The sequence below is a fragment of the Pseudoalteromonas sp. M58 genome, assembly GCF_042604605.1.
Classification (GTDB): domain Bacteria; phylum Pseudomonadota; class Gammaproteobacteria; order Enterobacterales; family Alteromonadaceae; genus Pseudoalteromonas; species Pseudoalteromonas tetraodonis.
This window is the reverse complement of the sequence record NZ_CP152390.1, coordinates 3,257,149-3,314,819: the sequence shown is the minus strand read 5'-3', so window position 1 is coordinate 3,314,819 and position 57,671 is coordinate 3,257,149. Positions and strand designations below refer to the sequence as shown.

Annotated in this window: 47 protein-coding genes (2 of these 47 only partly in view); 25 read left to right on the top strand and 22 right to left on the bottom strand. The window is 41.1% G+C overall.

What is annotated here, in order from left to right; translation table 11 throughout:
- The 3 genes from AAGD16_RS15245 to AAGD16_RS15235 form a co-directional block, all read left to right on the top strand.
- Nucleotides 1-1,218, top strand: partial view of an acyltransferase family protein gene (locus AAGD16_RS15245; protein ID WP_377112834.1) — the 3' portion only. The gene continues 63 nt to the left of window position 1, outside the view; the window shows 1,218 of its 1,281 coding nt (coding positions 64-1,281); its start codon lies off the left edge, out of view; its stop codon occupies nt 1,216-1,218.
- A 123-nt stretch (nt 1,219-1,341) separates the two neighbouring features.
- On the top strand, nt 1,342-2,217 hold the full coding sequence (locus AAGD16_RS15240; protein ID WP_377112831.1) for a hypothetical protein: 876 nt from the start codon (nt 1,342-1,344) through the stop codon (nt 2,215-2,217).
- Complete coding sequence (locus tag AAGD16_RS15235; protein WP_377112828.1) at nt 2,204-2,806, top strand: tol-pal system YbgF family protein; 603 nt, start codon at nt 2,204-2,206, stop codon at nt 2,804-2,806. The genes AAGD16_RS15240 and AAGD16_RS15235 overlap by 14 nt, the downstream gene beginning before the upstream one ends.
- Before the next feature lie 57 nt (nt 2,807-2,863).
- Here the strand turns inward: AAGD16_RS15235 and AAGD16_RS15230 are convergent, their stop codons facing one another.
- Complete coding sequence (locus AAGD16_RS15230) at nt 2,864-3,391, bottom strand: sugar O-acetyltransferase (protein WP_377112825.1); 528 nt, start codon at nt 3,389-3,391, stop codon at nt 2,864-2,866.
- Nucleotides 3,392-3,553: 162 nt separating this feature from the next.
- Here AAGD16_RS15230 and AAGD16_RS15225 point away from each other — a divergent pair, with 162 nt between their 5' ends.
- From AAGD16_RS15225 to AAGD16_RS15215, 3 genes are all read left to right on the top strand, one after another.
- Entirely contained in the window at nt 3,554-4,318 is a 765-nt protein-coding gene (locus tag AAGD16_RS15225; protein WP_377112822.1) for a DeoR/GlpR family DNA-binding transcription regulator, read from the top strand.
- Nucleotides 4,319-4,364: 46 nt separating this feature from the next.
- Complete coding sequence (gene glmS, locus AAGD16_RS15220) at nt 4,365-6,185, top strand: glutamine--fructose-6-phosphate transaminase (isomerizing) (RefSeq protein WP_008112790.1); 1,821 nt, start codon at nt 4,365-4,367, stop codon at nt 6,183-6,185.
- A gap of 110 nt (nt 6,186-6,295) precedes the next feature.
- Nucleotides 6,296-7,483, top strand: a complete 1,188-nt coding sequence (locus AAGD16_RS15215) for an alpha/beta hydrolase-fold protein (protein WP_377112819.1) — start codon at nt 6,296-6,298, stop codon at nt 7,481-7,483.
- A gap of 408 nt (nt 7,484-7,891) precedes the next feature.
- On the opposite strand, the gene AAGD16_RS15210 is transcribed toward AAGD16_RS15215, so the two are convergent.
- The 3 genes from AAGD16_RS15210 to AAGD16_RS15200 all read right to left on the bottom strand — a co-directional run bounded on the left by AAGD16_RS15210 (nt 7,892) and on the right by AAGD16_RS15200 (nt 9,804).
- Nucleotides 7,892-8,161 (bottom strand): hypothetical protein, encoded by a 270-nt coding sequence (locus tag AAGD16_RS15210; RefSeq protein ID WP_377112816.1) that lies wholly within the window; start codon nt 8,159-8,161, stop codon nt 7,892-7,894.
- A 188-nt stretch (nt 8,162-8,349) separates the two neighbouring features.
- A complete protein-coding gene (locus AAGD16_RS15205; protein ID WP_147154738.1) occupies nt 8,350-8,703 on the bottom strand; it encodes a hypothetical protein in 354 nt (117 codons plus the stop codon).
- Between the two features lie 12 nt (nt 8,704-8,715).
- On the bottom strand, nt 8,716-9,804 hold the full coding sequence (locus tag AAGD16_RS15200; RefSeq protein ID WP_096038860.1) for a hypothetical protein: 1,089 nt from the start codon (nt 9,802-9,804) through the stop codon (nt 8,716-8,718).
- A 260-nt stretch (nt 9,805-10,064) separates the two neighbouring features.
- On the opposite strand from AAGD16_RS15200, the gene AAGD16_RS15195 reads away from it, so the two are divergent.
- Nucleotides 10,065-11,363, top strand: a complete 1,299-nt coding sequence (locus AAGD16_RS15195) for a DEAD/DEAH box helicase (protein ID WP_377112811.1) — start codon at nt 10,065-10,067, stop codon at nt 11,361-11,363.
- Between the two features lie 91 nt (nt 11,364-11,454).
- Here AAGD16_RS15195 and AAGD16_RS15190 read toward each other — a convergent pair whose 3' ends face one another.
- The 3 genes from AAGD16_RS15190 to AAGD16_RS15180 all read right to left on the bottom strand — a co-directional run bounded on the left by AAGD16_RS15190 (nt 11,455) and on the right by AAGD16_RS15180 (nt 18,654).
- Nucleotides 11,455-14,676 carry a S41 family peptidase gene (locus tag AAGD16_RS15190; RefSeq protein WP_377112808.1) on the bottom strand — a complete coding sequence of 1,074 codons (3,222 nt, stop codon included), beginning with the start codon at nt 14,674-14,676 and terminating at the stop codon, nt 11,455-11,457.
- Nucleotides 14,677-14,821: 145 nt separating this feature from the next.
- Nucleotides 14,822-16,210 carry a 5-methyltetrahydrofolate--homocysteine methyltransferase gene (locus AAGD16_RS15185; protein ID WP_377112805.1) on the bottom strand — a complete coding sequence of 463 codons (1,389 nt, stop codon included), beginning with the start codon at nt 16,208-16,210 and terminating at the stop codon, nt 14,822-14,824.
- Between the two features lie 32 nt (nt 16,211-16,242).
- The gene (locus AAGD16_RS15180; RefSeq protein WP_377112802.1) at nt 16,243-18,654 is read right to left on the bottom strand and encodes a TonB-dependent receptor; all 2,412 of its coding nucleotides are present in this window, start codon (nt 18,652-18,654) and stop codon (nt 16,243-16,245) included.
- 330 nt (nt 18,655-18,984) lie between these two features.
- Here AAGD16_RS15180 and AAGD16_RS15175 point away from each other — a divergent pair, with 330 nt between their 5' ends.
- The 3 genes from AAGD16_RS15175 to AAGD16_RS15165 all read left to right on the top strand — a co-directional run bounded on the left by AAGD16_RS15175 (nt 18,985) and on the right by AAGD16_RS15165 (nt 20,802).
- Nucleotides 18,985-19,476 carry a Fur family transcriptional regulator gene (locus AAGD16_RS15175; RefSeq protein WP_377112799.1) on the top strand — a complete coding sequence of 164 codons (492 nt, stop codon included), beginning with the start codon at nt 18,985-18,987 and terminating at the stop codon, nt 19,474-19,476.
- On the top strand, nt 19,476-19,892 hold the full coding sequence (locus tag AAGD16_RS15170) for a MerC domain-containing protein (RefSeq protein ID WP_033103579.1): 417 nt from the start codon (nt 19,476-19,478) through the stop codon (nt 19,890-19,892). The genes AAGD16_RS15175 and AAGD16_RS15170 overlap by 1 nt, the downstream gene beginning before the upstream one ends.
- A gap of 73 nt (nt 19,893-19,965) precedes the next feature.
- On the top strand, nt 19,966-20,802 hold the full coding sequence (locus AAGD16_RS15165) for an alpha/beta hydrolase (protein ID WP_377112796.1): 837 nt from the start codon (nt 19,966-19,968) through the stop codon (nt 20,800-20,802).
- Nucleotides 20,803-20,846: 44 nt separating this feature from the next.
- Here AAGD16_RS15165 and AAGD16_RS15160 read toward each other — a convergent pair whose 3' ends face one another.
- The 3 genes from AAGD16_RS15160 to cynR form a co-directional block, all read right to left on the bottom strand.
- Nucleotides 20,847-21,749, bottom strand: a complete 903-nt coding sequence (locus tag AAGD16_RS15160) for a homocysteine S-methyltransferase family protein (protein ID WP_377112793.1) — start codon at nt 21,747-21,749, stop codon at nt 20,847-20,849.
- Between the two features lie 177 nt (nt 21,750-21,926).
- Nucleotides 21,927-22,172, bottom strand: a complete 246-nt coding sequence (locus AAGD16_RS15155; protein ID WP_008112798.1) for a DUF3297 family protein — start codon at nt 22,170-22,172, stop codon at nt 21,927-21,929.
- Between the two features lie 100 nt (nt 22,173-22,272).
- Nucleotides 22,273-23,166: a transcriptional regulator CynR gene (gene cynR / locus AAGD16_RS15150; RefSeq protein ID WP_016898996.1), complete on the bottom strand. Its 894-nt coding sequence runs from the start codon at nt 23,164-23,166 to the stop codon at nt 22,273-22,275.
- 105 nt (nt 23,167-23,271) lie between these two features.
- Between cynR and AAGD16_RS15145 the strand changes: the two genes are divergently transcribed.
- The 6 genes from AAGD16_RS15145 (at nt 23,272) to AAGD16_RS15120 (ending at nt 30,145) form a co-directional block, all read left to right on the top strand.
- Nucleotides 23,272-23,931, top strand: a complete 660-nt coding sequence (locus AAGD16_RS15145) for a carbonic anhydrase (protein ID WP_064662659.1) — start codon at nt 23,272-23,274, stop codon at nt 23,929-23,931.
- A gap of 24 nt (nt 23,932-23,955) precedes the next feature.
- Nucleotides 23,956-24,426: a cyanase gene (gene cynS, locus AAGD16_RS15140; protein WP_377112788.1), complete on the top strand. Its 471-nt coding sequence runs from the start codon at nt 23,956-23,958 to the stop codon at nt 24,424-24,426.
- 78 nt (nt 24,427-24,504) lie between these two features.
- Entirely contained in the window at nt 24,505-25,713 is a 1,209-nt protein-coding gene (locus AAGD16_RS15135; protein ID WP_377112785.1) for a CynX/NimT family MFS transporter, read from the top strand.
- 186 nt (nt 25,714-25,899) lie between these two features.
- On the top strand, nt 25,900-27,489 hold the full coding sequence (locus AAGD16_RS15130) for an alkaline phosphatase (RefSeq protein WP_016899001.1): 1,590 nt from the start codon (nt 25,900-25,902) through the stop codon (nt 27,487-27,489).
- 11 nt (nt 27,490-27,500) lie between these two features.
- Nucleotides 27,501-29,297: an alkaline phosphatase gene (locus tag AAGD16_RS15125; protein WP_377112782.1), complete on the top strand. Its 1,797-nt coding sequence runs from the start codon at nt 27,501-27,503 to the stop codon at nt 29,295-29,297.
- Nucleotides 29,298-29,416: 119 nt separating this feature from the next.
- Nucleotides 29,417-30,145, top strand: a complete 729-nt coding sequence (locus AAGD16_RS15120) for a hypothetical protein (RefSeq protein ID WP_377112779.1) — start codon at nt 29,417-29,419, stop codon at nt 30,143-30,145.
- On the opposite strand, the gene AAGD16_RS15115 is transcribed toward AAGD16_RS15120, so the two are convergent.
- On the bottom strand, nt 30,120-32,015 hold the full coding sequence (locus AAGD16_RS15115; RefSeq protein WP_377112776.1) for a monovalent cation:proton antiporter-2 (CPA2) family protein: 1,896 nt from the start codon (nt 32,013-32,015) through the stop codon (nt 30,120-30,122). The genes AAGD16_RS15120 and AAGD16_RS15115 overlap by 26 nt on opposite strands.
- A gap of 303 nt (nt 32,016-32,318) precedes the next feature.
- Here AAGD16_RS15115 and AAGD16_RS15110 point away from each other — a divergent pair, with 303 nt between their 5' ends.
- Nucleotides 32,319-32,843 carry a hypothetical protein gene (locus tag AAGD16_RS15110; protein WP_377112773.1) on the top strand — a complete coding sequence of 175 codons (525 nt, stop codon included), beginning with the start codon at nt 32,319-32,321 and terminating at the stop codon, nt 32,841-32,843.
- A 38-nt stretch (nt 32,844-32,881) separates the two neighbouring features.
- Here the strand turns inward: AAGD16_RS15110 and AAGD16_RS15105 are convergent, their stop codons facing one another.
- From AAGD16_RS15105 to AAGD16_RS15070, 8 genes are all read right to left on the bottom strand, one after another.
- Nucleotides 32,882-33,772, bottom strand: coding sequence for a hypothetical protein (locus tag AAGD16_RS15105; protein WP_016899007.1), 891 nt, complete (start codon nt 33,770-33,772; stop codon nt 32,882-32,884).
- Nucleotides 33,773-33,979: 207 nt separating this feature from the next.
- Nucleotides 33,980-36,514 (bottom strand): TonB-dependent receptor plug domain-containing protein, encoded by a 2,535-nt coding sequence (locus tag AAGD16_RS15100; RefSeq protein WP_377112770.1) that lies wholly within the window; start codon nt 36,512-36,514, stop codon nt 33,980-33,982.
- A gap of 275 nt (nt 36,515-36,789) precedes the next feature.
- Nucleotides 36,790-37,635, bottom strand: a complete 846-nt coding sequence (locus tag AAGD16_RS15095) for a DUF4198 domain-containing protein (RefSeq protein WP_368485162.1) — start codon at nt 37,633-37,635, stop codon at nt 36,790-36,792.
- Between the two features lie 34 nt (nt 37,636-37,669).
- Nucleotides 37,670-38,179, bottom strand: coding sequence for a DUF2271 domain-containing protein (locus tag AAGD16_RS15090; protein WP_016899010.1), 510 nt, complete (start codon nt 38,177-38,179; stop codon nt 37,670-37,672).
- Nucleotides 38,179-38,811: a PepSY-associated TM helix domain-containing protein gene (locus AAGD16_RS15085; RefSeq protein ID WP_377114838.1), complete on the bottom strand. Its 633-nt coding sequence runs from the start codon at nt 38,809-38,811 to the stop codon at nt 38,179-38,181. Before AAGD16_RS15085 ends, AAGD16_RS15090 begins: the two co-directional genes overlap by 1 nt.
- A gap of 82 nt (nt 38,812-38,893) precedes the next feature.
- Entirely contained in the window at nt 38,894-39,289 is a 396-nt protein-coding gene (locus tag AAGD16_RS15080; RefSeq protein ID WP_033103568.1) for a YbaN family protein, read from the bottom strand.
- A 142-nt stretch (nt 39,290-39,431) separates the two neighbouring features.
- Nucleotides 39,432-40,718 (bottom strand): porin, encoded by a 1,287-nt coding sequence (locus AAGD16_RS15075; RefSeq protein WP_036957014.1) that lies wholly within the window; start codon nt 40,716-40,718, stop codon nt 39,432-39,434.
- A 111-nt stretch (nt 40,719-40,829) separates the two neighbouring features.
- Nucleotides 40,830-41,312, bottom strand: coding sequence for a MarR family winged helix-turn-helix transcriptional regulator (locus AAGD16_RS15070; protein WP_016899014.1), 483 nt, complete (start codon nt 41,310-41,312; stop codon nt 40,830-40,832).
- Nucleotides 41,313-41,727: 415 nt separating this feature from the next.
- Between AAGD16_RS15070 and AAGD16_RS15065 the strand changes: the two genes are divergently transcribed.
- The 4 genes from AAGD16_RS15065 (at nt 41,728) to AAGD16_RS15050 (ending at nt 47,641) form a co-directional block, all read left to right on the top strand.
- Nucleotides 41,728-42,582 carry a D-hexose-6-phosphate mutarotase gene (locus AAGD16_RS15065; protein ID WP_008466787.1) on the top strand — a complete coding sequence of 285 codons (855 nt, stop codon included), beginning with the start codon at nt 41,728-41,730 and terminating at the stop codon, nt 42,580-42,582.
- Between the two features lie 16 nt (nt 42,583-42,598).
- On the top strand, nt 42,599-43,144 hold the full coding sequence (locus AAGD16_RS15060) for a PH domain-containing protein (RefSeq protein WP_036950028.1): 546 nt from the start codon (nt 42,599-42,601) through the stop codon (nt 43,142-43,144).
- Nucleotides 43,134-44,684, top strand: a complete 1,551-nt coding sequence (locus AAGD16_RS15055; protein WP_377112763.1) for a PH domain-containing protein — start codon at nt 43,134-43,136, stop codon at nt 44,682-44,684. Before AAGD16_RS15060 ends, AAGD16_RS15055 begins: the two co-directional genes overlap by 11 nt.
- Before the next feature lie 143 nt (nt 44,685-44,827).
- Nucleotides 44,828-47,641, top strand: coding sequence for a TolB family protein (locus tag AAGD16_RS15050; protein WP_377112760.1), 2,814 nt, complete (start codon nt 44,828-44,830; stop codon nt 47,639-47,641).
- 17 nt (nt 47,642-47,658) lie between these two features.
- Here the strand turns inward: AAGD16_RS15050 and AAGD16_RS15045 are convergent, their stop codons facing one another.
- A complete protein-coding gene (locus tag AAGD16_RS15045; RefSeq protein ID WP_377112757.1) occupies nt 47,659-48,822 on the bottom strand; it encodes a tetratricopeptide repeat protein in 1,164 nt (387 codons plus the stop codon).
- A gap of 48 nt (nt 48,823-48,870) precedes the next feature.
- Nucleotides 48,871-50,004, bottom strand: coding sequence for a PepSY-associated TM helix domain-containing protein (locus AAGD16_RS15040; protein ID WP_377112754.1), 1,134 nt, complete (start codon nt 50,002-50,004; stop codon nt 48,871-48,873).
- 272 nt (nt 50,005-50,276) lie between these two features.
- Between AAGD16_RS15040 and AAGD16_RS15035 the strand changes: the two genes are divergently transcribed.
- Both AAGD16_RS15035 and AAGD16_RS15030 read left to right on the top strand, forming a co-directional pair.
- Nucleotides 50,277-50,891 carry a PQ-loop domain-containing transporter gene (locus AAGD16_RS15035; protein WP_016899022.1) on the top strand — a complete coding sequence of 205 codons (615 nt, stop codon included), beginning with the start codon at nt 50,277-50,279 and terminating at the stop codon, nt 50,889-50,891.
- Nucleotides 50,892-50,956: 65 nt separating this feature from the next.
- Complete coding sequence (locus AAGD16_RS15030) at nt 50,957-51,745, top strand: PhzF family phenazine biosynthesis protein (protein WP_013466229.1); 789 nt, start codon at nt 50,957-50,959, stop codon at nt 51,743-51,745.
- A 52-nt stretch (nt 51,746-51,797) separates the two neighbouring features.
- On the opposite strand, the gene AAGD16_RS15025 is transcribed toward AAGD16_RS15030, so the two are convergent.
- Nucleotides 51,798-54,308: a zinc-dependent metalloprotease gene (locus AAGD16_RS15025; RefSeq protein ID WP_013466228.1), complete on the bottom strand. Its 2,511-nt coding sequence runs from the start codon at nt 54,306-54,308 to the stop codon at nt 51,798-51,800.
- A 292-nt stretch (nt 54,309-54,600) separates the two neighbouring features.
- Between AAGD16_RS15025 and AAGD16_RS15020 the strand changes: the two genes are divergently transcribed.
- Both AAGD16_RS15020 and AAGD16_RS15015 read left to right on the top strand, forming a co-directional pair.
- Nucleotides 54,601-55,779: an efflux RND transporter periplasmic adaptor subunit gene (locus AAGD16_RS15020; protein WP_028834707.1), complete on the top strand. Its 1,179-nt coding sequence runs from the start codon at nt 54,601-54,603 to the stop codon at nt 55,777-55,779.
- 13 nt (nt 55,780-55,792) lie between these two features.
- Nucleotides 55,793-57,671, top strand: partial view of an efflux RND transporter permease subunit gene (locus tag AAGD16_RS15015; protein ID WP_013466226.1) — the 5' portion only. Its footprint extends 1,253 nt past the window's final position; 1,879 of the gene's 3,132 nt are visible here — the first part of the coding sequence; its start codon is at nt 55,793-55,795; the stop codon falls past the right edge of the window.

The following is a 57,671-nucleotide window of genomic DNA, read 5'->3' as shown; positions in this document are numbered from 1 at the left end:
TTTAATCAGCATGATGAACTGCCAAAGCGCCGTTATGATCTTGATTGGCTACGGGTGATTGCGTTTGGTTTATTAATTTTTTACCACACCGGCATGTTATACAGTGAAAATTGGGGTTTTCATTTTAAAAGTCAGTACTTATCCAGCGGTATTGAAAACGTCATGCTTTTATTGTCGCCATGGCGGATGGGATTAATTTGGTTTATTTCCGGTGTGGCGCTGCGCTTTATTGTTGCGCGCTTTAGTCTAGGAATGTTTTTAACTACGCGAAGTGTAAAAATATTACTGCCTTTATTGTTTGGCATTTGGTTTATAGTGCCTATTCAGCTTTATGCGCAAATGAGCCAAGAGGTTGGTTTAGCTATGAGCTTTTGGCAGTTCTACAGCCAGTTTTTTGATTTAACCAACCCTTTATTTGAGCACTATCAAGCAGGTATTTGGCCACATGTTGATGTGAATCACCTTTGGTATTTACGCTCGTTATGGCAATTTACCATATTGCTGGTATTGGCTCTGCCGTTGCTTCATCACGCTACTGTGCAAGCTGTAATCACGCGTTTATGTAATAGATCGTTACTGGTGATTTTCATCACTCTGTTACTGCCGTTATGTATTTTAAAGTTAAGCTGGCCGAGTGATACATTCAGATATCCCATGGGCGCACTGTTTTTACTTTATGGTTACTTGCTTGCGTTACAGTCTGCATTTTACAGCAAATTGCTACGTCATTGGCAGGCGTTATTTGCGGTATTCGTGTTAGGTTATTTGGTAGTTGTGCTGGGTTATCACATGATTTGGCAAAACTCTGCTGCTAGCCAATGGCAAATTACCAGTATGTATATGTTGTATACCTCGCAACGATTACTCGGCGTATTATTGATGTTGGCACTAGCACAACGTTTTTTGAATCACGATCACCCTAAACTGGCTTTATTAAACTCAGCCGTATTTCCGTTTTATCTATTACATCAAAGTGTGATTATTGGCCTTGCGTTTTATTTGTCGAAGCTGCAATTAGGTGGTTTTGTGGAGCCATTACTTATACTCAGCCTCACTTTCATTATTTGTTGGCTGGTGTTTCTTGCTGCGCGCCGTATCGACTTATTAAGCCCGATGTTAGGGATTAAAGTCACAGGTAAATATAAAGCATGGCAAGTTAAAGTGGGCTTTGGTTGCGGACTAATATTGGTAAGCCCGCTGATCTTTAGGTTGATTTAGCATTAAAAATATAACTTAAAATATTTTATAAATGATTGGTTTTATGTGGTATGTGCTACAAATAAAAAGGCTACTATGTGGTTATACAACCTTGGCAAAGCAAATTTATTTTAGGGATGATTGATGCGTTTTTTCTTACTAATTGTATTTTTATGCGGCTTGAATAGCGCAGCTTTTGCTACAACAGCACCTAATTCAACGCCTGTAAATTCTGCTCCTATTATTGCTAATACTCAAAATAGCCAAGATTTAATGTATCAGCAACTGTTTAGTATGCAAAGCCAGCTTGTTCGACTAGATGAAAAGCTACAGCAACAAAAATCACTCGGTAATGATATTAAGACCTTAGAAGCGGCACAGCAAGCACTCAAAGTTCAACTTGCTAACTTACAAACTAAACTCAAAGCGCAAGAAAAGCTGCAAACTAATCAGTTGAATGGGGTTGATGGACGGATTTCTGACATAGCAAGTAATACTAATATGTGGGGCTTGGCATTAACTATTTTTGGTTTGATCATCACAGTTGCTGCAATCGCACTCGGTTTTAGTGCAAAAAACAGAGCTGTAACCGAAGCCAAGCAGGCTGCTAATACAGCCTCAGAAAGTCATATGGAAAAGTGGTTATTAGATAATAAAGATAAATTAATTACAGATACCAAAAGTGAACTTAAAAATGTGAGCCTTGAGCTAAAAAATCGAGCTGAGAAATTAGAAGCAGAGGCAAGGGCTGCGCTGGAAAAAATCAAGCAAGAACAGCAACAAGCCTGGGACGCTCTCTTAGCAGAAAACAAGGATGTTGTTACCTCGAAAAGAAATAAAGAAGACAATACAGCTACCAAACATAATAAACCGAAAGTATATCAAACAGCTCAAGAATGGTTTAAAGCTGGTATAAATGCGTTCGCCAATAGTGAATATGATGAAGCGCTCAATGCTTGGAACAAGGTATTAGGGCTAGTTGACAGCGAACAAGAGCCAAAGCTGTATGCTATTGGGTAACCAAGGTGTTACTTATGGGAGGCTAGATAAGCTTAATGAAGAGCTCTACAGCTACTCAACCTTGATTGAGCAGTTCAAAGATTCATCGAATGAAGAGATTCAAATCCAAGTGGCTAAAGCGATGTGTAACCAAGGCATTACTTATGGTCAGCAAGGCAAGTTTGATGATGCACTAAACAGCTTTATAACCTTGATTGAGCAGTTCAAAGGCTCATCGAATGAAGAAATTCAAAAAACTATAGCTAACTCAAGAGCAAATATAGCCGAACAGGCTTTAGTTTATGAAACGCCAGAACAGGTTCTTATTTATGTCGCAGAGGTAGAAAAATACTCAGATAACCCACAGTACTTAGCCGTGATGCAGTTTATTCGCTTTTTACTTGATGATAAAACGATTGAAGAAGTGTTTACTGCCTTAACCAAAATCCCAACGGAAATGAAATTAACGTGGAGCTTTAGAGAGATTAAAGATTACCTAACCGATAATTTTGAAGGTATAAAGCAGCAACAGATTCAAGCAGTTGTGCAGTATTTTGAGCAACATACAGATATTGAGCAATTAGGGGTTGAATTAGGAATTAAAGGCTAGCTCAATATAAATTAAATATCGCCGTAAACGACGACCTTTAGGGCGGGCTTTAGCGTGTTAAATATCCTTGAGCTTTATCGCGGGGTTACCGGCAACAACAGTGTTCGCAGCCACATCTTTGGTCACTATCGACCCTGCGCCCACAACAGCGTTTTCGCCAATGGTAACGCCAGCTAACACAATAACTCCCGCGCCAATCCATACGTTATTACCTATGGAGATTGGTGCTGCAAAGTTCTCTTTATTGAGCCGCTCTGTGGGGTTCACAGCATGCGAAACGGCCAATAGTTGAACGTTAGGGCCAATTAAACAGTCACTACCAATGGTAATCACACCTTCATTAATTGGTGCATCTAATACAGTGCAGTTAATGTTTATAAAAGTACGATCACCAATTTGTATTTGACTACCATAGTCACAATGAAAGCCTGCTTCAATAATTACTCCATCACCACAGTGTGAGCATAATTCTTTTATTCGCTTTAAATTACCTTTACTGGGGCTTTTATTAAATAAGCGGCAAATTTCGTGCACAGTTTTACGCTGCGCTAGATTCTCTTTACTAATACTATTAAATGACTGCATATCAATTTTGTTTAACTTAAATAATGGTGCCTAGCTTAACCTACTTTAAGCATGATGATAATTTGAATAAAACTGCTTTATTTTTATGCATTCACTTGCCATTTATTATGTTTCGTTTAAAATCCCCTAACTTTCGAAACGAAACTTAATAGCAGTTACTTAATGACCAAACGAAACACCCAGCAACGCCGTCATCTGATCCTTAGCCAAGTAAATGAGCTTGGTGAGGTGGCCGTTGAGACTCTTGCTGAACAGTTTAAAACATCAGAAGTAACCATTCGAAAAGACCTAACCGCGCTTGAGAAAAGTGGCTTGTTGCTGCGCCGTTATGGTGGGGCTATTGCGCTACCAAAAGAGATAGTAAGCGATGAGATCGATTCTAAGCGCAAAGTAGCAATTGCTAAGGCAGCAGCGGCGCTTATAAAAGATCATAACCGCATTATTATTGACAGCGGCCGCACTACTGCAGCGATGATCCCTGAGTTGGCTACCAAGCAGGGGTTAGTTGTTATGACTAACGCAATTAAAGTGGCAACACGTTTATTAGCACTTGAAAACGAGCCTACCCTTTTGATGACAGGTGGCACGTGGGATCCGCATTCAGAATCGTTTCAAGGGCAAGTAGCTGAAAATGTTCTATGCTCATATGATTTTGATCAGCTATTTATAGGTGCCGATGGCATTGATGTAGCGCGTGGAACAACCACGTTTAATGAACTTGTTGGGCTAAGCCAAGTGATGGCTAAAGCGGCGCGCGAAGTTATTGTGCTGGTTGAGTCAGAAAAGATTGGTCGAAAAATACCAAATTTAGAATTACCGTGGCAAACAGTAACCACATTAATAACCGACAGTGGCTTAGCAAGTGATAAGCGTGCAGCCATAGAGGCGTGTGGTGTAAAACTAATTTGCGCAGAGATTATGGAATAGCAACTACATCGTGAGTTGCTAGAATTAAAAAATTAATGGAGACACTATGTGTGGAATCGTTGGGGCTGTTGCAGAACGTCCAGTAAATAAAATCTTAGTTGAAGGCCTTAAGCGTCTTGAGTACCGTGGTTATGACTCAGCAGGTGTAGCTTTACTTGAAGGCAATACTCTTAATACAGTTAAAGCAGTAGGTAAGGTTGTAAACTTAGAGTCAGCACTTGAACAAGCTGGTGTTAGCGGTCACACAGGTATTGCACACACTCGTTGGGCAACTCATGGCGGTGTAACTGAAGCCAATGCTCACCCACATGTTTCAAGCAATCAATTAGCGCTTGTACATAATGGAATCATTGAAAACCACGCAAGCTTGCGTGCAGCACTTAAAGGCGACGGTTACGAGTTTTTATCAGACACCGACACTGAAGTCATGGTGCATTTAATTCATCAGTTACGTCAGCAGCACACGACTTTATTAGCGTCAGTTCAAGCAGCTGTTAAACAGTTTGAAGGCGCATTTGGTACCGTTGTGTTTGATAAAGCGAATGATAACGAAATTATTGTAGCGCGCTCAGGCAGCCCGTTAGTTATTGGTTTAGGCCTTGGTGAAAACTTTATTGCTTCTGATCAGCTTGCATTATTACCGGTAACTCGCAGCTTTATCTTCTTAGAAGAAGGTGATGTAGCGCGTATTACTCGCGACACGGTAGAGATTTTTGATGCAGATGGCAACGCGGTTGAGCGTGAAGTTGTTGAATCAAACATCACACAAGATGCATCAGGTAAAGGTGATTACCGTCACTACATGCTAAAAGAAATTTATGAGCAGCCACTTGCAGTACGTAACACCCTTGAAGGACGTTTAAACGACGATCGCGTAGCGATTGATGCCTTTGGCGACAGTGCACAGCAAATATTTAAAGACGTAAAACACGTACAAATTATTGCCTGTGGAACGTCATATCACTCAGGTATGGTTGCTCGTTACTGGCTTGAGCAATTTGCAGGTGTTAGCTGTAACGTAGAAATTGCCTCTGAGTTCCGTTACCGTCAATCGTTTGTACACGAAAATAGCCTGCTAGTAACGATTTCACAGTCAGGTGAAACGGCTGATACTTTAGCTGCACTGCGTTTAGCTAAAGAGCAAGGCTATATGGGGTCAATGACTATTTGTAACGTACCAGGCTCATCGCTTGTACGAGAATCAGACCTTGCCTTTATGACCAAAGCTGGTGCTGAAATTGGTGTAGCCTCTACTAAAGCATTTACTACGCAGCTTGTTGGTTTGTTAATGCTTACTGCGTCTATTGCGCAGGAAAAAGGCTTAGATCAAAGCACGATTGTTAACGCTATTAAACTGCTACCAGCTAAATTAGAGGAAACGCTATTGTTGGCTGATGGTATTGCAGACCTTGCAGAAGAGTTTGCTGATAAGCACCACTCACTGTTTTTAGGTCGCGGTTCACAATACCCAATCGCAATGGAAGGCGCGCTTAAGCTTAAAGAGATTTCATACATCCACGCTGAAGCCTATGCAGCAGGTGAGCTTAAACACGGTCCATTAGCACTTATTGATGCAGACATGCCAATTATTGTTGTAGCACCAAACAATGAATTGCTTGAAAAGCTTAAATCAAACGTAGAAGAAGTACGTGCACGTGGTGGCATCATCTATGTATTCGCTGATAAAGACTCACACTTTGAGTCAGACGACACAATGCGTGTAATCAACGTAAACCACGTAGATGACGTAATTGCCCCTGTTGTATATACAATTCCACTACAGTTGCTGTCGTACTATGTAGCGGTCATTAAAGGCACTGACGTTGACCAGCCACGTAACTTAGCAAAATCGGTTACAGTTGAGTAAAATCAACAGGTTATAGGTTTTGATTAATGTTAAAAAAGCGCTTAAGGCGCTTTTTTTGTGCCTGAAAGTCTGTTAGCTTAAGTAACTTATTATTCTCTAAGGGATTAGTCATGCGTTTATTAACCGTTATTTGTTTTGTTAGCTTTTTTGCTTTTAGTTCACAAAATGCATTTGCACAAGCTGGCATTAAACAGCAAAGTACAGATTACTCTGTGCACACGCACACTATTAAATCTACTGTTTTAAATGAAGAACGCACAGTTGTTGTGCAGTTACCAAAGAGTTATCAAGCTGAGCCAAATAAGGTATATCCTGTTATATATCGCTTAGATGGCGCGGTTAATATACCGCTTGCTAGTGCTGTTATTGAGCGTTTACAAAATGATAATCGTGCGCCTGAGGTTATTATTGTCGCTATCGAAAACACTAATCGACTTAGAGATATGTATCCTACAGTGAACAAGGAACCTCAGGGCCCAGTTGGTGAAGGGGGCGGTGCTACAACGTTTTTAGCGTTCTTTGAACAAGAGCTCATTCCTTTAGTTAATAAAAACTATCGCACGCATGACTATAAGGTTATTGCTGGCGCCTCTGCGGGCGGTGTATTTGCGTTGTATGCTTTGCAGGCAAAGCCCGAACTATTTCAAGCGCATATTGCTTATAGCCCTGCGGTTTGGTGGAACTATGGCGCAATGGTAAAAAGTACAAAATCGTTTATAGCTAAAACGAAAGACCTTAACAGTTACGTTTACACCAATATTGGCGAAGAAGCCGGCATAATGCGTGAAAGGTACGATGAATTGCAGCAAACTATACAATCGCATAAAGTGCGAGGGTTACGCTTCTCTAGTGATGCGTTTGATGGTATCTCGCATAACTTAACCGCTGCTGCTGGCGTATTTAATGCCTATTACAACTTATTTTTACCTAAACAAATGCCTATAAGTGCTTTAACTGACGATGTAGCCTCTATTGATGCTTATTACAAAACATTATCTCAGCAATGGGGTGAGCAGATATCTCCACCAGACCGTGCTGTTAGATCACTCGGTTATAACCTAACGGGCAGCAAGCAATTTACCCGTGCTATTGAGGTGTTTAAATACAATATAAAAAATCACCCCAAATCAGTCGATGCGCTTTCAGCCTTGTCTTATGGCTATGAAATGCAAGGTGATACTCGTCAAGCACTTGAACAGATGGAGTCTGCTTTAGTCATTGCAGATGACTCATATCCTTATATAAATTACTTAAAAGAAACAAAAGCTAGGTTACAAGCAGAACTTAGCAAGAACTAATAATATTGCCAACTTAGTTGTTGGCTTTTTTATGATTGCCTCTTTAAGTTTGGAGTGCTCACGGTGACAGTTAAATTAATTACAAGAGTAGGGCTCAGGTTCAAAGAGTGATTTTTAAGGTGATTAAAGTTTTACCAAACAAATTAGAAGAAGCAATATTACTTGCTGATGATATTGCAGACTAAGAAGAGTTTACTGGTAAATACTCATACTGTGAGTCAGATGACCATGCGTGTAAACCATGTGATTGCCTCTATTGTATATACAATTCCACTACAGTTACTGTCGCACTACAAAGTGGAAATGAAAGCACAGATTTTGACGAACCATGCTATTTGGCAAAGTCGCCTAAAAATTTTAAAATCAATAGGCGACAGGTTTGATATAAAAGGCGCTTTGTGCGCCTTTTTAGTCTGCGCGATTACCTAAATCATAGGCAAAGTAGCCATAGGCAATTACGAACATCAAACCTATAAATGATATATGCATTACGCGAGCTAAAATTAGATCGATAGGTCTGGCGTGTCGCAAAATGGCTTCGTCATTAACAACCGTCGCTTTTGCGGGGTTTTGCCGCCTTATTACTTTGCCATACATGCTCACTCTTATGCCCAGCTCTTTATCCCAAAGTGGTTCATGTATCCCTTCCTCACGCATTTTTTTCTCAATATGCTTCATTGAAATACGCGTAAAGCATAAGGTTGAAATGAGGAAAAATATCAATGCTGGAAGCGACACTATAAAATAAATGATTTCGGGAATTATGTACATGATTAAAACCAATTCATATCAGAGAAGTAAGCATATATTAAGGTGCAAGATGATTTATCAACATAACACCTAACGATTATAATTTAGGCACAAAATTAATAAGCGCGCTCACCTAAGTCATATGCAAAATAACCATATACAGCTAGGGTCATCATAATTACGAAAGAGTAATGCATTGTGCGAGCTAAAATTAAATCGATAGGTCTGGCGTGTCGTAAAATTGCTTCGTCATTAACAACCGTCGCCTTTGCGGGTTTTTGCCGCCTTATTACTTTGCCATACATGCTCACTCTTATGCCCAGTCCTTTATCCCAAAGTGGCTCATGTATCCCTTCCTCACGCATTTTCTTCTCTATGTGTTTCATTGAAATACGAGTGAAGCACAAAGCTGAAATAAGAAAAGCAATTATAAATGGCCCAGTTATTATCCAGTAAAAAGTTTCAGGCATAAGATACATAGCTTAAAACCAGCTTATATTAGAGCTAAGGTCATAAACTAGACCTGAGAAACCCTTTCCAACAGCATCACCAACTTTACCTGCAGCATAACCAGCCCCCAAGCCTACACCTATAAGAATTACCCAGCCAACTGGACCCATTGCAATTGCTATTCCTACCCCTGCGGTTATAGTCGTACCGCCAACATAGGCTCCTGCAGCTGTCCCTAAACCAAAACCTGTAGCTTCCCTTACTGCACTGCGCTGCCAGTCTTTACCTGCTTTGTAATCGTCATAAACGCTATCAGCTCGAAGACCAGCATCAATCGCAATAACAAACTTTCCTGCAATGTTGGATCCTTGCTCTAATTTACGTAAGTGCTGTATGTTAGCTAAAGAAGTTAATTGCAAGGGAGCTGAACTTCTTGCGCTTCTTGCTGTATCTATGCCTCGTTGCGCATTAGACCAGATATTACCCCGTGCAGATGCTTTCACTTTGCCTTTGAATTTAACCATTTCTCTTTTAAATTCAGTGTTTAACTCTAGATGGGCTTGCTTAGCTTTGTTACCTAGTTTGATTAATTCTAATTTAGGTTGCTTGTTCTGCGATGCTTTTCTAATTTCAATTAAGCTAGTTTGGTATTTTAGAATCGCTTTTCCAAATGTACTTAATCTCACTTGGCTTGACTCTAATGAAGTAAGTGCTGCGCCAGTGGCAGTCAAGGTATCAAGATTTCTTCCAAGAACTTGTTGACTCGTTAAACCTCTTACTTTATCAACATATGGAGATATTTCCGCATCGTATAGCGCGGCAATAGCCAAAGCATCTTCATCACCGAAGTTGTTTACTATAGTACTGACATTTCTCTTTGTATGCTCAGGCCAAGACACCGTATTATCAAGTGCACAAGCTATGTCAGGACGAGAGCGCCTGAAATCACTCATATCCCCAGATTGTGGAGTTCTTAAAATGAACGGGGTTCCTTGAGGTATAAAGTTACCTATAATATGAGGGTTATCCTCTCTAAATCGCTTTAATTGCTCTAAGTCATTACTGTTAAAAGGTAAACTTGCTCGACTTTTCGTATTGAAACATAAATCAAATTGAGACATGACATTTCCTTGTATCTAAAATTAATCCATCAGGCCGCAAAAATAACACACTTGAAATGTTGAAATCAATAATACAGCGTGTTCAGCTATTATTTGTAATGATTGATGTATGTGAAAAATAGTATTAATGCAAAGTGATATTCAGTGAATCATCGTTTAATAAAACAAGATGCATTTTATTTAGATCACTAACCTCTACTTAATAGCTGCTAAATACGCTAAAATTACAGGCTACTTTTTAACAATAAGCCCGAATAAATATGACCTCAGCCGCAAGCCCTAGTACTTTTAACGATCTTGGCCTTATTCCAGAGCTACAAGCTCGTTTGTCTGATCTTGAATACTCGCAACCTACGCCGATTCAGACAAAAGCAATTCCAAGTATCTTGGCGGGGAGTGACTTAATTGCGGGGGCAAATACCGGCTCAGGTAAAACAGCAACCTTTGCTTTGCCTATGCTACAAACGCTATTTTTAGCGCAAGGTGCTAATAAAGCGCCGAGCAAAGGCAACTTTGTAACAGGGCTTATTTTGGTACCTACTCGCGAGCTGGCAGTGCAGGTAGCCGATAGTGTTAAATCGTATTCTGCTAACTTTAATGGCGCCATTAAAACGGTGGCGGTATTTGGTGGTGTGTCGGTTAATACCCAAATGCAGGCACTACGTGGTGGTGCCGATATTATCGTGGCAACCCCAGGGCGTTTACTCGACTTAATATCAAGCAATGCTATTAAGCTTGATAAAGTTTCAACCTTAGTGCTTGATGAAGCTGATCGCATGTTAAGCCTTGGCTTTACCGAAGAGCTTGCAGAGCTGTTGGCATTAATGCCAGCTAAAAAGCAAACCATGTTGTTTTCAGCGACGTTCCCAGAGCAAGTCACACAATTAACACAAAAGCTGTTAACCAATCCTGTTGAAATACAAGTTCAAAGCAAAGACGAAAGCACTTTAGTACAGCGTGTATTTACGGTTAATAAAGGTGAAAAAACCACGGTTTTGGCGCATTTAATTAAGCAGCATAAATGGCGCCAAGCGCTGATTTTTGTCAACGCTAAAAAAGACTGTGAGCACTTAGCCAGCAAGCTTGAAAAGCGCGGCGTGAATGCACAAGTATTCCATGGTGATAAAGGCCAAAGTGAGCGTACTCGCGTAATAGAAAAGTTTAAAAATGGCGAAATAGAAGTACTAATAGCCACGGATATTGCCGCCCGTGGTTTAGACATTGCCAAACTGCCAGTAGTGATTAACTTTAACTTACCGCGTAGCCCTGCTGATTACATGCACCGTATTGGCCGAAGCGGTCGTGCTGGTGAAGTAGGCCTAGCGTTATCGTTAATTGATTATGAAGACTTCCATCACTTTAGAGTTATTGAAAAGAAAAACAAACTTCGTTTAGAGCGCGAAGAGGTTACAGGCTTTGCTGTAAACCAAGCCAACCTTGGTGCGGCTGAGGCGCTAAAAAACGAAAAGCCAATGGCCAAGCCTGAAGGCACAGGTAAGAAAAAGAAGAAAAAATCCAACCAAGAAGATGACGTATGGAGCGGCTGGAGAAAAAGATAAGCCTTAATACATATGAGTCATTAAACTCGAATTATTAAAAACCCTGCAAATTTGCAGGGTTTTTTATTAGCTAATATTGCTATGCAGCAAATTAAAAATCAGTAGGTGCTGGTGGCACCACTAAAGGTTGCTTAGGGTTTTCTTTAAGCTCCTTTAATAACTCTTGTACTGCACGCTCTATTGATGGATCTTGGCCTTTATAAATAAGCTCTGGGCGGTCGATTACTTTAATATCAGGTGCAACACCTTCGTTTTCTATGATCCAGTTACCTTTTGTATCTAAAATACGGAATGTAGCAGCAATTACTTGCCCGCCGTCTACAAGGCTTGGGTTACCAGAAATACCAATTAAACCACCCCATGTACGGGTACCAATTAGCTTACCTAGACCAGCTTGGCGGAAGTAGTAAGGAATTGCGTCACCACCAGAACTTGAATAGCCATTTATTAGCATGGCTTTAGGACCATTGTGTGCAAACTGCGGTGTTTTAGTTGGTTCTACACCACGGCGTTTCCAATAGTTAAGCGGTTTACGCGCAAGCCAGGTGATCATATGCTCAGGAATAAAACCGCCGCCATTGTAACGGTCATCAATAATCATGGCATCTTTGGTTGTTTGCGGCATGTAGTTTTTAAACATGGCGCGGTTACCCTCATAGGCTGTATTTGGCAGGTGCACATAGCCAATACGCCCACTTGATAGCTTATCAACGTAGGCTGCACGCGAATTAACCCAGTTTAAATAACGTAGGCCTTGCTCACTTGCTATCGGTTTTACAGTTATTTGCCATGCGCCTTTGCTACGCGGTTTGTTGTTTAGCACTAGCTCTACTTGCTCGCCTTGGGTGTTTTCAAGGAGTTCGTAAAAGTTAGCAACGTCTTTAACTGAGCGGCCATTTACCGCAATAATGTAATCGCCGTTATGTGCTTTTACACCTGTGGTGCCAAGCGGTGAACGGAAATCGTCATGCCAGTTTTCACCTTTAAAGATTTGTTCTATTTTTACATAACCAGATGGGTCGCTTGCAAGCTTAGCGCCTAATAAACCATGGTTTTTACGCTCTGCTTTAGGCATATCACCCGACTGCACATAAATATGGCCAGAGTTAATTTCACCGGCAATTTCGCTAAGAACATAATCAAGGTCGCTACGATGGCTAATGGCATCAGCCATAGGTTGGTATTTAGCTAAAATAGCATCCCAATCTTGTCCGTGATGGTTTTCATCGTAGAACCAGTCACGCAGTGTACGCCAACCTTCTACATACATTTGTTGCCACTCTGCTTGCGGATTAATTTTAAGCGTCATTTTGCTTAAATCGAGCTTATTTGCGTCTAAATCTTGTTTTGGCTTAGGTTCAATTAAGCTGTAACCGCCATCTGTATGTACAAGTAGGTGTTCGCTATTGCTTGAAATGGTGTAATTACTAACGCCTTTGGCGACTGTTTCTAGCTCACTGTTGTGATCGGTGCCTATTAGCTGTAAACCGCCATTAGCAAGAGTCAGTACGCCGCCTTTTACTGCGGTTAAGCTACGGTAATCGCCTGCTGGGGCATTAAGTGCGGTAACACGTTGCATAAAGTCATTGCTTTGCAGTGCATTTTTAACTTTTTTGTCGTCTTCTTTTTCATCTTCTTTATCTTGGACAATCGTGGCTTCGTCACTTTGTAAGGCAATAAGCGGTTTAACGCTATCGTTTACTGCAGCTGCATAAATACGGGTTGCTCGATTAAACATGTAATCAAACTCGTAGCTACTAAATGCCAGATTAAAGTCGCGCTCTGAGCTAAAGTAAAGGTATTGACCATCAGGCGAAAAAGTAGGGTTTTGCTCATTACTCATTTCGTCTGTTAAGCGCGTTACCTTTTTCTTTTTAAGGTTGTAGTGCCATAGCGAGGCATAACGGTTTTCGTTATTTTTAACAAATACAATGTCTTGGCTGTTAGGCGACCAAGTATATTGAGTAATGCCATCTTCGTCGTAAATACCGGTATCAATTTTGTGTTGCTTGCCCGATTTTGCATCTAACCACCAAAGTGTGTTGTTTTTATCTGAAAACAACAATTTAGAGCTATCTGGTGACCAAATGGGCGTAAAGCGCCAAATAGTGCCATTGCTAGTGAGTTGCTTAATAGCATTATTTTTACTGCGATCTTTTAAGTAAATTTCGTACTCGCCGCTTTCATCGCTCATGTAGGCTATGTAGCGCCCATTTGGTGACCAGCTTGCATCTATTTCGCGGCTTTTTTCTGTGTAAGATAAGTTGCGTGTAGGCCCTTGTTTAATTGGTACACTAAACAACTCACCACGGGCAGTAAATACAGCACGTTTACCATCGTGAGAGAGCGACATAGAATCAATAAAATCGCTAACATTTTTGCTATACGGCATTGCGTATTGGCGCACGCCAGCAATGTTAATGCTTAGCTTAGCGCTTTTTTGTGTTTTTGCGTCAAAGCGATATAAATAACCGCCGTTTTCATAAACAATCGCATTTGGGCCAGCTGAAGGCCAAAGTACGTCAAAGTTTTTATAGTTGGTAAGTTTTTTTGGTTCGCTGCCTTTGCGGTACTGGTAAAGGTTTAGCGTGTAATCACGGTCAGACACAAAGTAAATATTGTCACCAACCCAAGTTGGTTGCTGGTCGGTTGCACGGTTTGTAGTTAGTTGTTCTGAGGTGTTTTTTTCTAAATCATAAATCCATACATCTTGCGCACGACCACCACGAGTACGTTTCCACGTACGAAACTCTCGGTCAATTGGCGTATAAACATACTTGCTGCCATCTGGAGATAGCATGCCGCCACCAGTTTCTGGAATCGCTAATGGCTGTTCAAGTCCGCCATCTGCAGGAACCATGTAAGGGCGGCCCATACGTTTTCCCCATGGTGTGCGGTTAGCTCTAAATACCACATTTTTACCATCGGCGGTCCAATCTAAAACGCGGTAATCAAAACCTCCACGCGGTGGCATTGGGCCAACGTCATTATAATAAGTAAGTTGCTTTAGGTTTGAACCGTCACTGTTGATCACATAAATTTGTCGGCTACCGTTATACTCGGCTGAAAATGCAATGCGCTTACCGTCAGGGGAAAACTTAGGAAATGTTTCAAAGCCAATATGGTCGGTTAAGCGTTTGCTTTCGCCTGTTTGCGTATTCGCAATATAAATATCGCCACTGTAGACAAAGGTAACGGTTTGGTTATGGATATCTGGAAAGCGGAGTAAACGAGTGTCTTTAGTCTCATAGGCCGATACACCCGGCGCGATTGCTGCAGCCAAGGCAAGAGCCAATGTTGTTAGTTTTTTCATGGAATTACGTCCTATATTAATAGCTATCCCATCATAACAATAAGGTGCAAAATAGCGATGCACTTACGATAAAAGGTCTGTTACAAAATGTGAATAAAAAAGGTTGGCAAAAAGCGCCAACCTTTAAGTAAATACGGATATGAAATTAATGTTCGTGTTCTTTTTCTGCAATACCTAACCAAGTGATAGCCGCTGGTGGGAATGTAAGTTCTAACTCGCCTTCAATCTCTAAGTCTTCTAAGTGTACTTGCACAACGTGTTGGGCTATTGGGTCGGCTACGTAAGCAAACTGACCATTTTGCGCTACTGTCATACTAAACTTCATGCCTTCAGGCATAGTTGTTACGTCTTCTTGCGTGATATCAACTTGACCTGCTAGCTCCCAGTGTATGTGATCGTCGTGCGCATGCGCCTCAAGCACATTTAAAAAGCCTAGGCTGTCTAAAACTAAAAAGTGCTCGCCATTCGCTGAGAAAGAGTAAGAAACAGCGCTTGCGCCATCGGCTAGTTGCCATTCAAATTCTTCCATTTCAGCTTTCGCAGGATTTATACTCACAATCACAGCAGGGCCGCCGCCGTGACCAGATGCAACACCAATAAAGGTTTCGCTGCCCTCATGGCCGTATATACTACCAATGCGTAAGTCGCCGACGGCATCAATATTTATTACTTTTTCAGCGTGGTATTCGTCATCATGCTGGTGGGCTAATAGCACACCGTCACTACAGCCGAACGCTACGTAATCATGGTTTTGTGCTGCGCCGTGCAAATCAGGGCATGTTAACTCTAACGTTTGTTCAAGTTCGTATTCGCCATCATGAAAGTGATAAACACCTACCTGATCCGGCAAAATTTTAGCGTTTGATGTACTTTGAGCATCATCGCGACGAATGGTCGCTAATAAATGCTCTCCACGAGGTTCTGCTACACCATGCATATTAATGTCGTAACTAATACCAGGTAAGGTCGCTGTTGCGTTTGTTATGTCGTTATCTGTTAATACTTTAACAGACGCAGTTGTGCCTGATGCTGCATCACCATCGTAAAATACCGCTAACTGACCATCGTGCTTTACCAAGTGAGTAGGGCGACTGCCGCTAGTTAGCTCATAACTGCTAAACTCAGGGCTTTGTTTGTAATCATGAAGGTGTGCGCCGTGATCTTCACGCCATAAGCCACCGTCTATAAAGCCGAGGTAATCTTGAGCGCGGCTAGCAATCACGGCATAACGAAAGTCAGGCGACGACGATAGCGTGTTTGAATCATTAGTAAGAGTAAATGTATCAAGAAGCTCATTGTCGTCTAAGTCGAAAAAGTTCGCTTCGTTGCTATCGCCAGCAAGTATCGCAAGCCTACCTAATGAATCAATAGTGTATTCATCACCGTGGTCGCCACCATCGCCATGATCGTGGCCGTCATCAGGTACTTCTATTGGGTCTTTTTCAACAATGTTTGTTTCTGCATCACCACAAGCGGTGATTAATGTGCTGCTTATTGCCAGTGCAATTAATTTTAATTTGAATAGTTTAGTCATGATAATTTCCTTTATTTATATTTTTTTAGTGCTTAAAAGTAACCGCGAATACCTAGTGCAAAGCTACGACCTGGACGTGGCGCTATATTCTTTAAAAATGAGCTATGCACGCGCGCTTCTGTGTCTGTTAAGTTAGTGCCTCGTAGGTACACAGACACATCTTGATTTAGCACTGATAAGTCATATGAAACGCTGGCATCAAGTATTGTGTAGCCGTTTGTGGTTGTTTCTTCTGGCGCGGTACGGTCTTGTTCTTGATAACGAGTTACGTGAAGGTGCGCACTCAGCTTATTTGTTTGATGGCTAAACTCAGTACCAAAACGTAGCGGTGGTGTGCGTGGTAAATCGCCACCGTCTTTAAGGCGGGCGCGAACGTAATCTGAGAATAAATCAACTTTAAACTCATCGGTTAACTGCCATGCAAATTGGGCTTCAAAGCCATGCAAAATTACGTCATCTGTTTTAAATAAATAAACTGGGAGTTCAGATGAGTGATCATGCTCGTCACCGTGGTCATGATTATGCTCATCACCATGGTCGTGGCCGCTTTCGGCGTATAGGCCTGTGTCGATTTGGTAATAATAATTGTCGACTTGGTTGTAGAAAGCATTAAGAATGAAACCGATATCACCTTGGGTTTTACGAAACGTTAAATCAATATTGTTTGCTGTTTCTAGGTCAAGCGCTTGCTCAGATAAACCAAAATGTCCGTCTTCATGAATATCAAATAGTGCGCCTACTTCATAAGTACCAGTTCCAATGTGAGGGCCGAATGATAATAGCTCAGACACCGAAGGAGCACGCTCAGAACGTGATACCGACAAGCCTAAGTTGTAGCTAGGTGCAAAATCCCACACAACACCCGTTGATAAACTAACTGGTGTGAATTCTTGTTCTACGTCAAATACGCGAGTATTGCCGGCATGTTCTTCATGAGCATGATCGTCATGAACACCGGTGTCATTGTGTGCGTGTGCATCAATGTTAGGTAGTAACACGTTATCAGCATCGATGGTTACCCGTTCAACTCGGCCACCTAATTGCACTAAAAAGTCACCAAAGTGTTTTTCTTCCATCAGTGCTATAGCAAAGCTTTGTGTTTGTGACGGTGGTGTGAATGCCTCTGAGCCTTGCGCTTCAACATCACTGTGTTTGTAATGAAAGCTCAAACCACCATTCCACAGCGCAAACGGGTTATGCATTAAGTCTACGCGTAACTCATTGGTTTCATTTTCAAACGTGGTACCCACTGCGCCATGTTCAATTTCAGCATGTTCGTAATCTGTAAAACCTGCGCGCAGGTTTACTCTATTAAGCCATTTGTTATCAAGGTTATATTCACCTAGCAACTGCACTTTAGTTTGCTCTAAGTCGGCATATACGCTTTCCTCAGCGCTATTAACATCTTCGCCACCATGGGTGTGGCCTGGAATGCCGTATTGACGATTAAATTGCTCAACAGCTATACCTACAAAACCTTGATCAAATAGATAGCTAGTACCTAAGGTAAAGCCGTCAGACTCTTCATTACTATTTGCAACGGTGTAATCGCCACTATGTTCTTCATGGTTATGGTCATCATGGGCTAATTCAGCGGCCACGGGTATTTCATAGTCATCGGCTTCACGCCAAAAGGCGTCGGCATAAAATGCAAAGGAATCAGTTCCTGTAGTGGCGTTAAACGAGGCTACTTTTTGATTATCAACAGAGTTGTGCTCAAGGTTCCATTCGCCGCGAGTTGTGCTGTCGGTAGGCACCCGATTATCAACTACATTAACCACACCACCAATGGCGCCGCTGCCATAAAATAATGTGGCAGGGCCACGTAATACTTCGATTTGTTTTGCGGTTGATGCCTCTGATGCAACGGAGTGATCAGGGCCAACGCGCGAAACATCACTGACATCAAGGCCATTTTGAGTAATTAGAACACGCGGCCCGCTTAAGCCACGAATAATAGGTGTACTGGCTACTTTTGCATGAAAGTTAGTATTAACCCCCGGGAGTTTTTCAAGGCTATCGCCAAGGGTTGCAGCTTGCTGCCGTCTTAATTGTTCGCCAGATAACACGCTAACGGGAGACGCGGATTCCATTGCCGACATGTGAATAGGCGTCGCTTCAATATCAATTACTTCAATGGGTGAACGTTCTAAGTTAAAGGTAATTGATTGGCTTTTATCATCACTAAATGTGATATCTCGATGCAGATGGGCATAACCAGGGGCGGTAATATGAAGTTCTTTTAAACCACTTTTTAAATCAGTTATTACGAACTTACCGCTTGCATCTGTTACTGCTGTTATATCTGAGCCTTCAACTTCTACAGTTGCGTTGGCCACCACTTTACCTTGGTTGTTTAGAACAACACCTTCGATGGTATTTGCAAGCGCATTTGTTGGTAGTAGGGCTGCTATAAACAAAGCTAATTGAGATTTTCGTGTCATTTGAATTCCTTTGCGAATGTTATATTGTATCAATTGTGCTTGAAATGTTATATTGTATCAATAGTTAATTAACTAAAAATCACTCAGGATATATAATTTGGCTGCTTCATCTACATAATTTAAATTAAATTTATTTAAATTCAGTGCTTTAAGTGTTTCTGTCATTGTTTAGGTGTTGTTCGTGGGGGATCTGTTTGCTGTAAAGCAAAAGTTAGTTGTTACATTTATTTAGCTCTAGTTAATAAATTTTTAGGTAAAACCACAGCGGAGGCATTGAGCAACAAGGATGGCAAAGTTAAAACATCAGCCCACTACATTAGAGTGGGTAATATGAATAAGCAGCAATTTAAAGAGATGATGGGTTTTGCGATAAAAAGATGTGAAGCCTTTGAAAAAAAATTAACGCCAAAACGTCAGCAGGTATTTGAAATTCTATTGAAAGCACATAAACCTTTGTCTGCTTATGAGTTAACAGATCAATTTAATAAGCAAATAAATACACCGATTTTGGCAATGTCCGTTTATCGGATATTAGGTTTTTTAGAGTCGGTAGGTCTGGTACATAGATTAAAGTTAGAAAATAAGTTTATACCGTGCAGTCACGTTAATGATGATAGAGAGCATCAACTATCGATGTTTTTAATTTGTAGCTCTTGTAATAAAGCAAGTGAGGTGAATGACCTTAACAATTCGGTTAAATCTTTGTTTAGGGAACTGAAAATGAAAGGGTTTACGCCAGCAACTTCGCAATTAGAAATCTCAGGTGTTTGTTTTGGGTGCCAGCAAAGTACCGCTAACACAATTAAAAAGAAGGATAAATAATGAAGCTGACTCAAACGACAGCAGACAAGTTTGCCATTGGGCTTTCGTTAATGTGCACGGTGCATTGTTTTGCAACACCGGTTATTTTAGCGCTGTTGCCAAGCTTTGCTGTACTACAAATAAATGGTGAACAGTTTCACTTATGGGTTCTTGCTGCAGTATTACCAACAAGCTTATTAGCTTTAAGCTTAGGCTGTAAAAAGCACAAACGTACACGTTATATGGCGTGTGGAGTTGTTGGCCTAGCTTTTTTGATAATTGCAGTATTGCTAGGTCAAGAAGAGGCCGAAAAAGCACTCACTTTAATTGGCTCCGCTTTTATCGCATTAGCCCATTGGTTTAACTACCAACAGTGTTTTAAAAAAAATAACGAAAAATGCCGCTGTTCAGGTGATAAATCAGATCAACTTGTTTAACACTGCCAGTGTTAAACATAGCGACTATGTGGCATTGTAATTATAAATATCGTTTTTTAGGTACACTAATTTAGTGAATACTGCTTTAAAGCTTTTGCTGTTACTTTGTGTTTTCATCTGTTTTAAATTAAGCGCAAATACCCCTTACGAAATCCCCAGAAGCAGTGTTATTGAACTCACCGATCCTGCTACCAAGCGGGTGTACCCTACTTTTATTCAGCTACCTAAGTCATATGCAAAGGAGCCTAATAAAACATATCCAGTTATTTACTTAACCGATGCGCCGTATGCATTTCCTATCGTTGCCGGAGCCACACGGTTTCCAATGAATAGCGGCAAGATGCAACAGGCTATTATTGTGGCGATTGGCTATGAAAAAGGCTCGAGAGGATCTAATAGTCGAATTAGGGATTACACACCGACTCAGACTCAAAATTGGAAGAAGCAAACGGGTAATGCCAAAGGGCACGCTACGTTTTTGCAAAGTACGGTATTTACTTTTATCGAAAAAAATTACCGAGCAAGCAACACGCAAAGAACGTATATAGGTAACTCGCTAGGCGGCTTATTTGGCGCCACTATTTTATTTACAGCACCTGATTTATTTAGCAATTATATTATTGGCAGCCCGTCGGTTTGGTTTGATAACAATGCACTGCTAGCGTTAAAAGCGAATAAGCCCCAAATGCCAATAAAGGTTTATGTATCTGTTGGGGCAAAGGAAACGCCAGCCTTTGGTGAAGGGCAAAATATGGTTGAAGGCGCAGCGCAACTTGTGCAAAAAATTAACGCGCTTAATAGTGATAATATAAAATTAAAAAGTGTTGTTATTGAGGGAGCGCAGCATGCCACCGCATTCCCAACCACAGCAATACAAGGGCTCGATTGGGTATTAGGAAGCAGTCAATAAGCTCGAAAGGGATTCTCGATACTTTTGTAATTAAATAAATGATATTAAAGCGCTTCAATATCGCTTTTCCACTTTACCAGCGCTGCTATGAATTCGGGGCCAATACCACAGCAGCCGCCAATAATTGTTGCGCCTAGGCTATGCCATTGCTTTGCAAACGCTACATACTCAGCGGGTGATAAGTCGCGGTAACCTTGCGAGCCTTCATTGGCTTTATAATCGCTGGCAATAGGGGTAAAGCCATTCGCAAAGGCTCCTAAATCAAGGTACTTATTTTGCTGCTTTAGTACAGTATTTGTGTCGCGTAGCGCTTGTTCAATAACCTCAGGGATAGAGCAGTTAAAGAATATGCCCGCTATATTATGTTCGAGTAATGCTAAGATAGCGTCGGATACTAATTCACCAGAGCGCAATGTCGCTTGTTCGCTTACTTCATCATTTAAGGTAAATGCGTAATAACATGGTTTGTTTGAATTCTTAAGCACCCTTGCCATAACCCGCGCTTCTTCAATGTTTGATATGGTTTCACCAATCCAGATATCTACATATTCGTCTTGTGCTTTATATAGGGTATCTAAAATAGTAAATGCGCGTTCACCTTGGAAAAAATCAGCACGGTACGATCCAAATGCGGGTGGCAATGAACCCGCTACTAGCACGTTTTTTTTAGTGTTTTGAGCTGCTTCTTTTGCAATTATAGCAGCTTGCTGTGCAAGTGCTGCGCCTTGTGTTTGGTAAAGCGTTTCACCTAAATGAAAGGGGACACACGCATAGCTATTTACCGTAATAATTTCTGCCCCTGCATTTATAAAGGCTTGATGTGCTTGAGTTACACATTGCGGTGCTTCTATTAAAGCTTGCGCACTCCAAAGTGGCTGTGAAAATGGCGCGCCCATACGCTTGAGTTCACGACCCATACCGCCATCTAATATTGTTAATTTGCTCATAATGGACTTCTAAGCGTCTAAATGGTTGAGGCTATTCAAACATACTTTTTGAAAATTCATAATGAAACTTCATCAGGTTGAGTATGAAAAAAGTTCAACATGTTAAAGCTGTTTTTAAAAGGCACAAAAAAAGCGACTACCCAGTAAGGTGTCGCTTTTCTTTTTACAAGTAAGCAATTACTTGTAAAACGCTTCTACAGTGCCTTTTACTTTCATAAGTAATGGCTGGCCGCGACGGTCTAGCGCTTTAGGTGCCGCTACTTTTATCCAACCTTCGCTGATGCAGTATTCTTCAACGTCAAAACGCTCTTTACCGTTAAGTGTAATACCGATTTCATGCTCAAATACTTCTTCTACATAAAATTTGCTACGTGGGTTGATAGACAGTTGATTTGGTAATTCTGGTTTGTTTGTATCAGTCATATTGGTGATCTGCGTTGAATTAATTATGCGCTATTGTAGGCAATAGCTGGCTTATGCTCAAGCACGACATTCATAAACTGAGCGGCTTTTAGTTTTATCGTTATATGTTTGAGCTTATTGCCTCAGCGGTGCTGTGAGCAAGCTCTATAAAAGCGGCTGTTGCGGCACTTTGGTAAGCATCTTGTCGCTGTAATAACACCGCGGTACGTTTTAATAATGAAGGTGCAAGAGTAATGGCAACTAACTCTTCGTGTTTACTCGCTATGTTAGAGGGAAGCAAAGTAGCTAGTTGTGTATGGCGCACTATTTCAATAACGGCACTGAGTGAATTGGCTTCCATAAGTACATTAGGCTGCACCTTGTGTTGGCGACAATGACGTTCAATTTGTTCGCGAGTTGCAAACTCATTACTGAGCAGCACCAGTGATTGTTCATTTAAAGTGCTCAGGTCAATACGGTGTTTGCTAGCTAAAGCATGGTGTTTATTTACTACTAAAGCGAGTGTCTCTTGTAATAAAGTTTGGGCGTGTATGTCTGCACTATGGTTGCCTTCAAAGGCTATACCTACATCAAACTCATCATCTAACAAGCGATTTTCCATGCGTTCTTGCGACATCTCTTCCATGCTTAAGGTGATGTTGGGGTAGTGCTGATGAAATGCGTTGACTAATGGCCCAATAAAATAAGTAGTAAACGTCGGCGTAATAGCCACTCGCAATGACCCCCGGCTGAGGTTTTGTACATCATGAATCGCCCGCTTACCTTCTTCTAAATCCTGCAAGGCTCTGTGTGCATAACGAGCATATACCTCACCTGCATCAGTTAATTTTACGCTGCGCCCTGAGCGGTCAAATAAAGGTGCACCGAGGGTTTCTTCAAGTTGTTTAATTTGTTGCGACAACGCAGGTTGAGACACATATAAGGATGCTGCTGCTTTGGTAAAGTTCTTGTGCTTGGCAACAGCCAAAAAGTAATTGATGTGGCGAAGTATCATAGCTAACTATAAGTATTTCTTATCGGTATCATAATATACCAGTCTTTTACCTTATTAAAAAGCGGGCGTAATATTCATCTCATCGACAATATAGAGACACCCGTTATGAAAGATATCATTGAAGGTTTTTTAAAGTTTCAAAGTGATGCATACCCAGAGCGTGCCGATTTATTTAAAAATTTGGCTACTAAGCAAAATCCACGGACTTTGTTTATTTCATGTTCTGATAGTCGTTTAGTGCCTGAGCTCGTAACACAACGTGAACCTGGTGGATTATTTGTTATTCGCAATGCCGGAAACATCGTCCCATCTTACGGGCCTGAGCCTGGCGGGGTTTCTGCATCAGTTGAATATGCAGTTACTGCACTGCAAGTAACCGATGTGGTTATTTGCGGCCATTCTGATTGCGGAGCAATGACGGCAATAGCAACCTGTAAGTGCATGGATCACATGCCTGCTGTTGGCAGTTGGCTGCGTTACGCCGACTCAGCTCGCATTGTCAATGAAGCGCGCAATCACGCAAATGAACGTGAGCGCATTGAAGCTATGGTACGCGAAAACGTGATTGCACAACTAGAAAACATTAAAACCCATCCATCGGTGCGTCTTGCGCTTGGCGAAGGTCGCTTGGCATTACATGGCTGGGTTTATGATATCGAATCTGGCGGCATTGAAGCTTTAAATGGCGCAACGAATACGTTTGTTTCCCTTGCCGAACATACCGATGTTCGTGCATATCCAATTCAGCTTCCTGTAGCTGTATAACCAACCATTGTAAGAGGTACTATTATGATCCAATCTCAAGTGAGCAACACGGCGCGCCTAGCATTAACCGATATAATTATTGCTGCAAAAGCAGAAAAAAATCTGTCGTTTGAACAAATTGCAGAGGGCACAGGTTTAAGCGACGTTTACGTGGCGGCGGCTTTATTAGGCCAGCACCCATTGCCTGCAGAAGCCGCTGAAAAAGTGGCACAAACGCTGGGCCTTGATGCAAGTGCGGTTGAATTACTTAAAGCTATTCCACTACGCGGTAGTGTCGAAAACAATATGCCAACCGATCCGACTATTTACCGTTTTTATGAAATGATGCAAGTATACGGTACAACGTTTAAGGCATTAGTTCATGAGCAGTTTGGCGACGGTATTATTAGTGCAATTAACTTTAAAGTAGATATGAAAAAAGTTGAAGATCCTGAAGGTGGCTCACGTGCTGTAATTACGCTTGATGGTAAGTTCTTACCTTACAAGCCTTTCTAAACGCTTTATAATATTTTGTATATAAACAGTCGGCGCTAAGCGCCGGCTTTTTTTGGTTATTAAGGATGGTTTTTATTGATGAGTAATCACAGCACTTCTACTTCTTCTTATGCATCGGCGCTTTCGCTTTTTTGGCCAATGTTAATCATTGCTGTGCTCGCAATGACCTTACGACCCACGCTTACCTCTACCGGCCCATTACTTGAAGAAATTCGTTTAAGCACTGGGCTTGGTTTACAAGGGGCGTCTTTGTTAACCGTACTCCCTATGTTTTGTATGGGCGTGTTTCCATTATTGCTTCCTTGGCTTGGGCGTTATTTAAGTGAAAATGCGTGGATTGCTGGTGGATTGTTTGCAATTGCATTAGCTGGTTTTTGGCGTTTGTGGCTTGGCAGTGGTTGGGCGTTAATAATCAGTGCGCTATTAGGCGGTACAGGCATTGCAATAGTGCAAGCGATGGCTCCAGGAGTGGTTAAACGTTGGTATCCACAGCGAGTTCCTTTAGCTATGGGAGTGTATTCTGCCTCACTTATGGCAGGCGGTGGTATAGCTGCAATATTAACGCCGCGGGTGGCGGTGCACTATGGCAGTTGGCAAGCAGGGCTTGGAGTGTGGCTTATTATTCCTGTTATTGCTCTGTTGCTTTGGTGGTTAAGGCCGCAGGAGCCGATGGACGCAAAGCATAACAGTATTAAGCTTAATTTATTTTTTAACCAGCGAGCATGGTTACTTGCTGCCTATTTTGGACTCGCTAATGGCGGTTACGCGTGCATGATTGCTTGGTTACCTAGTTACGCTCAGGATTTAGGATGGAGTGCACAAAATAGTGGGGAGCTTATTGGCGTTATGACTGTTTTTCAGGTAATTGGTGCATTGGGTGCACCGGTACTTTCAGCAAACCGCTTAGACAGGCGACCTTGGTTATTTTTTGCTGTTGCGATTCAGCTAATAGGTTTTATAGGATTAATATTGATGCCCGATTCTATGATGAACGTTTGGGTGGGGATGATAGGGTGTGGTTTAGGTGCTTGTTTTTCGCTAACACTCACCGTGGCGCTCGATCACTTGTCTAATCCAAAATTGGCAGGTGTACTCACTGCGTTTGTCCAAGGTGTTGGCTTTATTATTACCGCTATCGTGCCTTATATAGCAGGTGTTTTACTCGATGTTACTGCACGCTATCAAGCATCTTGGTTTATGTTGGTAATAACGCTAATTGCAATGCTGTTTATGACAATCCGATTTGCTCCTGCTACGTATGCAAAGGCTATAAATATTACCCATTAACTTTTTAATGGGATTTAAGCTTTTTTAAATCCCATCCCCTTTCACTTTTTCTGCGTTTTATTGCCACCGTCATTTTTTCTTCATCAAAATTACCTTTATTAGTCATATCTCTTTTTTAGAGTACAGCGGTTGATGTTTTTTGTGTTCACACTTTTAAAAATAACCACTACATAATGGGAATTACGGATGAAAATTAAAAAAGTTGCTGCGGCAATCGCACTAACCTGTGCGTTTAGTGCCGTTAGTCATGCCAATGTTTTACCGCAAAGTCAAAAAGACAGCAGCTGGTACAGCGCTGCCCAAGCAAAACTAACAACAAAAACAACGCAAGCGCAGGCAATTAAAAACACTAAAGCTAAAAATGTTATTTTATTTGTAGGCGATGGCATGGGTATTTCTACCTTAACGGCAGCGCGTATTTTACAAGGTCAACGCAATAATCAGCTTGGCGAAGAAGGCTATTTAAGCTTTGAGCAGTTCCCTTACTCTGCGCAAGTTAAAACCTATAATGTGGATGCACAAACGCCAGACTCTGCAGGCACCATGACGGCCATGATCTCAGGTGTAAAAACCGATGTGGGTGTTATTGGTGTTGATGAAGATATTGAGCGCGGTGAGTGCTCAACGGTGGCTGGTAATGAGTTACTTACAGCCACTGAGCTTGCTGAAATTAAAGGCCTAGCAACAGGAATTATCTCTACTGCCCGCATTACCCATGCAACGCCTGCGGCAACCTATGCTAAATCGGCTGATCGCAACTGGGAAGATATCTCAGACATGCCCGAAGCGGCTGTTAATGCTGGCTGTGAAGATATTGCCTCACAGCTGGTTAATTTTGAAAAAAACCTAGAAGCACGCTTTGTCGGAACCGATGTTGATGGCTTAGATTTTGTTATGGGTGGCGGCCGTCGTCACTTTTTACCAAAAGAGGCCGCGGCTAATTCTACTGACGCTATGAGCGCCGTAGAAGGCGATCGTACCGATGAGCGTAATCTTGTTACTGAGTGGCAAACACAGTATCCAAATGGCACTTATGTGATGGATGAAGCCGGTTTTAATAGCATTGCCGATGACGCCACTAAAGTATTTGGTTTATTTAACGAATCGCACATGCAATACGAAGCTGACCGTGCCAACGATATAGCAGGCGAGCCTTCACTTACCGAGATGACCACCAAAGCCATTGATGTACTGGGTAAAAACGAAAAAGGGTTTTTCTTAACGGTTGAGTCGGGGCGCATTGACCATGCTCACCATGCGGGTAACGCATATAATGCACTTAATGACACCATTGAATTTGCAAAAGCAGTACAAGCTGCCGTTGATAACACCAATCCAGAAGAAACCCTTATTTTAGTTACTGCCGACCATAGCCATGTATTTACTATTGCAGGTTACCCTAAACGTGGTAACCCAATTTTAGGTAAGGTGGTTGCTGTAGGGCAAACTACACCAACGCTAGCTGCTGATAACATGCCATACACCACAGTAGGTTATGCAAATGGCCTCGGTTTTAGAAACTTAATCGATGAAACGGATGCGGACGCAAGCTATGAAACAGCTGCGGTTGCAGGACGTGTTGAGCTAAATGGTGTTGATACAACAACGCCAGGTTTTCACCAAGAAACCACGGTACCACTGAGCTCTGAAACACACGCAGGTGAAGATATTTCACTGCATGCAACCGGACCGGGTGCTCACCTAGCTCAAGGTGTTATTGAGCAAAACGTCGTATTTCATTTAATTAATCAAGCTCTTGAACTAACTCAGCAATAATGGCGGCTCACATGAATAAATTAACAGTACTTTCTTTAGCAGTAATGGTCGCATTAACGGGGTGTTCGAGTGATGACGACAAAAACAGCAATAATATTTTAGCGGTCGATCTCCCAATTGCTGTAGGCTCAGCACAATGTATCAATGGCGGCGTAGAAACACAAAGCGGTGTTGATACCAATACAAACGGGCAATTAGAGAGCAACGAAGTAACGCACACTAACTTAGTCTGTAACGACCCAGCCACCTCATTAACGAGTGAGCAGCTGGCGTCTCTTAGCAATAACGTATGGTTTAGTGATGCACAAACTAAGCTCGCCGGCGCGCAAGATGCTGCAAGTAAAGTGGTAACTGAATCGGGTAAAGCTAAAAATGTGATCTTGTTTGTTGGCGATGGAATGGGTATTTCTACTGTGACAGCTGCCCGTATTTTAGCGGGGCAATTACAGGGTGAAATGGGTGAAGATCACCAATTAAGCTTTGAAACCATGCCGTACTCTGGGTTTGTAAAAACCTATAACGTGGATGCACAAACGCCAGATTCTGCCGGTACAATGACGGCAATGGCCTCCGGTGTAAAAACCGATGTGGGTGTAATTGGTATAGACGAAGCGGTTGAACGTGGTAGTTGTGCATCAGGCAAAGGACATGAGCTTGTTACATCATTAGAGCTGGCTGAGATTGCCGGTAAGTCTACGGGTATTGTTTCTACTGCACGTATTACCCATGCAACACCTGCGGCAACCTACGCTAAATCGGCAGACCGTAACTGGGAAGATATTTCAGATATGCCTGCTTCTGAGTCAGCTAATTGTGAAGATATTGCCTCACAGCTGGTTAACTTTGAAAAGAACCTAGAAGCACGTTTTAATGGTATTGATGTAGACGGAATTGAAGTGGTTATGGGTGGCGGGCGTCGTCACTTTTTACCAAAAGATGCCGCGTTTAACTCTGCTGACGCAGTTAGTGCTGTAGAGGGCGATCGTACAGATAATCGCGACTTAACCGCCGAGTGGAAAACGCAATATCCAAATGGGGCTTATGTGATGGATCAAGCGGGTTTTGCTGCGATTGATGCAACCACAACTGAGCGTGTATTTGGTTTATTTAATGAATCTCACATGCAATACGAAGCCGACCGTGGCAATGATATTGCAGGCGAGCCTTCATTATCACAAATGACCGAAAAAGCGATTGATGTGCTTGATAACAACGATAAAGGCTTTTTCTTAACGGTTGAGTCGGGACGTATTGACCACGCGCATCATGCGGGTAATGCATACAACGCACTGAACGATACTGTAGAGCTGGCTAAAGCAGTAAAAGTAGCGATGGAAAACACCAACCCAGAAGAGACGCTAATTGTAGTGACAGCCGATCACAGTCACGTATTTACCATTGCGGGCTACCCTAAACGCGGTAACCCAATTTTAGGTAAAGTGGTTGGTGTAGGGCAAACAGAGCCCAGCCTTGCTGCCGACGATATGCCTTATACTACAGTTGGTTACACTAATGGTTTGGGCTACAGAGACCTAGGTGCAGAAACCGATGCTGATGCATCTTACTTAGCAGCACCCGTTACAGGGCGTGTTGATTTAAGTAATGTTGATACTACAACGCCAGGTTTTCACCAAGAGGCACTTGTGCCACTATCATCAGAAACTCACGCAGGCGAAGATGTAGGTGTGTATGCAATGGGCCCTGGGGCGCATTTAGTAACAGGTACTAATGAGCAAAGCTTTTTATTCCATGTTATGGACTTTGCCGCTGACTTTGTAAAAGCCGCGGATGAAAAAGTAGCGCAATAAACCTTGCGATATAAAACAACCCGCACACTGTGCGGGTTTTTTATGTCATTAAACTGCCATTATTTTTGGTTATGTTAGAGGCAATTAAGCTAAAAGCGATTAACTAAAGAGATAGCCCAATGAAAAAAGTATTTTTAATAATGAGCGCATTATTTAGCGCAAGCAGCTTTGCTGAGCAGTGCGATATAAATCCACAGGTATTAAAAGGCACTTACACTATTATTAATAAGGCTCCACAAACGCTTAAAAATAATAAGGAAAACAGCCAAACTCTCACCCTTTGGCGAAATGAGCAACAAGTGGCGCACCAAAGCCAAGTTATAACAGAGCTTTGGCAGCATACGAGCAACAATCAAATACGGCCTATTCGTTATTTTAATGCGCAGCAGCGCGGTATTGAATATCAGCCATCAGAGGTGCAAGGAGTGCAAAACTGGAGTGCAAAAGTACAGCTGGTAGATAATCATCTTATTGAAAAAATGACATTAGTGAGCACTGAAGGTGAAGGCTGCAACGAAATAAAAAATTATAGCTTAGAAGAAAATAACTCTCAGTATAACTTGGCATTTTTTACCCATTCAAAACTGGTAAAAACATTTAGTATTAGTAACCTAGCGAATAAAGCAAACACGTCACTTAGCTTAGACGCGGTGCAAAATGACACACCAGCGATTAAGGCTCAGTTTGCAAAATGGGATAACTTTCAAACCACCGACTATGCCGACATTGGCGATAACGAAAGCGACCCATTTTTAGCAAAAATGATTAACCTAGGCTTTATAGAGCACGGCGCCACCGGTTTTTATAATCCTCAAGGTGAGGCTATTCAAGGTGGACATCATCATTAGGTCGTTTTTTGTGCTTAGCAGAGTCTTCTGTTAAGCCATTTTCATAATCGTTGGCATCACAGGTATTTAAATTTTGCTGTGCTTGCTTATCTTGCTGTAATACCTGTTTTAAATCTTCCATACGTTGGCGTACTGCAACGCCGTAGCTGGCATCATCTCCCCAAAGCTCAGAAAGTTGTAACACAGATGCACGGTCATGATCCCTAAATAATTTACCAGCACGCTCAGCGTCTTCTTTGCTATTGCCAAGTAGCTGCAGTGATTCTATGGCTAAGTTAATGGCTGAGTCGACGGTTTCGCGGTTAAACGCATCCACTTTTAGATTCAGTAGTTGATACGCATGGCGACGATCGATTGCGCGCGCCACTATTTTTAATTGTGGGTAGTTTTTATGTGCCAGCTTAATAATTTCAATGGTTTTATCTGGGTTATCAATCGCAACAACCAGCATTTGTGCAGTATGCGCGCCTGCGGCTTCAAGCAGTTCTTGGCGAGCAGCATCACCGTAAAATACGGTGTTACCAAAGCGGCGCAGCAGTTCTATTTGGCTTGGGCTGTGATCAAGTACGGTAATTTCGTAGCCTTGTGCATGTAATAAACGTCCCATAATTTGCCCAAAGCGGCCATAGCCCGCAATAATTACATGTTTAGCGGTATTTATTTGTTCTGGTTTATCAAACTCAGGCTTAGTGCTACTACTGCGTTTTTGTATTTGCTCATACAGCATCAGTAATAAAGGAGCTATCAACATAGATACCGCAACCACTAAGGTCACTAGACTGGTTTGTTCTGGGGTTAAAATACTTAATGTGGTGGTCACGCTTAAAAGTACAAAAGCAAATTCACCACCTTGTGCTAGTGCCAATGTAAACAATAGTTTTTGCTTTGAGCTAATTTTAAATGTGACAGCAAGGGCAAACAAAATGCAGGCTTTAATGACAATTAATAAGGCAACTAAAGCAACCACGGTACTAAATTGATTAAATAATAGCTCAAAATTAATTGAAGCCCCTACAGTGATAAAAAATAGTCCTAGCAATAGGCCTTTAAAGGGCTCTATGTCGGCTTCTAATTCGTGTCTAAATTCACTTTCGGCCAATACTACACCGGCTAAAAAAGTACCTAAAGCAGGTGATAGGCCAATACTGTGCATTACAAGCGAAATAGCCACGACTAAAAACAATGCAAAAATAGTGAATATTTCACGCATGTGAGTTTGTGCGATGTATCTAAACAGTGGTGCCGACACATATTTACCGCCAGCAATGATAGCGGCAATAACGCCAACAGAGACGCCTACTTGTTGCCAAACAGGCCAGTCAGCAATGATTGAATCGCTAATTTGTTTTGAGCTACTTGGTGCAGCAAACGCGAGTAAGGGGAGTAGCGCTAAAATAGGAATAATGGCAATATCTTGAAATAATAAAACCGAAAATGCATTTTGCCCAGCTTCTTGCTTTAACCAGCCTTTTTCTTCGAGGCTTTGCAATACAATCGCGGTAGAAGAAAGTGCCAGCATTAAACCAATGGCCAATGCGGTTTGCCAATGCATGGTAAAAAACCAATAACAAAAGGCAAAAATAACCGCCGCAGTTAGCACCACCTGTAAGCCACCAAGCCCTAAAATAGAGTGCCGAAGCTTCCATAGTCGTGAGGGTTGTAGTTCAAGTCCGACTAAAAATAGCATCATCACTACGCCAAATTCGGCAAAATGCATTACATCGGTTTGATCCCCTACGACTCCCAATGCATAGGGACCAATTAGTATGCCAGCAATTAAATAACCCAGTACTGATCCTAAGCCAAGTCGTTTGGCAATAGGAACAGCCACAATGGCGGCGGCTAAATAAATTAAAGCAATTTCTAGCATGGGGTGCTCTCTTGAGGTTAGGAGTTATTTATATTTTGATACTACTATAAATTAAGTTTGAGTTAATTGTGAAAGAAACATTATTAACGCATACTAATCTGCAATACTATTTAATCATTTTGAACGGGTAAACCAGATGTTAGTTGCGTTAAAAACTTCTCTTTTAGAACAACTAAATAACAAAGTTTTACCTTGCTATCGACACGATTGCCTTCCCTCAAAATAGCTCACTTAATTAAGCGAATTGGTATTACTTTATTGTGTACCATTAAATTTAATAATATGTTTTTTATAGGAACTAAAATGAGTATTAAGCTGCTTTTAAAAATTATGCTGACCACTGTGTTTGCTGCGGTATTTACACAAACGGTGCAAGCTCAACAGTACAAGGTTGAGTTTGAACCACAGCGAGCTGAGCTTGAACAGCAAATTACTGGTGATGAATTTAATGACTATTTAGTTAGTGCAAAAGCAGGTGATATCCTGAATGTGACTCTGACTCCTTCAAATTTAAGTAACTACTTTAATATTTTGCCCTTAGACAGTAATGAAGCCGTATTTATTGGCTCAATAGAAGGGCATGAAGCTAAATATCAACTCAGCACAGATGGAGATTATATTGTGCGAGTTTATTTAATGCGTAATGCAGCGAGACGTGGTGAAACAAGTGATTATAAGTTAACCATCATTAGACATGCAGGTGTAGCCGTGCCTGTAAAAACTATGCACCCAAGCTGGGATAGCGATGGCGATGGAATAAATGATTGTGAAAACGATGGCAGTTGTGACCACACCATTGATTATACAAAACCAAAAACGGTCAATTAATTGACCGTTTTATATGATTTAAAAGTAAGATTAGATTATTAGTCTAGCTTTACTGAACCAGAGATATTATCGATACTAACATCGCCAGAGCCTGCTTCTGTAATTGTTAGCCCTTTAGCGTAATTAACGCGAATATCGCCAGAGCCATCTTCAATCGTCACGCTTGAGCCAATATGTTCAATCAACATATCTCCTGAGTTATCGTCTACGGTGACTGCGCCTTTAATATGTTTAATAGTTATGCCGCCCGAGCCATCTTCAACATTTAATACGCCTGTTACGTTAGTCACTTGCATTTCGCCCGAGCCATCTTCAATAGCGACATTACCACTGACATTATCAATATCAATGCTGCCTGAGCCGTCATTTAATACTAAGTCGCCGACCACATTTTTTACGTAAATACTGCCCGAGCCATCATCAATATTTAGGCTTTTAGCACCATTGATAGATAAGCTGCCAGAACCATCTTTTACATCAATATTGCTTTGCATCTCGTTAATAACAATATCGCCTGAGCCGTCGTTAATATCTAAATTTAGGGTGTTAGGTACGGTAACAACTAAATTGATACTTGGTGATTGCCCGCTGTAAAAGCTAATCCCATTATTACTTGTATTTTGTGCAACAAGTTTTGCTTGTGTACCGCTTTTCTCAAGGGTGAGTTCGTATTCATCGTCAATGTCGGCGGTGTAGATGATGGCATCAACGCTAATATTGGTTGCAGTATTAGAGCCCTGAATATCGAGCGAACCGGCACCACTTAATATCGTTAGGTGCTCAAGGTTATTGCTTGGTAGTGAAAGCTGCTGGGTTTGTTTAACTGATGCGACACTGGGCGATATGTGAAATACACAACCGCTGAGTAATAAAATGCCGCTAATTAGTGAAACGGGCTTAGTGAAGTTGAATAGAGTTGATGCGCTCATGTTTAGTCCTTTGATATTGATTATTTTAGTTAATATACAAAGTATAGAGCAAAATTGAGGCCGAAATGTAAGTTGTTGTTTTATATGAGGTGGCAGCAGTAGTTAAAAAGTTAAAATGCTAAAATATGGTTAAAAATACTAAATGTTAATAAAAAGGATGCACACTGCATCCTTTTGTAATTACTCTATTGTTAATGGGCGTTTTACTTAAAAATTGTAAGTAATGTTACCGTATAAAAAGCGCCCATCTAAACTGTAGGGTGTGTAAGGCGTGTACGGAAATATTTGGCCAAAGTTAGAGTAGCCAATATTATCTACCGTTGCTTGAGGGTACTGATCGAACAAGTTATTTGCACCCACTGCAAATTTCCACGCTTCGTTAGGACGATAAGCGACTTCTAAATCAGCAATCCATTTAGCATCTAAATATTCATCACCCTCGCTGGTGGTTGAAATATCTGCCACTTCCCCATAGCGAGTTGCACGCAAGGTTGTTTGCCATTGGTTAAAGCTCCAAACAGCCGATAGGTTTAGTTTGTTATCGGGTGTGCCTTGCTCAAAACGGCCTACTTCACGACGGGCAAATACCACGTAGTCATCGCCTAAAGAATTTAGCTCGCTCGGGTTTGCATCTACATGAGTCACTTCGGTATCGTTAATGTTTGCCGCCGCATTTAAGCGCACATCACCCAATGTATTTAAATCAAGTGTGTACGTTGCCACAATATCAACACCTTGCGTGCGCGAATTGATGGCGTTGGTAAAGTAACGAACACTTTCGGTATTTAGCTCGCCAGCATTCGCTAGAATTTGCTGCACAGCGTTACCGCTTAAGTTTTCAGAGAGCACAATCCGGTCATCAATATCAATGCGGTACGCATCAACTGTTAAGCTAAAGCCACCTTGGGTATAAACAAATCCAGCGGTAACGTTAACTGAGTCTTCTGCATCGAGCTGTTTTGCACCTAACGCTTGGGCTGCAGGTGCAGAGCTTGGGAATAGACCAACTTCAAAAGGCTGGTTATTTTCGAGAATAGTCGATATTTGACGGTACGAGCTTTGTGCAAGTGACGGCGCACGAAATCCAGTACTTGCCGCACCACGTAACGATAGGTTGTCGTTAATACTGTAACGCGTGGCTAATTTTGAAGTAAATGTGTTACCAAAATCGCTGTAATCTTCATAGCGACTGGCTAAAACAATATTCCATTTATCAGTTAAGTAAGTATCAAATTCAGCAAATACAGCAACATTATGACGACTTTCATTGGTTGCGCTTTGCGGCCCAAACCCAGGAAGCACTTGCGCACCGCCAGCAGCAATTGGGTTGCCGTTGTTATCAAGCGCAGTAATATAAGAGGCTTCCTCGCCTTGCTCTATTTTATAGCTTTCACGGCGGTATTCAGCACCAATAGTGAAAAACACATCATCGGGTAGACCAAAATCAACGCTGGTATTGGCATCAAAGTTAACTAAAAACTGATCGTAAACCATGGCGCCGTTATCAAACTCAGTTTGGCTGTTAGTACCTAACGAAGTATTGAGGCTATTTACAACCCCTAAACCAAAGTCATTTCGTCCGTAGTTGGTACTTACATCCCAAGTCCAGTCGCCACTATCGCCTTGTAAACCAAGTGCCAGCGAGTAATCTTTTACGTTGGTAGCAATTTGTGGCAAAAAGCCATTAGGGTATAGCTCTAAAACATTGCGGCTGTCTTTTGCACGACGGTAAAATCCGCCCGAGTTACCTTCACGCTCTGAATAGCTACCAAACGAATAAACATTAAAGCCATTCTCTAAATCGTATCCCATATTGTAAAACAAAGCGTAGTCTTCCAACGCTGCTTTACCAAAACGGTGATTGTAGCGATCAATTGTAAATTCGCGTGGGTCTAGGCTGCCATCATCTAGGCGGTTGTATTGTTCGCGTGGATCAAAACCAGAGCGTTGAGTTGAGTCGTTATCACGGTATTCAATTGATACATTTACAAAACCATTGTCTGTTAATGAAAAACCTGAGTTTGCGCTAATTGTGCGGGTACTACCGTCGTTAACGTGACGATCGTCGCCTAAATTAAATGCAAGGTTGCCGTTATCATCCGCATAAGTGCTATTTAGTTGCGGTACACCGGCCATTTGGCTGTCGTATTGGCCATAAGTTACGCTAACACTGCCGCCTTCGGTGGCATCTTTTAAAACAATATTGATTACTCCCGCAATGGCGTCAGAGCCATATTGTGCTGCAGCCCCATCGCGCAGTACTTCAACACGCTTAATTGCAGAGGTTGGGATCATGTTTAAATCAACCGCGGTAGAGCCGCGACCAACCGTGCCCCCTAAGTTTAATAACGCACCAGAGTGGCGACGCTTACCGTTAATAAGGACTAAGGTGTGATCGGGTGCAAGGCCTCTTAAAACCGCTGGGCGAGCATGATCGGTGCCATCAGAGAGTGTGGCACTTGGGTAGTTAAAGCTCGGGACTTGGTTAGCGAGCACTTGGCTAATTTCAAGTTGCCCCGTACTTGCCATATTGTCACTGCTAATAATATCTACAGGCACAGTACTTTGCGCAATACTACGCAAACTGCGGCGCGTGCCTGTTACTGAAATTACTTCGATATTTTCTTCGACTTGGTTAGTTTGCTCAGCCGCATTAGCAGCTGAAAAAGAGGCGCTAAGTGCGGTGGTAATAGCCAAGCTAAGTGCTAATTTTTTATTAGCTAATAAATGCTGAAAAGTCATTGAGCGTGCCTTGAAGATTTTGAAAAGGGCGCATCATATATAAGCGGCTAATGCATCGCAAAGATCTAAATTGACTAAGTTATTCAACTATTTTCATAAAAATAAGTGATCGGAATAATAGATTGAAATAGGAACAGACAAGGAGGCTAAAATATAGGATTATGCTTATTTAGGCAGCGAAAATGACTAACTTGGTTTAAAGCTTTGCTAAAGGGGTTTAATTATAAAGAAGCTACAGGCCAAACGATTAATGTGGCCTGTAGGGAATTAAAAAGTTATTCAGGTGCTATTTCAAGGGTGGTAAATAATACATAGCGGCTGGCGTCTACACCTTTTTCGTTTACTGTCACTTTTTGAGAGGTTTCGATTAGGTATAGGCCTGGCTCTTTCCACGTTGTGCTAAACATGCCGTTTTTGTCGGTCGTTACTTTTATTTCACCACGTTCGTTACGGTAACGTGTATCACCTTTTAAAATACTTATTTCAATCCCTTCGCCAACCGGCTTTCCATCGCTTAGTAGTTGAAAGCGTGCTTGCTCACCAACAAATAGATCGTTTGGATGCGTTGGGCCGCTAAGCTCTAAGCCTTGACCTAATAGTGCCGGTTTAGAGGTACCATTATGACTAACAAAGGTATCAACAGTAGAGATGGTTTTAATTGTAGTGATGTCGCTGGCGTCTTTAGGTAGATTGGCATCTGCTTTTTTGGCGAATACACGGTTTCGCTCACCTGCTGTATTTTTGTAGAATGTCATGTACATAGGTTTTTGCGTCATCGCAATATGATAGGTGCCTTGTTGCTGAAGTTTTACTGCAGCAGAGCTTTTGCGTTGTAGGTAATAGGCACGAATGGTATCGGTAACTTGCTCGCCATTTGGGGCAAGTGCCATAAGCAGAGTATCGTCGTATTCAGCGCCTTTTGTGCTTGGACGAAATGCTTTATCAGGTGCAAAAATTTCGTTAGAAATACTCGCATCAATCATTACATAATGGGCTTTATCCCCTGATAGCGAGGTATGCGAAGGTAGTAACCAGCGGCCATGTGCACTTGCAGCTGTTGATACCAGCGCTGATAAACTCAGTGCGCCAATGAGTGCTGTTTTTAATAAATTAACGTTCATTATTTTTCCTTTAAATTTGAATGATAAGTAGGGACTACCTAGCGGATACAGTGACAAAGCTGGTTGAAAATTCGTTTTTGCCATCAATGGTTATTTTTCCTGATTGGGTTAAATCAAGCTCAATACGGCTGTAATCACGCCCGCCTTCTTCACGAACAACTTCAACATTTAACAGGTATTTTCCTGCGATAACTGATTTGCCATTAAGATCGTTTCCGTCCCAATTAATGGTATAAGTGCCTGCGCGTTTGGTTGCGCTACTAACCCCATCGAAGTTTGCATCACTTTTACCTGCTTTACGCCACCATTGGCGTAGGTCTTTAAACCATTCCGCTTTTTGTACCCAAAGCGCTAAAGTTGTGACATGTTTACGCTCTGGTGTTTCGAGCCAAACAGCAACATAAGGTCGATGATAGGGCTGCACATCTAACTCAGGTAAAGTTAATTCGATTTCTAATTGGGGTGATTGCGCTGCCACCGAAGTGTGAAAACACACGGCAATTAACAGCAATACGGTGCTAATTAAAGATTTAAACTTGAACATTAAAACACTCCTTTAATTTGTGGAACCCAGCATAAATAAATAACCAATGGTGTTGCGATTCCTAATACGGTTATCCATATTCCTGCTAAGCGTTTTTTTCTGTTTTGAAATAAAATAATCATGCCGGTGATGGCAAATAGAATCATCAGCACCGCTGATATATCAATAACCCAGCTCCATACTTCTCCTGAGTGACGACCTTTGTGCAAATCACTGATAACACTTAAAAAACCACCGGTTTGATAATCGAGCAACATTTCGCCACTGATAAAATCAAACTCTGCATAGGCATAGCCTGCTGGTAATGGGTAGTCGAGCATAACCAGTGAATCTTGCTTTTCCCATTCAATGCTTTTCACTTTATTAAGCCCATAGTGTTTGGCTAAATAAGCTTCTATTTGGGGATAAATAGCAGGCAGGCTATTTAATTGTGTATTTGCTTGAGTAAGCAGATCTTGGGGGATTTGGACCGTAATTTGGCCATTGTTTTTATCGTTTTTTAACCAGTCAACATGGTTTAGCACTATACCGCTTACACAAAATAGAATAAGTAAAAAAAACAAAGCGGTGGAAATATAGATATGTAGGGTACGACTTATACTATATAAAGTGCGTTTATTAACAAAGGGCATAAAAGGAGCTGGGTTATTTAATTTATACGGATGATAATGATTTGCATTAGCTGTTACAAATTTATTTACCAAACTTTACACTTTATTTTTTAGGAGGAGCTGAGGGCTTAGAAATTAAGTAAGCCATAACCAGCACTTCAACAACCGCCACTAGGGCAATAATCCAAGCTGGAGGGCTGTTGTATAATAAAAATATAAAGCCTATTAGCATACCTATACCTGCAGCATACTTTGCCTTTACAGGAACCACTTGATGGGCGCGCCAATGTTGTAATGTTGTGCCAAAGCGAGGGTGGTTTAATAGCCAAGACTCAAGCGCCGCGGATGAGCGAGCAAAACAGGCTAAGGCTAAAATTAAAAACGGCGTGGTTGGCATAACAGGTAGGGCAACACCAATAATGCCGAGTAATACACACAGTAGCCCCAGCAATTTAAAGCCGAAATTTTTATAATAAATAAAAACGTTTTTTATGCTCACTTTAGCTCTTTTTTAATTAATTAAACGGTAAAAGGGTAAGCTAATTAAAAGGTAAAATGAAGAGAAAATGGCTTAGTTGCATGTTATTAACTAAGCCATTTAGGGTTAGCAAAGGAAAAGAATTTCCTGATTGCACTACCTATTAAAAGTAATAGCCTAAATTAATATTAAAACGGCGCTCGGTATCGCCATCACCAATAATGGTACCGCCAATAAAGGGTTGATTGCGGGCTTGTACGAAATCAACATAACTAAAGAATCCGCCAGCAGTAATGCTCATACCGGTTACATTCATCCAAGTATTGGCGCTATTATCTGACTTGTTGTAGATGATCCCATAGTCGTTATAAAACTGCAGGTTGGTAACTGGGCCCCATTCTAGTGCGTAGTCATAGGCAATATTAAAGTTGGTCATTGTGGCTTGGCTCGATACACTGTCATAATAGTCAAAAGCACCCACCGCAAAGCGGTTATTACCATCGTCTAAGTCGTAGTCATATTCACCGTGTTGCAATTGAATATTCCAGTTATTAATGTTGCTGTTTAAGTGAACAGCCCAAGCACTGTAATTACCAGCGCGGTCTTCACCGTCGTGAAGTCCGCCACTGAGTAACGATACCCCGATGTCAGTGGTGATATTTTTACTATGCTCAAGCTGATAAGTAGCGCGACCAGCAAAGGTGTTGTATTCACCAAGCTGCTTTGCTGGTTCAGCATAGATGCCTTCATCTGCAGGACGACTACCAACAATATCATAAGAGTAACGATGATTTTTGTCTGATGCTGAGCCATCAACTCCACCCAGTTCATCATTTTTGAAAAAGCCTAAATCAAGTGTCCAGTTGTCTTTAAGTTTGCGCTTAGCAACCACACCTAAATCAAAATCATCTTCTAGGCCAACATAGTAGTTAGTGCTAAAAAAGTAGCTGTGGGAATTATAAGGACCGTTACCAAACGGCACGGCTGTTATGCCTGCCTGAGCTTCCCAGCCATCAATAAATTCGTACCCTAAGTAAGCGTACTTTACGACAGTCATATAATCGTAAAAGCGTATTTCACCATTGACTGAAATATCATTAATTTCGCCAGAGACATTTAACCGGAAAATATCAAAATCAAAGTCACCACCGCGATCTTCATTGTCTTCATCGTAAGAGTTTATACCGTAGTTAGCGCGAATAGCACCTCCTACCTTTATTCCAGATGATTGCTTTTCTTGCTGTGCAGTGTCTGTAGAAGTAGCTTGCAACTGTTTACTAACTTGTTCTACTTGTTGAGACTTTTTTTCAGCGAGTTTGCTTTCAAGTTTATCTACTTGTTGCTTTAACTGCGTTAATTGGCTTTGGAGAGGTTGAAGGTTTGATGCATAAGAATTGCTAGCAACACCACTTAAAATTAATGCGAGTGTTAGTTTTGAGAGTTTAGTCATAATAGCCGTTTTGATTGTGATTAAAAAATTAAAGGCGCAACGATGCGCCTCTTAGTGTGGAAAAAGGAGAAAATGGCAGACTAATTTAGTTTATTGTTTTTATACTGCGTTTTATTCTTTAGAAGTTTGAAACAGTGCGCCTACTTCTAAAAGAGGAGAGGCATCTAGCTTATCTGCATCCATCATTGCGGCAATACGTTGCATTGATGAAAGCAGTAGGCTCTGTTCCCACTCAGCAAGCGCTGAAAATTTTTCGATAAAGTGTTCTTGCAAGGGCTGAGGCGCTTTTTCGAGTAATTCTTTACCTTGTTCAGTAAGGTATAAGCTGACCCGGCGTTTGTCCATTTGACTACGAACGCGTGTTACCAAATTCTTGCTTTCTATTCGGTCAAGAATATTTGTGACCGTTGCCGGACTTAAATTGACGTTTTGCGCAATACGACTGGCGGTAATACCATCAGTTTGAGACACTTCTTGCATAATAAGCAGTTGTGGTCCAGTTAAACCCGCTGTTTTATTAAGTTGTTTTGAATGTAAGTCAATCGCACGGATCACCTTGCGTAAAGAAACTAGTAACTCGTCATATTTTTGCATTTGTTTGTCTCATGAAAGGCGAATCAGTTGCCGTAATCACGAAATGTTACACATCAAATAAATTGAATTCAAATGATATATATCATTTAACGCCGCTATTATTAGTTTTTAATGGTTTTTATTAATTTGAGCAGTAATTAAAATGGTATTTATTATCTTTATTTTATTAAAAGTTAATAACACTCTGTTTGCTAAGGCTGCGCACCTTACGTAAGTTAAAAGCGATACGCAAGCCACAGGTTTAAAACTTTAGTCGTAATTGAGCCGTTGATGTGGCATAACAATATAGTAACTAACTCAATTTAAATAACTATTCTATGTAGCTTATGCTTTAAGCATGCATTATTGTTTGTGTACAGTAACCTGAACTCAGGTTAAGTACTAAAAAATTAGTCTCAGTGTTAAAGGAAATAAAATGCAATTATCACCCTCAGTATGTATTGAGCGTACACATAGCGGTTTGGAATTTATTAGTATTAATAGTCGCCAATGTAAGGCGAAGATATTTTTACAAGGTGGGCAAATAACTGAGTTTACACCCAAAGGTAAATTGCCACTATTGTGGGTGTCTGGGGATGAAACCTTTAGCGAAGGGAAGGGCATTCGTGGCGGTATTCCTATTTGCTGGCCTTGGTTTGGTCAACATGAAAATAAAGACTTTCCAGCACATGGTTTTGCGCGCACGCACGTATGGCAAGCCGATGAAGTGCATGAAACCGAGAACGAGATTACTGTTAGTCTTAAATTACCAATGAAGCAGATAGATTCTACCTTTTGGCCTCATCAATCTTCTTTAAGGGTTGAGTTTATTTTATCTGAGCAGTTAGAGGTGCGTTTAACCACCTGTAATTTAGGTAACACTCCATTTAGTTATACACAGGCGCTGCATACTTACTTTCCAACTGATGATATTAATAATACTCGCGTAACAGGGCTGCAAGGAGCGCAATACATAGAATTTGGCCAAGGGCCTTATCAGCAAAGTGATGTGGTTGGTTTTACCCGTGAAACCGATATGGTTTATACCCAAGCCGCGGCTGTGCAAACCATTGAAACTCCTCAAGGGATGATCAGCGTTAGCAGAGAAAACTCGCGCTCGTGCGTGTTATGGAATCCATGGATTGAAAAATCAAAGAGGCTATCAAATTTTGCCGATGATGATTATAAAAGCATGTTATGCCTAGAGGCTGCGAATGTACTTGAAGATGCGGTTACGCTTGAGCCAAAACAAAGTCATACCCTAGTAACAACAATTAAGTGGCTTGGCTAAGCCTACCATACGTGTAATGGAGCAAAGTGTGTTTACTAATCAACAAATAACCGACCTACCGCAACATAAAAGCATAGTGTTTGAGCCGCTTGCGGACAAAGCATTGTTGCATGCACAATTGAATTGGTTGTTATTTTTCATTCCTTTTTGCTTAGTACTAGCGGCTGTTTGCTATTTTAATACAGACTTTGCTGCTATGGCGCAAGGTTACTTATTGGTTGCTGTTCCGCTATTAATTTTACTGTGTATGTTATATAGCGTGTTCAGCATAAAATTACAGGGCAGCGCGTTGCGTACCCACGATATTGCTTTTAAAAAAGGCATTATTTGGCAGCAGGTGACAATTTTACCGTTAGCGCGTGTGCAGCATATTGAAATACACCGTGGGCCCATAGAGCGAAAGCTTGGTTTAGCCAGTTTAAGACTTTATAGCGCCGGCGGTATGAGTGCCGATTTACAAATTAGCGGCCTGACCCACGAAAAATGCAAAAATATTCGTCAGTTTGTACAAAGCTATCGCCACGATGAAACCGCAAGCGAGGTAGCTGCCAGTGAGTGTTGATGCTGCGCAAATAACGTCACCTTCACTTAATTGGCAAAAAGTGTCGCCTTGGGCGCTGGCTTATTTTGTGATGCATTTTAGTGTGCGCTTCATAAAAGACGGCTTATTTAATTTACTGCCCGTGTTGGTGGTATTTGTTACCCAAGTAGAAAATAAACTATTTTGGGGGCAAGTTGGGCTCGCGGTTGCTTTGACCTCATTGCTTGCCTATTGTTTTTTGTATTACCGTAGTTTTCGTTTTTGTATTACTGACGAGCATGAAATTTTACTTAATAAAGGCGTATTTAAAAAAGAGCGACTTACCTTAAAATTTTCTCGAGTGCAAAACGTAAATATAGCGGAGCCATTTTACTTCACCCCCATAGGGTTAGTTAATTGTATTTTTGATGCGGCAGGCAGTGTGGCTCAAGAAGCTGTTTTGCCAGGGGTAACTAAAGATTACGCGCAACAAATGCGTAAACGAGTGTTTGACTATAAAGCGCAGCAGCAACCATCAGCTGAAGTGGCTGATACAGCGCAATCTCATATTGAAGAGCAGAGCGAAAATAGTTTAGTTATCACCAATAAAGAAATAGCTAAGTTTGGTTTAATGTCGAATATGGCTATTTTGGCACTTGCGGCAATTGCCCCTTTTATGAATGTGGCCATCGACTTTTTAGAGCAGCAATTTATAACAAAAATAGAGAGTTATTATCAGCAAGAGCTCGGTATGATGGCTAATGCAGCTGTGTTAGCGGTTATTACTTTAATTATTATGTTGGTATTTATTGCGGTGTTTTTATCGGTGACTATGTCGCTCATTCGTTTTTATAACTATCAGCTTTACTTCAAAAATAATAAATTCAAACGTATTGCAGGGCTGTTAGAGCGTCATCAACTATCAATTAGTTTAGACAAAGTACAGTCAATCGTTATTAAGCAAAACCTAGTTGCTAGGCTATTAAAACGCTTTACTGTGGAGTGTTTGCAAGCCAGTAGCGGCGGTGCTGTAAGCATGGCGAAAAAGAATAAACAAACCTTAGTGCTGCCTGTGCTCACGCAGGAGCAAGTTGATAATGTGTGTCAGTGGATTTATCCGTGGTTTGACAGTAAAAAGCTGGCATTCAATGCGGTAGAAAGGGCGTTGTTATATAAAAACACGGTGTTTTATGCTTTGCTACCGAGCGTTGCTTCTGGTTTTTTTATTAGCTTTATGCAACTTAATATATTAATTGCATTAGCATTATTCTTGGTACTAGCCGCGTTAGTGTTTTTATCTTATAAACGTTATGGGTATTACCTTCATCAACAAGATGGGCGTTTTTATTTGGTGGTACGCAAAGGTATGATTGGCGTGCATTACCGGGTATTTGAGCTGTACAAGGCACAAAGCGCTCGCAGTGTGAGCACCTTTTTTATGCGTCGTTCTGGCTTAAAAAGCCTGTATATACAACTTGCTGCAGGCGGTGCGTACGTCCCATATTTAAAACAGCAAGATGCTGACTTTATTATAGATTTTACACTTATGCAGGCTGAGTCAGACCCTCGCAGTTGGATGTAACTTCCTTTGTTCAAAACTCAGATTAAATAATAAAACGGGTGTAAATACACATTTGCACATGCTTTATTACACTTTTTTACTGCCCGTTTTTTCCATTTGATAATACTCTAAACATTATCAAATGTACTATTTAAGGGATTATTGTGAAAAAGTCACTCATTGCATCAGCCTTATTATTGGCTGCACCTAGCTTTGCTGCTGATTGGCAAACTATTCATACCGAGCATTTTAATGTGCACTTTAGTAGTGAGCATACTGATTTTGCTAAATCGACTGCTGTGGAGCTGGAAATTGTTCGCACTAAAGTGCTTGAGCAACAAAATCGGGCGCTTGATAAAATCGTCGATGTGGTGGTGTTTGACCCTCTAAATGCAGCGAATGGCTTTGCCTTACCAACCTCTAATAATCCTGTTATGGCGCTTTTTACTACGCCACCGCAGTCGGATACCGTGATATCAAATTCATCGGGTTGGCAGCAATTGTTGGTGCTGCACGAATACATTCATTTAGTCCATTTAGCGCAGCCAACCCGTAACGACTGGCAGCAAAAGATTCGCGGTGTATGGGATATATACGATTTAACCTATGGTGATACACCGCGCTGGGTAGCCGAAGGGTACGCCACTTTAATCGAATCAAAAATGACAGGTCGAGGGCGCTTATTTGATAACTATGCTGAGGCAATACTTAGAGAGTTTGCTCAGCAGGGAGCGCTTCCCACCTATGGGCAACTAAATAGCGATGAGGGCTTTATGGCGGGCTCTATGGCATATTTAATGGGAAGTCGTTTTTTATATTGGCTAGAGCAAAATTACTCAGAGCAGCTACTCGATAATGTATGGGTTCGTATGCGAGCAGTGAAATCACGAGATTTTGAAGCCGCATTTTCTGGTGTATTTGGGCAAAGCGCTGCCAAGCTATATCGTCGATTTATTGCTGAATACACTTATAAAGCAATGCAACAAGAGCAAACCGAGTCATCACTTAATAGCAAGCTTTGGTTAAAGCTAGATTTATACGCTAGCAATCCTGCCCTTTCAAATGATGGCAGCAAAATTGCGATAGTTGAACGTGATGAAAAAAGTAAAACAAAACTAATAATTTACAGTACAGAAGACAACATCAAAGCACGAGATAAGTTTACTAAGGTGCAAAAGGAGCTCCTAGAGAACGATAAGCAAGATGTTCCTGATACCCCACCAATCGTGTTTAAGCGCGAACAAAAACAAGTACTAAATCAAATTAATCGCGCAGGTATTGCTAACCCGCAATGGGTAAATAACAACACACTTTATTTTAATGCCTACAGTATTGAAGAATCGGGAACTTATAACAAAGTGTCTGACATTTTTAGCTACAACACCGACACTGGCAACATAGAGCAACTTACAGAGCTGGCCGGTATTCGCCGTTTTAGTGTTACCCGTGATGGTGAAACACTTTACGGTGAGCAAATAAGAGCTGGTTATTCTGAATTAGTTAAAGTCGATCTTAATACACAAGCAATCACGCCATTTTTTACTAAGAGCTTAAAAACAAGTTATGATTACCCGACTCTGAACCCCGATGAAACAAAATTAGCTTACTTATCAGCATCATTAAACGAAAATTGGCAGTTGTATATACAAGACTTAAACGGTGATGCCAGGCGGTCAATCCCAATGCCTAACGGGTATCAGTATTTAAGTCAGCCGAGTTTCAGTCAAGATGGGGAATCTATCTATTTTGTTGCTGGCCTAAATAATAAAACTGATATTTATAATTATCATATAAAAAATAACACCCTCACCCGCTTAACTAACGGGCAAGAAGCGCTCGCATACCCGATTGAGGCTGAAGATGGCTCACTACTTTATTTCTCTATTAATGCCGATGGCCCTGATGTAAAAACGCTAACAACAAAAAACCGCACAGCCGTGACTTATTTCGCTGTAAACAGTGAAGCTCCATTGTTGATGGTAAATAAGCATACTCTGCCACCGGCAAAAATATATACCGATGAGATAGCAGAACAAAGCGATTACGCAGTACTTGATCAGCAAGCGACGTTTGCCTTGGGATCTCAGTATTATTCAGCGTCAACCAGTTTGCTAAGTGTAGGTATAAAAAGTAGCGACCTATTAAAACAACTTGATTTACAAGCGGGTTATAACATTGATTTGCATGACGATGCATTACATGGCGGCTTTATACAAGCAAAATACAATGCGTTAAATACAAAGTTTAAGCTTGCGCTATTTGATTATAATTTGGATACATCACATCAATATCAACCTAGCTTAAACGCTGATATTGAAGCCCGAGGTGGTTATGCTGCAGTAAGCCACCCATTGAAATTTGGCCAGTTACATTTAACCCCAGAATTGGCCTATAACTATACAGATTATAAAAATAGCCATAAAAATTGGACACGGTTGAGTATTGCTCAAAGCTGGCAACATGACCGCCAAGCATTTGCTATTGGGCAGAGTATTTATGCCAGCATTTATGATGGGCAGAATCACAGTAGTCATTGGCAAGGTTATGACTTGGCAGCAAAAATATTTGGTAAAGCGTTTGATATACCACTTTTTGTTAACTTTGAGCAAAAGCAAAGAGATGACAGTAGCCTGACATTAGGCGGCTTTAGTTCTAATTTAATTAATCAGCAGCAAAGTAGTGAATTTGTGCTTGCTGCTGAACTGCCTTTTTATAGTGCAACCACTGAGCGCTACCAAGGGTATGGTGGTGGCGTTAGCTTTAAAGAGGGGATGCCTTGGCTTTATTACAAACAACATCAATTAGATAGCAACGTTTATGCACAAAGTTACGGCTTAAAATACCAAGGTGACTTTAGCTTTGGTATGGGGCCTGCGGGCGTTAATGACTTAACCTTTGATATGGGGTTGTCGCGAGTAGAAGGTGACAGCTTTGAAGATGAAATGCGCGCGTGGTTAAGCTTTTACTATTCATTGTAAAAGCCTATTTAGCTAAGTTACTTACTCGCTTTTAAGGACAGTAACTTAGCTTGATACACATTTAACTTTTGCTTGTCTTTTTCGAGCTCTATCGCTTTCTCAAGTAATTTTTGTGTTTGGTGATTTTTTCCTTGTTGATAGCGAATTTTAGCAAGCTCTAAATAAAGTTCTGCAATATACGGCGCTTTTGTTATGGCTTGTTCAATATGCTCTGTAGCGGTATTAATTCGTCCTGTTTCTAGGTCATTTTTTGCAATAACTAAAAGTTCATAAGGATCTTTTTCTACTTCAGCAAGTCGGCTTGCTAATTGTTCAACAAGTTGCTGATCACCAATTTGTTTGGCTAAAACTTGATAATTACTAAGTAAATTTATATTTATCAGCTTATTATCTAAAGCAGTTTGGTAAATAAGCTGTGCACTTTTTAAATCGCCAGCTCGTCGATGTAAAATTCCAGCCATATTAAATAGCTCAGGATCATAAGGGGTGTATTTATTTGCTTGTAAAATAAGAGAGTACGCTTGATCAAGCTGCTTATCTAAAAGCGCGTCAGCAGCTAAGTTACTATAAAATTTAGAGATTAAATCATTATAATTAGCACTATCAGAATACACACTACCTCTGGTTGGGAAGTAGTCTATTAAGGTTCCTGGGCGAAAAAAAGTGATCACATTTTCTTCTTTTTCAGGCAGTTCCTCTTCTGGGGCATAAACTTTAGTTCTAAAATGGTTTGCTACATAAACCAAGTTATCTTCCTGTGCGTAAACTGGCTCGCTAGTCATTTCTTGAAAGCTGGTTTTAAGCCCTAATGTTTGTGCATAACTTTGGGTAAGAACAGCAAGGCTGATACAGTTACCTTGTGCAAGGTTGAGAGATTGAGATGATGTAAGCGTATCGCCTTGATACTTAAAATTAGAGAGCTGATTTTCAAGGTAGTTATAAATAATACGGTCACTACGAATATTAGCTGTTTGTTGTTTTGTTACGAAGGCTAAAAAGCGTGCTTTTTCTGCCTCGGGAAGTTCAAATATAACCTTTTCAGAAGGTGTGGTTTGTTGTACAAATAATGTGTGATTAATTAATGAACTTAATTGTACGCGCTGAGTTTGCGTATTGATTTTGCTGCTGCACCCCACAACAAATAAAAAAGTTAAACTTATTATTACCTTGAACATATTCATTAACTCACTCCCTCGTTGGTTTCACTTTACAAGGGAGTGATTGTTTTATCAAGCATTCGCGCTTCGTCGTTGAGTTAAGCGATTTTTGTGTGATTGCTTTTTACGTTTACGGCGTTTGAGCCATAAATAAAAGCCTGTACCAGCGAGCCATACAGGGCTAAGGCCAACAATACACCATAGTATTTTACTGATAAGCCCAGCAAAATAACCAAAGTGTAGTTTTCTAAAACTGTCTATTACTTGCCAACCAGCACCAGCCTCTCGAATATCCCAGTTAGCGATGTGTTCACCTGTTTGCTTATTATAGGTTATGGTATTGGCGTATTCACTGGTTAGTGGGTTACTGGTATTTACTTCGCCATAAAGAGTGATATTTTCATCGGACTCTCGTGGAAAAACTAAAAAAGTTGTATTAAAAGTGGGTATTTGCAGCTTGCTATCATTAAGAATCCGCTCAAAAGAGATGTCGTCACTATATAATTTATTTGTAATAGTGTGGTGCTCTTCTTCTGCGTGTTCTATTACTTCGTGATACCACACTGCACCATTAAAATAACCACCTGTAATCGCTAAAACGATAAGGATAGGTGAGCCTAAAACACCGGTCATCTTATGAATGTCACTGAGTACTATTTGTAACGTTGCGCGCCAGCGTACGCTAAATAGTCGCTGCCAAAATTTGCGGTAAATAATTAAGCCAGTAATACCTAAAGTTAATAAAAATAAAGCAAAAAAGAACCCTAATACGGTGCCTGTTTGCCCTGGTAAACTTTTTAAGTCGTTAAGTAAAAAGGTGTAATGGAGCTCTAAAAACCAGTCGGTAAAATAATGAGTTGTGCTTACGGGTTCTGATAAAACTTCTCCTGTGTATTGGTCTAAATGCAACTTATACCAATCGTCAGTGCCACGCTTAACCAAATAAAGCCGGTCGGCGGTGGTGTTATTAAAAAGCTCCCAGCTTCCTACTACATACTCAGGAAAGGCTGCTTCGGCTTTATCTATTAATGAGTCCATAGGTAAGCGAGCAGCTTGCTGCTGTACCACAAAGTGTTTGTCAGGCATCAGTAAGCCGTCTATTTCACTTTTAAACACTAAAACACTGCCAGTAATGCTAATAACAATTAAAGGAATAATGGCAATTAGCGCCAACCAACTATGAATTTTAAACAGTGTTTTTCTCATTATTTTAGCTTGTATGTTAAATTACACGTATGCGCATGGTAACAGTTATCATTTGTATTGCAATTAGTTGAAGTGGCGTGCTGTGAAGTTTTAGTAACGGTTTTTGTATACTCAAGTTGCCATCACTAAAAACTAAAGTAAGCATGAAGCTTGTATAAAAGCTAGCCAGCCCTACAATGCGCGCACACAAATAAAGCCTTTAAAAACAGATGTTTAAAAAATGTTTTATTTCTTCCTTTTTATTAACAACAATGTAACGAGCGAGGTTTGCTTTGGCGTATTATTTGCCTATTTTGTCAGTGTTTATTTTGGTTTTTAGTTTTTTACCGTTACTTAATAAAATTATTAAAAACCGCAGTGTATCGGGTGTATCACTGCTAATGATGACATTTGGTTTAGCGCAAAGTGTGTACTTTATTAGCTACAATCTTTATTTTGCTCGCTTTTATATTGCCTTGCCGTTTTTTGCGACAGGATTGTTGAGTGGTTTAATTTTATACTTTTTTGCCCGTTATAATGCCGCTAAACGTCAGAAGCTGCAGTTACTTGGCATGCTTAGCTTTTCGTTATTACCTTTTTTGTTGCTGTTAAACCCTAACCTAGATACTGCCTCTGTGCTAAACGGCTTAACTTATGTGGGCTTAATTATGAGTTCGGTTCGGGTTATGCCACAAACCTATAAAACACTGCGAACAGGGAATATTAGTAACCTGAGTGCGCGCTATTTTAGTTTGCAATTTATAGCAGGTATCTGTGGTTTGTTTGCAGAGCTAGCCATGCCAGTGCAAAGTACTTCGCATATATTAATGTTTATTATGATATTGCTTACTAATGCGCTGCAATTTGCGTGTATGCAGTATTATCGCGTACGTCCTGTGTTGGCATAAAATTATAGTGACCGTTAATTTCATTTGTGGCACTTTGAGTGACCAATAAATAAAAAGTGCCCACTATGAAATTAACTATCCATCAAATCGATGCGTTCAGCAGTGAACTGTTTAAAGGTAATTATGCTGCCGTGATCCCATTGGAGTCTTGGCTTAGTGATGATCTTATGCTGAATATAGCTTCGGAAAACAATGTGTCTGAAACCGCTTTTACTTGTCAGTCGGCAGATGGAAGCTTTGCGATACGTTGGTTTTCGCCATTAATGGAGATTGATTTTTGCGGCCATGCTACTTTAGCGGCGGCCTATGTGCTTTGTGAGCAACATAGTATATCGCAGGTGTGCTTTAGCGCAGAGGCGGTGGGCAAACTGATTGTTAATAAAAATAACGATGGCAGCTTTGCTATGACCTTTCCTAAACAAGCCCCTGAAGAGGTTCAGCTCATCCCTGATGCTCTATTAGCTGGCCTGTCTATACAACCTGTTAAAGTGCTGAAAAACCGCCAAGCTTATTTTGCTATTTATGATAATGAGCAGCAGGTTGTAGATCTGAAAACAACCAATGAACAACTAAAAAAATTAGCCCCATTAGATGTGGTTGCAACAGCACCGAGTGTTGAGTACGACTTTATTTCTCGTTATTTTTGGCCTGCCAGTGGGGGTGATGAAGACTTTGTAACCGGCTCAATTCATACTGGGCTTGCCCCTTATTGGGCAGGGCAGTTTGGAAAAAATTCTCTCAGTGCTTATCAAGCCTCACAACGAGGTGGGAAGCTACACTGTGAAGTGGGCAATACAACAGTGACATTAACGGGTCATGCCGTAAGGTACCTTAAAGGCACTATTTACCTTTGAGTTAGTGTAAAAAAGGCCACGTATGACGTGGCCTTGGTTTACTCAGTGTTATTTATGCTTCTAGCGCTTTGCTAATTAAGCGGTCGATATATTTTTTATGTGCTTTGGTTGCGGTATCAGCGCCCCATGCAACCTTTTTATCGGCTATTTGAGTTAGCTGATATAGCGCGGCTGTTTTCGCTAAGTTATCGTATTTACTTGCTTTTTCTAGGCCTGCAATCGCAATTAGCTGATTAACATATTCAATCTGTAAATTATGACTGATTGAATTAGCGGTTTTACTATCAACAAAGATACTTGCAGTTAAATCCTCCATAAATTGCGTAAGGCTGTATTCATTACCATATAAAGCAGTATCTGAAATACGCAGTAACACAGCAGGATGTAGTAGTTGCGCTAGTACACTCTTTTGCATACCTAAAATCATTTTATGCGGTTTAGGGTCTTCGTTTTTACCGTAATGATTAAACCCACGACGCTGCTGCTGCATAAAGTTATACAATGGCTGCATGCTTTGCAGTACATTTGGAGCAAACACATACTCAGCTAAAATAGCCATTGCTTGGGTTTGACGCTCAAGTGGTACCGGTGTAAAAGGCTTTGCTGCATTTTCATCGCCCACGACGGCACGCTCTACATACACGCCACCAATTTGACGAGATACCACGCCTGCTTGTGCACGATACTGGCCAAATAGGCTGTTAGCTGAAGTAACAAGCTGTTGGTAAGACTCACCTTTTACTGTAGCTTTGTCTTTAAGTTCTGCAAAGAGCGTATTGATCAGTGCCATTCTATCTGCCCCGTAAGCTGCAGGGTTAGACGACAAGTCACCTATCATCACGCGAGGGTCTATATGGCGGCCAGGGGCACGCATGTCGTCGGCATCGTTACCAAAGGAAAGCGCATGTTCGCTTGAGCGAGCGAGTATTTTATCAAGGCGAGCTTGCTCTGCAGCTTCATCTTTAAGCGCTGCGCTGTAGCCGTAATTTATTGCCCAATCATCGTATGGACCTGGTTTAGTTTGGAAAATATCGCCTTGAGTCACACCCGTTGGCGCTATATTTGCTGGCGCATAGTCCATTACCGAGCCGGTAACTATGCCTTGGGTTTTACTTTTGTCGTGAACTTCTTTCTCATCCCACAAAATAGAAGACTTCATGTTGTGATTAAGACCTAGAGTATGCCCTACTTCATGTAAAACCAGCTGAGTTAAGCCTTGGCGTAACATTTGGGTATCTTCAATATCAGCGCCATTTGCTAAGCCCTTGGCCATTATTAGGCTTTGCTGTAATTCATGACCTAAAGAGCAATTGAGTTCTGAATAGTTGGTTGGCTGTGTATGGCTCATCGTGCCTTGAGTATACAGTGTGTCGTATATCCAGCGGTTTTTCATAAATACAAACTCAAGCATAATGTCTGAGCCTAAAATTTCACCGGTTAACGGGTTCGCTAATGCTGGCCCATACCCACCAAACGGTGGTTTGGGTGATGAAGTCCAGCGTAGTACGTTATAGTTAATATCGCCGGCATCCCAATCGGCATCGTCAGGTTGTATTTTCACTTCAAGTGCATTTTTAAAGCCTGCTTTTTCAAATGAGGTGTTCCAAGCAAGTACGGCATCACGCACGGTGTCACGCCATTCAACCGGTGTGGTGTTTTCTATCCACCAGGTAATCGGTTTTACTGGTTCTGAAAGTGCAGCGTTTGGATCTTTCTTTTGTAAATCCCAGCGCTTAATGACATCTTGGTATGGCGCCCAGTCGGTTGACGTCATTTTATCAAACTGATTGGTGAAATAACCAATACGTGCATCATCAAAGCGAGGTTGGTAATTGTTTTCTGGTAAAGCCACAAATGAATGTTGTACTTTTACCGACACACTTCGGGGGTCGCTTATCGCACCTGAACCTCGAACGGTTGGGCTGCTATTGGTAAAAACATAATCAACAACCACATCTAGGTTGTTAGGGTATGGGCGCTGTTTGATGATGCGTGATTTTTTATCGTCTAATTTACCTACTTTAAAACGCTTTTTAGCATTTCTATCGTTTGGGTTAGGCGTAGGAGATACTTTATGTAGCGCTTCACTTAAAAAAAGCTTATTTACATTAAAGGCTATTTTACCTTCTTCTTGTTTTTCTATTTTTATACTTGCAAGCACGGCTTCGCTGATGTTAGCTTCACTGGCTTTGGCAAGTGCGCTATTTTCGTTAAATAAGTAGCGAGGGGTTTTACTAATAATATCAATACGATCAAAGTATTTTCTAAATTCAATCAGCTTTGTTTCACGATACGACCCACGAAAATGACCCGCATCAGTTACACCATCAATGGTATGCGCAAAGTACACAAAGGGCGTATCGAGCTGTGATTCGTTTATCACCATTAAGTGATCGCCGGTTTTTTCATCTTGGTAAAGATTAAAAATACCCGCAAATTCGATTTGCCCTTTAATCATTTCAGTTAATGTTTGTGGTTTCTTTTCTTCTTTTTTTTCTGCTGCAACAGCATAGCTGCCACTAAGCGCTATACTCAGCGCCAAGGTAAGTGTGGTTAATTTCATCGTTTAGTCTTTTTTAGTTGTTAATGTAATTTTACTGTACGGTGTGTCATGCTTTTTCGCACAGTATGATTAATAAATACTAACCTAAAGTGATTAGCTTTATGATTTATAATGGTAAAAGATTGTAACAATACATTTATAAAGCGGCTTAACAGTGCTTTTGACTTACCTTTTATTTGCTGAAGAAGACCTTATTTATACCTTTTTGTAACAGTTGCTTACAAATGTCACGTTAATGTTTCATTAAGCTTTGGTATCATAGTGCTAATAGTAATTTGGGAGAAATAAACAGATGCAAGGTAATGTACTTAGATGGGCTTTTCCATTTGTAGCACTGGCATTAGGTGTTGCTGGTTTTGTTGCAATTAATGCGATTGCAAAAGAGTCAGATAAAAAAGAAGTCATAGACACTCGACCAACGGTGCAAGTTGAAGCCGTTTCCGCTAACGATCATCAAGTTATCATTAATAGTTATGGTGAAGTGCAGCCACTAGAAAATACCCAACTTTCAGCGCAAGTGTCAGGTGAAGTCGTCAGCTGGCATCCAAGCTTTGTGGCGGGTGGTGTTGTGGGTCGCGGCGAAACCTTATTTACTATTGAAAAAGATAACTACGAGGCTGCGGTATTGCAAGCTGAAGCTGAACTTGCCCGCGCTCAAGCGATGTTAATTGAAGAGCAAGCGCAAGCCAAAGTCGCAGAAGACGAAGCAAAACGTTTCCCAAATAAAGCACGTACAGATTTATTTTTACGCAAACCACAAGTGCTGAGTGCGCAAGCATCAGTTAAGTCGGCGCAAGCAGCATTAAAAAGAGCCCAACGCGATTTAGACAATTGTGAAATCACCGCACCTTACGATGCATTAGTGGTTAGTCGGAATGTGGGGGTTGGCCAGTTTGTTAGTATGGGCGCTCAAGTTGCCGAGCTGAATAATATTGAAACCGCTGAAGTGATTATTCCGATCGCAGGTTTTGACAGTGTGTTTTTACCTGAGCGCGTTAAAGGGGTAACGGCAACCGTTATTAAAACAGGATTCAATGGGTTTACTCGCCAAGCAGTAATAGACCGCGATTTAGGGATTGTTGATAACGCGACTCGCATGAGCAGTTTAGTGGTAAGAATTGAAGATCCTTATGGACTGACTAATCAGCAGCCTGCAATTAAATTTGGCACTTATGTACAAGTAAACTTTGCCGGCACTATGCTCAATAATATTTATCGTTTACCGCAAGAGTTAGTAAATAACCAAACCGTGTGGATAGTTAATGATGAGCAACAGTTAGAGCCGCGTAAAGTAAAAGTGATTCGTGAAGAAGGCGAATATTTTTATATTAGCGATGGCTTACAAGCCAACGATAAGCTCGTTACCACCTTACCGGAATACCCTCAAAAAGGCATGGCAGTAAAAATAGCCGGTTTAACAGAGACTAAAAATACAGATGCAGCAGAAAATGCATCCACTGAAAAACTTTAAGGTAGGGTGAGTTATGAATAACACAGAACAGCCCAATACAACCAAACAAACAGGGTTAATTGCGTATTTTGCTAACAACTCTGTTGCTGCCAATTTAATGATGTTTTTTATTATTGTAATGGGGCTTATAAGCTACTTTACCATTCAGCGACAAATGTTCCCTAATATAGAAGTCAACTATATTACTGTAAATGCAAACTACCCGGGGGCGTCGCCACAAGAAATTGAAGAAAGTATCTTAATAAAAATTGAAGAGTCGCTAAAAGATATAACTGAGATAAAAAAAGGGGTATATCGCGCTTTTCGTAATGGGGGTTCTGCCAGCCTTGAAATTAATACTGACGCAGAGCTTACTGACGTTCTCGATAAGGTAAAACTGCGAGTAGATGGTATCGCGACTTTTCCTGCAGGAATGGAGCCGGTTACCATTAGCCAAATAGAGTTTCGCCAAGATGTAATTGGCATGACGCTCGTGGCTGACCTACCGCTAAATGAGCTTAAGCCAATCGCAAATCAGGTTGAAGATGAACTCTTGCAGTTATCGAATGTATCTTTAGTGGTAAACGATGTGCCACTGGATGAAATTGCCATAGAAATAGAGCCCGACACACTGCGCCAATATAATTTAACCTTATCGGATGTAGCGAACGCGGTACGTCGTTATTCGGCTAACTTTTCAGCCGGACAACTAAAAACTGATGCGGGTGTTATTTCGGTTCGAGTAGAAAATCAGTTTTATTCTGGTGAAGAGTTTAGGCAAATTCCGGTAAAAATTGGCGCCAATGGTGCCAAAGTGTTGCTACAAGATATTGCTATAATCAAAGATCAGTTCGTTGAAGGTGAGCGTTACTTTAAATTTAATGGCGAAAACGCGGTTTATTTATCGGTAAAAGCCACCGAAGATCAAAACATTATTCCGGTGGCCGATTCGGTTAAAGCGTATATTGATCAAAAAAATAAAGAACTGCCATTGGGTGTACGTATAGAGCCGCTAATGGACTTTACTTACTATCTAAATGCACGCTTAGACATGATGAAAGCTAATTTGCTGCAAGGTGCAATTTTAGTCGCTATTATGCTTTCGTTATTTTTACGTTTTAAGCTCGCACTGTGGGTAATGATTGGTTTACCAGTGTGCTTTTTAGGTGCGATGATGCTGATGCCGTTATTTGGTATCACAATTAATATTGTGTCTTTATTTGCCTTTATTATGGTGCTGGGGATTGTGGTGGATGATGCCATTGTCATAGGTGAAAGTGCCTACACCGAAATAGAAAAAAAAGGCGGCGGTGTTGTTAATGTGGTTAATGGCGCTAAACGAGTGGCAACCCCTGCCACCTTTGGTGTACTAACAACCATTGCGGTATTTGCGCCGTTTACGCTTTCAAGCGGCCCTGAAAGTTCCTTTTTTATAGGTATTTCAGTGGTGGTGATTTTATGTTTAATATTTAGCTTGATTGAATCTAAGCTGATATTACCGGCACACATTGCGCATACTCACTTTTCACCTATTAACCCTGACGGTTGGCGAGCACGCTTTAATAAGCGCTTTTTTGGCTTTGTAAATGGACCGTATAGGCAGTTTATTGTTAATTGTATAAAGTGGCGTTGGACGGTGCTGTTTAGTTTTATTGCGCTACTAATTTTCACCTTTGCGTTAATATCGTCAAATCAGGTGAGAATGATCCCATCGCCTAAAGTGCCGCATGACTTCCCGCAAATTAATGTTGAGATGAACGATAACGTATCAGACATCCAAACTATTAATGCTATTCGCCAAATCGAAGCCATGGTGCTTGAAATAGATAAGCAAACCGAGCGCGAAGAAGGGCAAAAGATGATTCGCGATGTATTGGTATTTAACCAAGGTCGTACAGAGGCGCAGTTATTAG

Excerpts from the sequence above, each read along its gene's own strand:
- AAGD16_RS15240 (WP_377112831.1), top strand. The coding sequence starts at position 1,342 with ATGCGTTTTTTCTTACTAATTGTATTTTTATGCGGCTTGAATAGCGCA.
- AAGD16_RS15235 (WP_377112828.1), top strand. The coding sequence starts at position 2,204 with ATGCTATTGGGTAACCAAGGTGTTACTTATGGGAGGCTAGATAAGCTT.
- AAGD16_RS15230 (WP_377112825.1), bottom strand. The coding sequence starts at position 3,391 with ATGCAGTCATTTAATAGTATTAGTAAAGAGAATCTAGCGCAGCGTAAA.
- AAGD16_RS15225 (WP_377112822.1), top strand. The coding sequence starts at position 3,554 with ATGACCAAACGAAACACCCAGCAACGCCGTCATCTGATCCTTAGCCAA.
- glmS (WP_008112790.1), top strand. The coding sequence starts at position 4,365 with ATGTGTGGAATCGTTGGGGCTGTTGCAGAACGTCCAGTAAATAAAATC.
- AAGD16_RS15215 (WP_377112819.1), top strand. The coding sequence starts at position 6,296 with ATGCGTTTATTAACCGTTATTTGTTTTGTTAGCTTTTTTGCTTTTAGT.
- AAGD16_RS15210 (WP_377112816.1), bottom strand. The coding sequence starts at position 8,161 with ATGAAGCATATTGAGAAAAAAATGCGTGAGGAAGGGATACATGAACCA.
- AAGD16_RS15205 (WP_147154738.1), bottom strand. The coding sequence starts at position 8,703 with ATGCCTGAAACTTTTTACTGGATAATAACTGGGCCATTTATAATTGCT.
- AAGD16_RS15200 (WP_096038860.1), bottom strand. The coding sequence starts at position 9,804 with ATGTCTCAATTTGATTTATGTTTCAATACGAAAAGTCGAGCAAGTTTA.
- AAGD16_RS15195 (WP_377112811.1), top strand. The coding sequence starts at position 10,065 with ATGACCTCAGCCGCAAGCCCTAGTACTTTTAACGATCTTGGCCTTATT.
- AAGD16_RS15190 (WP_377112808.1), bottom strand. The coding sequence starts at position 14,676 with ATGAAAAAACTAACAACATTGGCTCTTGCCTTGGCTGCAGCAATCGCG.
- AAGD16_RS15185 (WP_377112805.1), bottom strand. The coding sequence starts at position 16,210 with ATGACTAAACTATTCAAATTAAAATTAATTGCACTGGCAATAAGCAGC.
- AAGD16_RS15180 (WP_377112802.1), bottom strand. The coding sequence starts at position 18,654 with ATGACACGAAAATCTCAATTAGCTTTGTTTATAGCAGCCCTACTACCA.
- AAGD16_RS15175 (WP_377112799.1), top strand. The coding sequence starts at position 18,985 with ATGAATAAGCAGCAATTTAAAGAGATGATGGGTTTTGCGATAAAAAGA.
- AAGD16_RS15170 (WP_033103579.1), top strand. The coding sequence starts at position 19,476 with ATGAAGCTGACTCAAACGACAGCAGACAAGTTTGCCATTGGGCTTTCG.
- AAGD16_RS15160 (WP_377112793.1), bottom strand. The coding sequence starts at position 21,749 with ATGAGCAAATTAACAATATTAGATGGCGGTATGGGTCGTGAACTCAAG.
- AAGD16_RS15155 (WP_008112798.1), bottom strand. The coding sequence starts at position 22,172 with ATGACTGATACAAACAAACCAGAATTACCAAATCAACTGTCTATCAAC.
- cynR (WP_016898996.1), bottom strand. The coding sequence starts at position 23,166 with ATGATACTTCGCCACATCAATTACTTTTTGGCTGTTGCCAAGCACAAG.
- AAGD16_RS15145 (WP_064662659.1), top strand. The coding sequence starts at position 23,272 with ATGAAAGATATCATTGAAGGTTTTTTAAAGTTTCAAAGTGATGCATAC.
- cynS (WP_377112788.1), top strand. The coding sequence starts at position 23,956 with ATGATCCAATCTCAAGTGAGCAACACGGCGCGCCTAGCATTAACCGAT.
- AAGD16_RS15135 (WP_377112785.1), top strand. The coding sequence starts at position 24,505 with ATGAGTAATCACAGCACTTCTACTTCTTCTTATGCATCGGCGCTTTCG.
- AAGD16_RS15130 (WP_016899001.1), top strand. The coding sequence starts at position 25,900 with ATGAAAATTAAAAAAGTTGCTGCGGCAATCGCACTAACCTGTGCGTTT.
- AAGD16_RS15125 (WP_377112782.1), top strand. The coding sequence starts at position 27,501 with ATGAATAAATTAACAGTACTTTCTTTAGCAGTAATGGTCGCATTAACG.
- AAGD16_RS15120 (WP_377112779.1), top strand. The coding sequence starts at position 29,417 with ATGAAAAAAGTATTTTTAATAATGAGCGCATTATTTAGCGCAAGCAGC.
- AAGD16_RS15115 (WP_377112776.1), bottom strand. The coding sequence starts at position 32,015 with ATGCTAGAAATTGCTTTAATTTATTTAGCCGCCGCCATTGTGGCTGTT.
- AAGD16_RS15110 (WP_377112773.1), top strand. The coding sequence starts at position 32,319 with ATGAGTATTAAGCTGCTTTTAAAAATTATGCTGACCACTGTGTTTGCT.
- AAGD16_RS15105 (WP_016899007.1), bottom strand. The coding sequence starts at position 33,772 with ATGAGCGCATCAACTCTATTCAACTTCACTAAGCCCGTTTCACTAATT.
- AAGD16_RS15100 (WP_377112770.1), bottom strand. The coding sequence starts at position 36,514 with ATGACTTTTCAGCATTTATTAGCTAATAAAAAATTAGCACTTAGCTTG.
- AAGD16_RS15095 (WP_368485162.1), bottom strand. The coding sequence starts at position 37,635 with ATGAACGTTAATTTATTAAAAACAGCACTCATTGGCGCACTGAGTTTA.
- AAGD16_RS15090 (WP_016899010.1), bottom strand. The coding sequence starts at position 38,179 with ATGTTCAAGTTTAAATCTTTAATTAGCACCGTATTGCTGTTAATTGCC.
- AAGD16_RS15085 (WP_377114838.1), bottom strand. The coding sequence starts at position 38,811 with ATGCCCTTTGTTAATAAACGCACTTTATATAGTATAAGTCGTACCCTA.
- AAGD16_RS15075 (WP_036957014.1), bottom strand. The coding sequence starts at position 40,718 with ATGACTAAACTCTCAAAACTAACACTCGCATTAATTTTAAGTGGTGTT.
- AAGD16_RS15070 (WP_016899014.1), bottom strand. The coding sequence starts at position 41,312 with ATGCAAAAATATGACGAGTTACTAGTTTCTTTACGCAAGGTGATCCGT.
- AAGD16_RS15065 (WP_008466787.1), top strand. The coding sequence starts at position 41,728 with ATGCAATTATCACCCTCAGTATGTATTGAGCGTACACATAGCGGTTTG.
- AAGD16_RS15060 (WP_036950028.1), top strand. The coding sequence starts at position 42,599 with ATGGAGCAAAGTGTGTTTACTAATCAACAAATAACCGACCTACCGCAA.
- AAGD16_RS15045 (WP_377112757.1), bottom strand. The coding sequence starts at position 48,822 with ATGAATATGTTCAAGGTAATAATAAGTTTAACTTTTTTATTTGTTGTG.
- AAGD16_RS15040 (WP_377112754.1), bottom strand. The coding sequence starts at position 50,004 with ATGAGAAAAACACTGTTTAAAATTCATAGTTGGTTGGCGCTAATTGCC.
- AAGD16_RS15030 (WP_013466229.1), top strand. The coding sequence starts at position 50,957 with ATGAAATTAACTATCCATCAAATCGATGCGTTCAGCAGTGAACTGTTT.
- AAGD16_RS15025 (WP_013466228.1), bottom strand. The coding sequence starts at position 54,308 with ATGAAATTAACCACACTTACCTTGGCGCTGAGTATAGCGCTTAGTGGC.
- AAGD16_RS15020 (WP_028834707.1), top strand. The coding sequence starts at position 54,601 with ATGCAAGGTAATGTACTTAGATGGGCTTTTCCATTTGTAGCACTGGCA.